Annotated in this window: 54 protein-coding genes and 3 pseudogenes (1 of these 57 cut by a window edge); 38 read left to right on the top strand and 19 right to left on the bottom strand. The window is 72.5% G+C overall.

Annotation, left to right across the window (positions count from 1 at the left end):
* Positions 1-19 precede the first annotated feature (19 nt).
* A pseudogene (locus ACFI33_RS01920) lies at positions 20-565 on the top strand (GIY-YIG nuclease family protein); the annotation flags it as partial.
* A 49-nt stretch (positions 566-614) separates the two neighbouring features.
* The gene (locus ACFI33_RS01925; protein ID WP_127434991.1) at positions 615-1004 is read left to right on the top strand and encodes a hypothetical protein; all 390 of its coding nucleotides are present in this window, start codon (positions 615-617) and stop codon (positions 1002-1004) included.
* A 198-nt stretch (positions 1005-1202) separates the two neighbouring features.
* On the opposite strand, the gene ACFI33_RS01930 is transcribed toward ACFI33_RS01925, so the two are convergent.
* Positions 1203-1595 carry a DUF6176 family protein gene (locus ACFI33_RS01930; protein WP_194073915.1) on the bottom strand — a complete coding sequence of 131 codons (393 nt, stop codon included), beginning with the start codon at positions 1593-1595 and terminating at the stop codon, positions 1203-1205.
* 110 nt (positions 1596-1705) lie between these two features.
* Between ACFI33_RS01930 and ACFI33_RS01935 the strand changes: the two genes are divergently transcribed.
* Genes ACFI33_RS01935 through ACFI33_RS01945 form a run of 3 tightly spaced genes read left to right on the top strand, consistent with a single transcriptional unit; the run spans position 1706 to position 3075 of the window.
* Entirely contained in the window at positions 1706-2317 is a 612-nt protein-coding gene (locus ACFI33_RS01935) for a GNAT family N-acetyltransferase (protein ID WP_052001145.1), read from the top strand.
* 14 nt (positions 2318-2331) lie between these two features.
* The gene (locus tag ACFI33_RS01940) at positions 2332-2703 is read left to right on the top strand and encodes an alcohol dehydrogenase catalytic domain-containing protein (protein WP_194073914.1); all 372 of its coding nucleotides are present in this window, start codon (positions 2332-2334) and stop codon (positions 2701-2703) included.
* Between the two features lie 21 nt (positions 2704-2724).
* Positions 2725-3075, top strand: a complete 351-nt coding sequence (locus ACFI33_RS01945) for a GNAT family N-acetyltransferase (RefSeq protein WP_194073913.1) — start codon at positions 2725-2727, stop codon at positions 3073-3075.
* Between the two features lie 55 nt (positions 3076-3130).
* Here ACFI33_RS01945 and ACFI33_RS01950 read toward each other — a convergent pair whose 3' ends face one another.
* Positions 3131-5041: a DUF262 domain-containing protein gene (locus ACFI33_RS01950; RefSeq protein WP_127434992.1), complete on the bottom strand. Its 1911-nt coding sequence runs from the start codon at positions 5039-5041 to the stop codon at positions 3131-3133.
* Between the two features lie 284 nt (positions 5042-5325).
* A pseudogene (locus tag ACFI33_RS01955) lies at positions 5326-5619 on the bottom strand (AMP-binding enzyme); the annotation flags it as partial.
* A gap of 99 nt (positions 5620-5718) precedes the next feature.
* Here ACFI33_RS01955 and ACFI33_RS01960 point away from each other — a divergent pair.
* The 3 genes from ACFI33_RS01960 to ACFI33_RS01970 all read left to right on the top strand — a co-directional run bounded on the left by ACFI33_RS01960 (position 5719) and on the right by ACFI33_RS01970 (position 8804).
* Complete coding sequence (locus tag ACFI33_RS01960; protein ID WP_036337850.1) at positions 5719-7293, top strand: ATP-binding protein; 1575 nt, start codon at positions 5719-5721, stop codon at positions 7291-7293.
* Between the two features lie 96 nt (positions 7294-7389).
* Positions 7390-8241 (top strand): GIY-YIG nuclease family protein, encoded by an 852-nt coding sequence (locus tag ACFI33_RS01965; protein WP_036337848.1) that lies wholly within the window; start codon positions 7390-7392, stop codon positions 8239-8241.
* Positions 8242-8264: 23 nt separating this feature from the next.
* Entirely contained in the window at positions 8265-8804 is a 540-nt protein-coding gene (locus tag ACFI33_RS01970) for a DEAD/DEAH box helicase family protein (protein WP_235188144.1), read from the top strand.
* Between the two features lie 199 nt (positions 8805-9003).
* Here the strand turns inward: ACFI33_RS01970 and glpK are convergent, their stop codons facing one another.
* The 3 genes from glpK to ACFI33_RS01985 all read right to left on the bottom strand — a co-directional run bounded on the left by glpK (position 9004) and on the right by ACFI33_RS01985 (position 13106).
* Positions 9004-10536, bottom strand: a complete 1533-nt coding sequence (glpK, locus tag ACFI33_RS01975; protein WP_127435101.1) for a glycerol kinase GlpK — start codon at positions 10534-10536, stop codon at positions 9004-9006.
* Positions 10537-10630: 94 nt separating this feature from the next.
* A complete protein-coding gene (locus ACFI33_RS01980; protein WP_041104833.1) occupies positions 10631-11353 on the bottom strand; it encodes an MIP/aquaporin family protein in 723 nt (240 codons plus the stop codon).
* 13 nt (positions 11354-11366) lie between these two features.
* Entirely contained in the window at positions 11367-13106 is a 1740-nt protein-coding gene (locus ACFI33_RS01985) for a glycerol-3-phosphate dehydrogenase/oxidase (RefSeq protein WP_230282507.1), read from the bottom strand.
* A gap of 292 nt (positions 13107-13398) precedes the next feature.
* Here ACFI33_RS01985 and ACFI33_RS01990 point away from each other — a divergent pair, with 292 nt between their 5' ends.
* Entirely contained in the window at positions 13399-13848 is a 450-nt protein-coding gene (locus tag ACFI33_RS01990; RefSeq protein WP_134416197.1) for a hypothetical protein, read from the top strand.
* 65 nt (positions 13849-13913) lie between these two features.
* On the opposite strand, the gene ACFI33_RS01995 is transcribed toward ACFI33_RS01990, so the two are convergent.
* On the bottom strand, positions 13914-15056 hold the full coding sequence (locus tag ACFI33_RS01995; protein ID WP_462623698.1) for a GNAT family N-acetyltransferase: 1143 nt from the start codon (positions 15054-15056) through the stop codon (positions 13914-13916).
* A 110-nt stretch (positions 15057-15166) separates the two neighbouring features.
* Here ACFI33_RS01995 and ACFI33_RS02000 point away from each other — a divergent pair.
* The 11 genes and pseudogenes from ACFI33_RS02000 to ACFI33_RS02050 form a co-directional block, all read left to right on the top strand.
* Positions 15167-15514, top strand: a pseudogene (locus tag ACFI33_RS02000) (GNAT family N-acetyltransferase); the annotation flags it as partial.
* Positions 15511-16731: a Fic family protein gene (locus ACFI33_RS02005; protein ID WP_462623699.1), complete on the top strand. Its 1221-nt coding sequence runs from the start codon at positions 15511-15513 to the stop codon at positions 16729-16731. The pseudogene ACFI33_RS02000 and the gene ACFI33_RS02005, both read left to right, overlap by 4 nt.
* Before the next feature lie 301 nt (positions 16732-17032).
* Positions 17033-17293: an alpha/beta fold hydrolase gene (locus ACFI33_RS02010; protein WP_020621622.1), complete on the top strand. Its 261-nt coding sequence runs from the start codon at positions 17033-17035 to the stop codon at positions 17291-17293.
* Positions 17294-17316: 23 nt separating this feature from the next.
* Positions 17317-17913, top strand: coding sequence for a DinB family protein (locus ACFI33_RS02015; RefSeq protein ID WP_020621621.1), 597 nt, complete (start codon positions 17317-17319; stop codon positions 17911-17913).
* Positions 17914-17956: 43 nt separating this feature from the next.
* Complete coding sequence (locus ACFI33_RS02020) at positions 17957-18823, top strand: 8-oxoguanine DNA glycosylase OGG fold protein (protein ID WP_127445781.1); 867 nt, start codon at positions 17957-17959, stop codon at positions 18821-18823.
* 289 nt (positions 18824-19112) lie between these two features.
* Complete coding sequence (locus tag ACFI33_RS02025; RefSeq protein ID WP_036315529.1) at positions 19113-19364, top strand: hypothetical protein; 252 nt, start codon at positions 19113-19115, stop codon at positions 19362-19364.
* 102 nt (positions 19365-19466) lie between these two features.
* Positions 19467-20474, top strand: coding sequence for a GIY-YIG nuclease family protein (locus ACFI33_RS02030; protein WP_127435098.1), 1008 nt, complete (start codon positions 19467-19469; stop codon positions 20472-20474).
* Positions 20475-20742: 268 nt separating this feature from the next.
* Positions 20743-21450, top strand: coding sequence for a GntR family transcriptional regulator (locus ACFI33_RS02035; RefSeq protein ID WP_041104849.1), 708 nt, complete (start codon positions 20743-20745; stop codon positions 21448-21450).
* On the top strand, positions 21447-21809 hold the full coding sequence (locus ACFI33_RS02040) for a CidA/LrgA family protein (RefSeq protein ID WP_036315546.1): 363 nt from the start codon (positions 21447-21449) through the stop codon (positions 21807-21809). Before ACFI33_RS02035 ends, ACFI33_RS02040 begins: the two co-directional genes overlap by 4 nt.
* Positions 21806-22540 (top strand): LrgB family protein, encoded by a 735-nt coding sequence (locus ACFI33_RS02045; RefSeq protein WP_078025312.1) that lies wholly within the window; start codon positions 21806-21808, stop codon positions 22538-22540. The genes ACFI33_RS02040 and ACFI33_RS02045 overlap by 4 nt, the downstream gene beginning before the upstream one ends.
* A 177-nt stretch (positions 22541-22717) precedes the next feature.
* Positions 22718-23470: a metal-dependent hydrolase gene (locus tag ACFI33_RS02050; RefSeq protein ID WP_069941226.1), complete on the top strand. Its 753-nt coding sequence runs from the start codon at positions 22718-22720 to the stop codon at positions 23468-23470.
* A 28-nt stretch (positions 23471-23498) separates the two neighbouring features.
* Here the strand turns inward: ACFI33_RS02050 and ACFI33_RS02055 are convergent, their stop codons facing one another.
* Both ACFI33_RS02055 and ACFI33_RS02060 read right to left on the bottom strand, forming a co-directional pair.
* On the bottom strand, positions 23499-24221 hold the full coding sequence (locus ACFI33_RS02055; protein ID WP_127445782.1) for a DUF6226 family protein: 723 nt from the start codon (positions 24219-24221) through the stop codon (positions 23499-23501).
* A 42-nt stretch (positions 24222-24263) separates the two neighbouring features.
* A complete protein-coding gene (locus ACFI33_RS02060) occupies positions 24264-25766 on the bottom strand; it encodes a long-chain-fatty-acid--CoA ligase (RefSeq protein ID WP_127435193.1) in 1503 nt (500 codons plus the stop codon).
* A gap of 265 nt (positions 25767-26031) precedes the next feature.
* Here ACFI33_RS02060 and ACFI33_RS02065 point away from each other — a divergent pair, with 265 nt between their 5' ends.
* The gene (locus tag ACFI33_RS02065) at positions 26032-27093 is read left to right on the top strand and encodes a zinc-binding dehydrogenase (RefSeq protein WP_127435192.1); all 1062 of its coding nucleotides are present in this window, start codon (positions 26032-26034) and stop codon (positions 27091-27093) included.
* A 44-nt stretch (positions 27094-27137) separates the two neighbouring features.
* On the opposite strand, the gene ACFI33_RS02070 is transcribed toward ACFI33_RS02065, so the two are convergent.
* Together ACFI33_RS02070 and ACFI33_RS02075 are read right to left on the bottom strand one after the other, a co-directional pair.
* Positions 27138-27365, bottom strand: coding sequence for a sulfurtransferase TusA family protein (locus ACFI33_RS02070; protein ID WP_002855519.1), 228 nt, complete (start codon positions 27363-27365; stop codon positions 27138-27140).
* A gap of 52 nt (positions 27366-27417) precedes the next feature.
* Entirely contained in the window at positions 27418-28545 is a 1128-nt protein-coding gene (locus tag ACFI33_RS02075) for a YeeE/YedE family protein (RefSeq protein ID WP_127435191.1), read from the bottom strand.
* Positions 28546-28712: 167 nt separating this feature from the next.
* Here ACFI33_RS02075 and ACFI33_RS02080 point away from each other — a divergent pair, with 167 nt between their 5' ends.
* From ACFI33_RS02080 to ACFI33_RS02110, 7 genes are all read left to right on the top strand, one after another.
* Positions 28713-29417, top strand: coding sequence for a MerR family transcriptional regulator (locus ACFI33_RS02080; RefSeq protein WP_462623700.1), 705 nt, complete (start codon positions 28713-28715; stop codon positions 29415-29417).
* Positions 29418-29556: 139 nt separating this feature from the next.
* Positions 29557-31113, top strand: coding sequence for an alanine/glycine:cation symporter family protein (locus ACFI33_RS02085; RefSeq protein ID WP_127445978.1), 1557 nt, complete (start codon positions 29557-29559; stop codon positions 31111-31113).
* A 41-nt stretch (positions 31114-31154) separates the two neighbouring features.
* On the top strand, positions 31155-31463 hold the full coding sequence (locus ACFI33_RS02090) for a hypothetical protein (protein ID WP_462623701.1): 309 nt from the start codon (positions 31155-31157) through the stop codon (positions 31461-31463).
* Positions 31460-31639, top strand: coding sequence for a Rossmann-fold NAD(P)-binding domain-containing protein (locus tag ACFI33_RS02095; protein WP_238693426.1), 180 nt, complete (start codon positions 31460-31462; stop codon positions 31637-31639). Before ACFI33_RS02090 ends, ACFI33_RS02095 begins: the two co-directional genes overlap by 4 nt.
* A 136-nt stretch (positions 31640-31775) precedes the next feature.
* Entirely contained in the window at positions 31776-32945 is a 1170-nt protein-coding gene (locus tag ACFI33_RS02100; RefSeq protein ID WP_462623702.1) for a cystathionine gamma-lyase, read from the top strand.
* Positions 32946-33025: 80 nt separating this feature from the next.
* On the top strand, positions 33026-34657 hold the full coding sequence (locus tag ACFI33_RS02105; protein ID WP_462623703.1) for an amidohydrolase: 1632 nt from the start codon (positions 33026-33028) through the stop codon (positions 34655-34657).
* 213 nt (positions 34658-34870) lie between these two features.
* On the top strand, positions 34871-35791 hold the full coding sequence (locus ACFI33_RS02110; RefSeq protein ID WP_127435367.1) for an SDR family oxidoreductase: 921 nt from the start codon (positions 34871-34873) through the stop codon (positions 35789-35791).
* A 30-nt stretch (positions 35792-35821) separates the two neighbouring features.
* On the opposite strand, the gene ACFI33_RS02115 is transcribed toward ACFI33_RS02110, so the two are convergent.
* Both ACFI33_RS02115 and trpB read right to left on the bottom strand, forming a co-directional pair.
* Positions 35822-36523, bottom strand: coding sequence for a ZIP family metal transporter (locus ACFI33_RS02115; RefSeq protein ID WP_236649799.1), 702 nt, complete (start codon positions 36521-36523; stop codon positions 35822-35824).
* 54 nt (positions 36524-36577) lie between these two features.
* A complete protein-coding gene (gene trpB, locus ACFI33_RS02120) occupies positions 36578-37879 on the bottom strand; it encodes a tryptophan synthase subunit beta (RefSeq protein ID WP_201749612.1) in 1302 nt (433 codons plus the stop codon).
* A gap of 248 nt (positions 37880-38127) precedes the next feature.
* Between trpB and ACFI33_RS02125 the strand changes: the two genes are divergently transcribed.
* From ACFI33_RS02125 to ACFI33_RS02135, 3 genes are all read left to right on the top strand, one after another.
* A complete protein-coding gene (locus tag ACFI33_RS02125) occupies positions 38128-38703 on the top strand; it encodes a hypothetical protein (RefSeq protein ID WP_049144900.1) in 576 nt (191 codons plus the stop codon).
* Between the two features lie 91 nt (positions 38704-38794).
* Positions 38795-39358: a GNAT family N-acetyltransferase gene (locus ACFI33_RS02130; protein ID WP_127435473.1), complete on the top strand. Its 564-nt coding sequence runs from the start codon at positions 38795-38797 to the stop codon at positions 39356-39358.
* A 17-nt stretch (positions 39359-39375) separates the two neighbouring features.
* A complete protein-coding gene (locus ACFI33_RS02135) occupies positions 39376-40407 on the top strand; it encodes a DMT family transporter (protein WP_127435474.1) in 1032 nt (343 codons plus the stop codon).
* A gap of 39 nt (positions 40408-40446) precedes the next feature.
* On the opposite strand, the gene ACFI33_RS02140 is transcribed toward ACFI33_RS02135, so the two are convergent.
* Complete coding sequence (locus ACFI33_RS02140) at positions 40447-41682, bottom strand: MFS transporter (protein WP_127435475.1); 1236 nt, start codon at positions 41680-41682, stop codon at positions 40447-40449.
* A 24-nt stretch (positions 41683-41706) separates the two neighbouring features.
* Here ACFI33_RS02140 and ACFI33_RS02145 point away from each other — a divergent pair, with 24 nt between their 5' ends.
* Positions 41707-42216, top strand: coding sequence for a MarR family winged helix-turn-helix transcriptional regulator (locus tag ACFI33_RS02145; protein ID WP_127445973.1), 510 nt, complete (start codon positions 41707-41709; stop codon positions 42214-42216).
* 15 nt (positions 42217-42231) lie between these two features.
* Here ACFI33_RS02145 and ACFI33_RS02150 read toward each other — a convergent pair whose 3' ends face one another.
* On the bottom strand, positions 42232-43050 hold the full coding sequence (locus ACFI33_RS02150; protein WP_462623704.1) for a spermidine synthase: 819 nt from the start codon (positions 43048-43050) through the stop codon (positions 42232-42234).
* Positions 43051-43085: 35 nt separating this feature from the next.
* On the opposite strand from ACFI33_RS02150, the gene ACFI33_RS02155 reads away from it, so the two are divergent.
* Together ACFI33_RS02155 and ACFI33_RS02160 are read left to right on the top strand one after the other, a co-directional pair.
* Positions 43086-43340, top strand: a complete 255-nt coding sequence (locus ACFI33_RS02155) for a glutaredoxin family protein (protein ID WP_127435156.1) — start codon at positions 43086-43088, stop codon at positions 43338-43340.
* Between the two features lie 72 nt (positions 43341-43412).
* Entirely contained in the window at positions 43413-43892 is a 480-nt protein-coding gene (locus tag ACFI33_RS02160) for an SRPBCC family protein (protein WP_051995337.1), read from the top strand.
* A 42-nt stretch (positions 43893-43934) separates the two neighbouring features.
* Here ACFI33_RS02160 and ACFI33_RS02165 read toward each other — a convergent pair whose 3' ends face one another.
* Complete coding sequence (locus tag ACFI33_RS02165) at positions 43935-45014, bottom strand: ABC transporter ATP-binding protein (RefSeq protein WP_020624545.1); 1080 nt, start codon at positions 45012-45014, stop codon at positions 43935-43937.
* A gap of 82 nt (positions 45015-45096) precedes the next feature.
* A complete protein-coding gene (locus ACFI33_RS02170; protein ID WP_115165643.1) occupies positions 45097-46116 on the bottom strand; it encodes a LacI family DNA-binding transcriptional regulator in 1020 nt (339 codons plus the stop codon).
* Between the two features lie 343 nt (positions 46117-46459).
* On the opposite strand from ACFI33_RS02170, the gene ACFI33_RS02175 reads away from it, so the two are divergent.
* The 3 genes from ACFI33_RS02175 to ACFI33_RS02185 all read left to right on the top strand — a co-directional run bounded on the left by ACFI33_RS02175 (position 46460) and on the right by ACFI33_RS02185 (position 50521).
* Positions 46460-47782, top strand: a complete 1323-nt coding sequence (locus ACFI33_RS02175) for a sugar ABC transporter substrate-binding protein (protein ID WP_127435157.1) — start codon at positions 46460-46462, stop codon at positions 47780-47782.
* Positions 47783-47900: 118 nt separating this feature from the next.
* Positions 47901-49538 (top strand): ABC transporter permease subunit, encoded by a 1638-nt coding sequence (locus ACFI33_RS02180; protein WP_020624872.1) that lies wholly within the window; start codon positions 47901-47903, stop codon positions 49536-49538.
* A 62-nt stretch (positions 49539-49600) separates the two neighbouring features.
* Entirely contained in the window at positions 49601-50521 is a 921-nt protein-coding gene (locus tag ACFI33_RS02185; protein ID WP_041104154.1) for a sugar ABC transporter permease, read from the top strand.
* 40 nt (positions 50522-50561) lie between these two features.
* On the opposite strand, the gene ACFI33_RS02190 is transcribed toward ACFI33_RS02185, so the two are convergent.
* Both ACFI33_RS02190 and ACFI33_RS02195 read right to left on the bottom strand, forming a co-directional pair.
* Positions 50562-51860, bottom strand: coding sequence for a fatty acid desaturase family protein (locus tag ACFI33_RS02190; protein WP_020624874.1), 1299 nt, complete (start codon positions 51858-51860; stop codon positions 50562-50564).
* Positions 51861-51927: 67 nt separating this feature from the next.
* On the bottom strand, positions 51928-52980 hold the full coding sequence (locus tag ACFI33_RS02195; RefSeq protein ID WP_020624875.1) for a ferredoxin reductase: 1053 nt from the start codon (positions 52978-52980) through the stop codon (positions 51928-51930).
* Positions 52981-53070: 90 nt separating this feature from the next.
* Between ACFI33_RS02195 and ACFI33_RS02200 the strand changes: the two genes are divergently transcribed.
* Positions 53071-54016, top strand: the 5' portion of a protein-coding gene (locus ACFI33_RS02200) for a PucR family transcriptional regulator (RefSeq protein ID WP_020624876.1). The gene runs 284 nt beyond the window's last position; 946 of the gene's 1230 nt are visible here — the first part of the coding sequence; it begins with the start codon at positions 53071-53073; its stop codon lies off the right edge, out of view.

A 54016-nucleotide genomic window follows, 5' to 3' on the forward strand; every position in this document is an offset into this window, starting at 1 on the left:
CGAACTGACGCCGGCGCGCATGGACGCGGCCGTCCAGGACGCGGTGCGCACTCTGGGCCACGGGCCGGTGTTCGAGCTGCATCTCTTCGGGGACGGTGGCCCGGAGTGGGGCGTGACCGGTTGGTCGGAGGAGGGCGGCGCTGTCCCGGACGCCCCAGGCCTCTACGCCGTGTACGCGAAGGACGTGTCCCGTGTGCGTCGAGAGCTCGGACCTGAGGTGCCGGTGGGGGCGGACGGCTTGTTGTACGTCGGCAAGGCCGAGCGGAGTCTGGCCGCCAGGGATGTGCGGCAGCACTTCGGCACGGGCAAGACCGGCCGGTCCACCGTGCGCAGGACGTTCGCAGCGCTGCTGGAGCACTCGGCGCTCCTCTGGCCGGTGCCGCGGGCCGGGGGCAAGCCTTCCAGCAAGAGTCCGGCGACCTTCGACCTCAGCGAGCGCTCGGAAGAAGCGCTGACCAGGTGGATGGTCGACCACCTGGTCCTTCGCGTCTGGGTGCCCGAAGTGCCCGTGGCCCTCGGTGACGTCGAGAAGCACGTGATCACGGCGTGGCGCCCGCCGCTGAACCTCACCCACGCAGGCCCCCCGCCCCCACATCAAGGCAGCTCGAGCCTGGATGGTCGCACTGGCCGCTGCGCAGGAAGAAGCAGAAGAGGGGCGACTCCCGGAAAGCTGGGAGCCGACGACGGTCGGGGATCTGCTCCGCGAGCACCCCGAGCAGTACGGGCTCCGAGGGTCCGTCGGCCTGTGGACCGAACTCCGGGTGCGGTTCGCGCGTGAGCCGCCGCCGGCGTCGCGTGACGAGCTCAAGGGCCTCGTGGACGGGGCGATCGACGAGATCCTCACCGAGGCCACGCCCTATGACCGAGTGAGCGTGAACATGGACCGCTGCAACGTGGGCGGCATGAGCCAGGCGCTGATCCACCTCCCGTGGTGGCGGGAGACCGCCGTGCCGATGATCCTCGACCGCTGGCAGAAGTGGGCCGATGCACGCGGGAAGGGCTGACGGGTACAGAACCCGGCTTACAGTCGGTTCATCCCTCGGCGGGACGACCGTCGGACGCTGATGGCCACCCTCGTGCGCGCGCTGAGGACTGGCGGTCCGACCCGGCCGACGACGTCGGTAACCCTGCCGCGAGCGTCACCCCGGCCCTGCCCACGGAGCGGCTGCGCCCGGTGGGGTGAGGATGCTCGGCGCAGTTCGTCAGGAAGCGTCCACACCGGCGTCTCTTAGGTAACGATCCGGCCCGATCGTTGCACATGCGGATCCATGCGAACGGATCGGGCGTTGGGCTGTTGTCTTACAGTCCAGCGGCCGCATGGCCGCCTCGACCCGCTCCGGGGTCACGTGCACCTCCGGGGCGAGGTCTTGAGGGGTGAAGTCCGGGTCGATGCACTCCTGCCAGAAGACCACGTGCTGCTCGTCCAGCCAGTGGGCGGACGCCCGCGCATCTGCAGCGCCCTCCCCCTGCACCGAGTACCAAGACAGGTACGTCACCCCGTCCACCACCTCGGAGAAGATCGTCTCCACGTACATGCGCTCCGGCTCCAGCGTCTCCCGGAACGCCTTGGGGTCGCACAGGGGAAGTCCATCCACGCCCGGGCGCGCTCCTCCTTGCCGGGCACCACGCGGAAACGGGCCAGCTCGATCCTCATGCCCCGAGCGTAGGGGCGGGGCCCCATCACCCGTGCCGCTACCGTGACCCCATGCCCACCCCCTTCGCCGCCCTCGCCGCGCGCCGCGGCGTCGCCTTCCCGCTGCGCGCCGAGCGCCTGACGCTCACCCCGTTCGCCGCTGACGATGCGACCGCCGTCTTCGCCTTCTGCCGCCTCGAGGAGGTCTGGACGTGGACGTCAGGGCGGGCCGGCTCGGCCGACGAGCTGCGGGAGCAGTACCTCGCCACCGGCGACCGGCTGACGGTCCGCGTGGATGAGGCGATCATCGGCGTCGGGAAGCTGGCCGTGCAGGACGCGTGGAGCCAGGGCGGGCCACGCGAGGAGGCCCGGAACGCGCAGGCGGAGATCGGGTGGACCATCGACCCGGCTCACGCCGGACGGGGCTACGCCACCGAGCTCGCCGGCGCCCTGCTGGAGATCGCCTTCACGGGCCTGGGCGTGCGACGCGTGGAGGCGGAGGCCTTCGCAGACAACGCGCCCAGCCTGCGCGTGATGGAGAAGGTCGGCCTGCGTCACGAGGGCACCTTCCGGGAGGAGTCGCTGCACCTCACCCGCGGCTGGGTCGACGGCGTCACCTACGCGCTGCTCGCCTCCGAGTTCCGCGCGCGGGGGAGACTTCTCCGCGACATTCCCTGGACCTGACGAGAGGACACCCCATGACCACCGAGACCCCCACCCTCACCGCCCCCGAGATTCCCGCCACCATGAAGGCCGTCGTCATCCGCGCGCCGGGCGACGTCGTCGTGGAGACCGTGGAGACCCCGCGCGTCGTGAAGCCCGCGGACGCGGTCCTCAAGCTGGCCGCCGCGTGCGTGTGCGGATCGGACCTGTGGCCCTACCGCGGCCACAACGAGGTGGACCACCGCCGCATGGGCCACGAGTACGTGGGCACGATCGTGGAGAAGGGCGCGGAGGTCGCCACCCTCGAGCTGGGCGACTTTGTGATCGGCTCGTTCATGCTCTCGGACAACACGTTCGATATCTGCCAGGCCGGTTACCAGTCCCGTTGCGCCGACGCGGGCTCGTAGACGGGCAGCCAGGCTCAGTACATGCGCGTCGAGCTCGCGGACGGCTCCCTCGTGAAGGTGCCCGGCGGCGAGCCCTCGGACCCGGACCGCCTGGCCGACTACCTGGCTGCCTCGGACGTGCTCGGCACCGGTTCGTACGCCGCCGTCGCCGCGCAGGCCCGCGCCCTGCTGGACCTCGCCTTCACCGGCCTGGGCGTGCGCCGCGTGGAGGCGGAGGCCTTCGCGGACAACGCGCCCAGCTTGCGCGTCATGGCCAAGGTGGGGCTGCGCCACGAGGGCACGCTCAAGGAGGAGCCGCTGCATCTCACCCGCGGGTGGATCGACGGCGTCACCTACACGATGCTCGCCTCCGAGTACCGCGCGCAGAGCTGAGCCGTCTCCTCATGAGCCGGTCCGAGAGCGGTGGGCCAGTTCGCCTCCGATAGGATCAGAGGGTCCTGTCCGGTGTCGGCTCGCCCCCAATGGAGACACCGCCCGTCGATGCCGCTGGCTCATTGAAGTTCGCGGGTGCATCCGTTGATTCGGAATCAACGTCCCAGTCGCGAACGACGGACTTGCCCATGGCGCTCTCAATGAGGTCCACGAGTCGACGGCGACGATCCTGGAAGTAGCCGTCGAAGTCCCCTGCCCGGAGAAACGCCGGGTCAATCGCATGGGTCGCAATCTGCGCGTCCACCTGTTCCGCACTGAGGCCCTTCGCATCCAGGCGGTCGATGTAGACGGCGGGTGAGTCGCCCCGCAGGCGGATGTTTGTCTTCTTCGCCAGAGGAGTCTTGTTGATGATGCTCTCGCGTCGCCAATACTCGATCGCGTTGTCCTCGCACCACTTCTTGGGGAAGACATGATGGATGTCGACCTGCAGCTCGTCATACGACTGGAAGTCAAGCTTCTGATCCAACATCCAGTCCTTCACGGGGGTCTGCTGCGCCATGATCAGCGCGTAGAGGCCCTTGTAGGCGGCGGACTGCCGTGAGCGCAGAGAACCGAGACGTGACTCCGCGAAGCTGGCGCGGATGATGGCCTCCGGAGTGGTAGAGCTCTTGGCCAGAGACCAATCGGGCAACTGCTCCGCGTCCTTGGCCAGCTGGGTCGTGATCGTAGACCCGTAGAGCTCGCCCAGAACTCCGCACCAGAACCATTGGTTCAAGCGCGCGCGCACCGCGTGCTCTTCAGCTCGCTCGCCCAGCAGGGTGGTGACGATCATCAACGAAACGACCTGCGAGCTGTACGGGATGCCCCGACTCTCATGGATGTGGAGATCGCGGAGATGCCTGGCCACCCTAGGCAAGGCTTCCCGCAGCTGAGGAGCCCAGGTCCGGTAGTCGTCCAGACTCATGCTGAGGATGTCTTCACGGCGGGCGCTGGTCTGGGGCACCTGCTTGCCCGTCTTGCCGGCGGCCAGGGCTGTGCGGCGCTTGGACAGGGTGATCAGCACGGAGACAGCCATGAGGAAGTCTGTGCTCCTCATTTCTTTGAGCACCGGGTACTTGTGGAGCACCTCCTCGGTGCGCGCCCAGTCCTCAGCCAGACGGAAGTCCTCGCCCGTCTCCTTGAAGTAGGCGCCGTCGCCCGCGAAAGTGGCCGTGAGGAGCTCGAAGACGTCGAGGCGCAGACCGCCCGTGTTCACCTTCTCGAAGACGGTGGCGACAGCGTCCTTGGAGATGTCCTTGTCGAGTTCGATGGCGGACACCTTGTACGTCTGCACGGACTGGGCCACGGTCGAGAGGAACTGCTGGGTGACGGCCATCCGCTCCGGGGCGCCCTGCTGGTAGCCCATCATCCACGCGAAGCAGCGTGCACTGTCGAAGAGGACCGTGGCAGGCATGAGTCCCGCCGCGTGCTGCTTCTCCTCCGTCGTCACGTCCAGCACGACGTCTCGGCCGATGTTCCCCGTGACGATGCCCGAGTCCGGCAGAGACACGACGGCGTCCTCCTGTTCCCGGACATCGCCCAGTGCCTTGACCACGTCCACGAAGTATCGGCGCCTCAGCTTGTGATGGCGCGCGTCTTCCGTGTCCACCACGCCATCCCCCGTGAGGGCCTGCACCATCGATGTGGTGCGCTGCTGACCGTCCAGAAGAAGGAGTTCGGGCTCCTTCAGGCCCTCGTGGCCGATACCGGTGATGGGGCGCGGCTTGAAGCGGACATTATGACCTCCGGTCTTGAGGGTCATGATGACGCCCATGGGGTGCCCGCGGAGGATCGTGACCAGCAGGGACCGGATGCGCTCGTCGTCCCACCGATAAGGCCGCTGGAAGTCGGGGAGCTGAAGCTCGCCGCACTGAGCCTTGTTCAGCAGTTCGACGATCGTGTACTGGGGGGTCTGGAAGGTCGACACGGGATTCCATTCCGTCGAGGTCTCGGACCACGGGCGTATCGCGTGGGACGCGCCCTCCGGGAGCCGGGTTCATCCACCATGGCGCCCACGTGGTGAGTCTGAGCCTACTGAAAGCCGTCAGCGACCCCAGCGCTGTCGGCGCTCCCCGTGGCGTCGCCGATCGCGCCGTCGCCGCGCGCGGACCGCGCGTTTCGGTAAGAACCTGAGCCGACGGCCCAGGTTCTGACGGAAACCTGCGGTCCTGTGGACCAAGAGCCCGGGCCCTGCCCGGGGCCGGCCCCGCCTCACTGCGCCGTGGCCAGCTCCCGCTTGAGGATCTTCCCGGTCGCCGTCTTCGGCAGGCCGTCCATCGCCACCACGCTGCGCGGGTACTTGTACGGCGCCACTTGGGACTTCACGTGCGCGACGAGCTCCTCTTCGGTCGCGGTCGCGCCGGGCGCCAGCGTCACGTAGGCGGCCACCTCCTCGCCGAGCTCCGGGTGCGGCACGCCCACCACGGCGGCCTCCGCCACCGCCGGGTGCTCGTAGAGGACCTCCTCGATCTCCTGCGGGTACACGTTCATGCCGCCGCGGAGGCGCACCTCGTCCAGGTTTTCGACGTCGCCGGGGTCCGGGTTGAACGGTCGTCACGGGAAGCGCCCGTCATGACACTGACACCATGACTTACAGTTGTCACTGTGAACTGGTCCTCTGATCATCTGACGGCCACCCTCGACGCCCTCCGCGCGCGTCGTGGCGACACCACCTCGGTCGAGGTCAAGCGGGCCACGGGCGGCGTCCCCTCCCTGCCGGAGACGCTTTGCGCCTTCGCCAACATGCCCGCCGGTGGAACCGTCATCTGCGGCGTCGACGAGGCGCACGGCCAGTTCCGCGTGGTGGGCGTGCCCGACGTCGCCGCACTGGAGGCGGGGCTCGTGGCCCAGGCACGCGAGGCCGTGACGCCCAGCCCGACCCTCCTGCCCCAGGTCTTCCGCCTGGACGGGAAGGACGTGCTCGTCGCCCACGTGGTGCCCCTGCGCCTCACGGACCGGCCCGCAACGGTGCGAGGGCAGGCCTATCTCCGCCAGTCCGACGGCGACTACGTGATGCACGCGCACGAGCTGCGCATGCTGGAGGTCGCCAAGCTCCACGCCGACGAGCGCGTGGACTACGACGTCAAGCCCGTCACCGGGATGAGCGAGGAGGACCTGGTCCCCGAGCTCGTGACCGACTACGTGGCGGCCGTGCGCGAGCGGGACCGCCGCCTCCGTGACCGCACGCACCAGGAGATCCTCCGCCAGACCAACGTCCTCACCGCCGCCGGGGAGCCCACCCTGGCCGGCCTCTACGCCCTCGGCGACTACCCGCAGGGCCGCTATCCGGGGCTCACCGTCACCGCCGCCGTCCAGGTGCGCGGGGGAGAGGGGCAGGCGCGCAGCCGCAACCTCACGGACTTCACCGGCCCCGTCCCCGTGCTGCTCGACGAGGTGATGGCCTGGGTGCGCCAGAACCTCGGGACCGAGCACGTGTACCGCCCCGACGGTCAGCTCGAGCGCCGCCCCGAGCTCCCGCTCGCCGCCGTCCGTGAACTCCTCGGCAACGCCCTCGTGCACCGCGACCTCGGCCCCGACACCCTCGGCGCGGGCAAGGCCATCCAGGTGCGGCTCACGGACCGGGCCCTGTTCATCCAGAGCCCGGGCGGCCTCCGCGGAGTGTCACTCACCCAGCTCGAAAGTGACGAACACGCCCAGGCCGCCGTCAATCAGCGGCTGTACCAGATCGCCAAGAAGCTCACGACGCCGGACGGCGCCTCCGTCATCGAGGGCGAGGGCGGCGGCATCCACGAGGTGTTCCGGTCCGCTCGGCAGTGGGTGCTGGACCGGCCTCAGCTCATCGACACGGGCGTCCAGTTCAAGGCTCTGCTCTGGCGGCCGCGGCCCGAGGGGGCTCGGCCGAGTTGGCGGGAGCCTGCCGTGGAGGTCGCGACGACGTCCCCCGCGGAGGTGACGCCCGGGGCGAAGGCCGGGACACCGTCGTCGGCCGTGCCGCCCAGCTCCGCGCCCACCCGCCACGAGGGGCGCGTCCTCGGTGCCCTGGCCGCGGGGGAGGCGGTGGGCATCCGCGACCTGGAGGAGGCCACCATGCTGACCGCGCGGCAGATCCGCTACGCGCTCCGCCAGCCGCTGCTCGACGGGCTGGTGGAGATGACCGGCGGTCAGGGCCACAAGGACACCCGGTACCGACTGGTGTCGGCCAGAGGGGCGGGAGACTGACACTGCCGCTCTTGAGAGCCCCCCTTGGTGGTCGACTGTGAGTCTGAAGTGTCAATCTGTCGATGTGGATCCGTCCCATGAGCAGAATGAGGTCCTATGCCGCACTCTGATCCGGTTCCCGAGCCGTTCGTCCTGACTCTTGGGTCGGTGCTCGACGCCGCTGGCCTGGACCCGCACGAGGTTCTTGCCATCCATCACACATACAAGGCGGATGGGCTTCCCTCGCGGGCCGCGGCCACGCCCGAGCGCGTGCTCGCCTACACGCGCGAGCAGCTCCATAGCGGGAAGTTCCCAAAGGAGCCTGCCCGCGTCTGGCTGGTCTTCCTGGCCGAGGGCGCGCTTCGCTCTCGCCTCACCGCCGTGTACGAGAACCGTGGGGAATCCGTGGCCGAGCGCACGCAGCGGCACCGGTACTACGATGTCGTGCCGGTGCCGGTGCTGGGGTCCCTGGAAGAGCGCCTGGTCGTGGAGTGGTCGGCGGACCCCGTCAACTGGGTCAAGCGCGGCGTGGCTGCGGCCACTTTTCCCGTCTTGGAGATCGCCGATCCCACCACGGAGGCGTTCCCCGGGTTCGACCATGTGCTGCTCAGCTACGGGGACCTGCAGTCAATGGTGACCGAGACCCGCTATGCCGGCTGGCGCACCGCCCTGCAGGCTGTACGCGGGATCTACCTGATCGCCGATGAGACCGAGGGCCAGTGCTATGTGGGCAAGGCTGACGGCGAGCGTGGCGTGCTTGGTCGGTGGGAGGCCTACGCCCGGGATGGGCACGGCGGGAACACGGCCCTGCGCGACGCCCTCGCCCTCGACCCCGCCCAGCCGAGCCGCTACACCTTCAGCCTGCTCCGCGTGTTCGGCTCCAACACTCCGCAGGCCCAGATCGACGCCGCGGAGAAGCACTACAAGGACGCTCTGATGACGCGCCGGTTCGGGCTGAACCGGAACTGAACGGACTTCGTAGTCCTGGGGGAGTGGGCGAAGGTCAGACGGGGGATGGACTGCCCGCGCCGAGCCTCGGGGAAGAGGACAAGCGCGCCATCCCGGCACTGCAGCCATCGCTGAGTTCCTCGAATGTGACTGCCCACGAGCACACGGGGCATCTGCAAGCCGCCCGCATTGATGTCGTCGCGCGGGCGGGTCTGATGGGTGTGAACGGCCCACCCGGAACCGGCAAGACGACGATGCTCCGGGACATCCTGGCGTCCAACGTCGTCGAACGAGCACGCCGATTGTCGGCGTGTGAGAACCCATTCGACGCCCTCACCGAACGCACCCATGAGTGGACCGGCGAGGGCAGGATGCGACGACGGGCGCGCGAACTCCGGCCCGAGGTGGCCGGCCTCGAAAAGGTGGTGGCCTCGGTGAACAACGCGGACGAGGAGAACCTCTCCGAGGAGATTCCACATCGGAGCGCCACCAAGGACGGCCGACACGTGGATGCGGACTACTTCGCCTGCCTGGCCACCGCCGCCTTGGGCGGAAGCGGCGGGGGAAGAGGACGCCCTGGGTGAGGACAGCTTGACGTCGGAGCAGCCGGGCACCTCGGGCCTGGCCACTGCGCCGATGGCAACGGCACCGACTCCGCCCCGCTCCGCGCGCAGGCGGCCGACGAGGGGGTAGTGCTGCTCGGGGTCCTTCTGGAGGGCCCGGACCGGCCCGGGGCGCACGGGGCGCACGGGGCCGGCCGGACCGACCTACGGACCGGACGGCTCAGCCCTGGGCCGACTCGACGTCCTCGTCGACCCAGTCGCGGGAGCGTTCCACGGCCTTCTTCCACAGCCGCAGGGCGCGCTCAACCTCCTCCTCGTCCGTGGTGGGCTCCCAGCGCTTGTCCTCTTCCCAGTTGGCCACGAGCTCGTCCTGGGACGCCCAGAACCCCACCGCCAGGCCTGCGGCGTAGGCGGCGCCGAGAGCGGTGGTCTCGATGACCTTGGGGCGCACGACGGGCACGCGCAGCAGGTCCGCCTGGAACTGCATGAGCAGCTCGTTGGCGACCATGCCACCGTCGACCTTCAGTTCGGTCAGGTCCACGCCGGAGTCCGCGTTCATGGCGTCCAGGACCTCGCGGCTCTGGAAGGCGGTGGCCTCGAGCGCCGCGCGGGCGATGTGCCCCTTGTTGACGTAACGGGTCATGCCCACCATGGCGCCGCGGGCCGTGGCGTCCCAGTGCGGGGCGAAGAGGCCGGAGAACGCGGGGACGAAGTACACGCCGCCGTTGTCCTCCACGCCGGCGGCCAGGGTCTCGACCTCCGGGGCGCTGCCGATCATCCCGAGGTTGTCCCGCAGCCACTGGATCAGCGAGCCGGTGACGGCGATCGAGCCCTCCAGCGCGTACACCGGCTTCTGGTCGCCAATGCGGTACGCCACCGTGGTGAGCAGGCCGTTGTCCGAGTGCACCGGCTCCTCGCCGGTGTTGATCAGCATGAAGTTGCCGGTGCCGTACGTGTTCTTGGCCTGGCCGACCTCGAAGCACGCCTGGCCGAAGGTCGCCGCGTGCTGGTCGCCCAGGATGCCGGTGATCGGCGTCTCGCGCAGCAGCTGCTGGCCAGACACGGTGCCCACCTCGGCGGAGGAGCTGACGATCTCCGGGAGCATGGACATCGGGATGCCCATGTCCGCGCAGATCTCCTCGTTCCAGTCGAGGGTGTCCAGGTTCATCAGCATGGTGCGGGAGGCGTTGGTGACGTCGGTGACGTGCCGGCCGCCCTCGCCGCCGCCGGTGAGATTCCACACGAGCCACGAGTCCGTGGTGCCGAAGATGAGGTCGCCGTTCTCGGCGGCCTCCCGGGCACCGTCCACGTTCTCCAGAATCCAGGCCACCTTGGGGCCGGAGAAGTACGTGGCCAGGGGCAGCCCGACGCGCTCCTTGTAGCGGTCCGCGCCGACGTCGCCGGCCAGGCGCTCGCAGAGGTGGTCGGTGCGGGTGTCCTGCCACACGATGGCGTTGTACACCGGCTTGCCGGTGTTGCGGTCCCACACCACGGTGGTCTCACGCTGGTTCGTGATGCCCACGGCGGCGACGTCGTGTCGGGTCACCTCGGCGCGGGCCAGGGCCTCGCCGATGACCTCGCGGGTGTTCGTCCAGATCTCCACCGGGTCGTGCTCCACCCAGCCGGCGCGCGGGAAGATCTGCTCGTGTTCGCGCTGACCAGTGGACACGATGGCCCCACTGTGGTCGAAGAGGATCGCGCGCGTGGACGTGGTGCCCTGGTCGATGGCCATCACGTAGCGGGGGGTGGTCATGTCCTACTCCTTCGGAGGTGGTCACGGGGGTGTGGGGGTGGCGGGCACGTTCCCGTAGGGGAACGTGCCCGCCGGGGTTGGACGGGCAGACCGCTCAGACGAACAGAGGCGCGGCGAGGCCGGCCAGGACGGCGCCGACGAGCGGGCCGACGATCGGCACCCAGGCGTAGCCCCAGTCCGAGCCGCCCTTGTGCCGGATCGGCGCGACGGCGTGGAACAGGCGGGGGCCCAGGTCGCGCGCCGGGTTGATGGCGTACCCCGTGGGGCCGCCCAGGCTCGCGCCGATCGCGACGACGAGCAGGGCCACCGCGAGCGGGCCGAGCCCGGAGGGGGTGGAGCCGAAGAGCAGGATCACGAACACCAGGACGAACGTGGCGATCACCTCGGTGACCATGTTCCACAGCGGGTTGCGGATCTCGGGACCTGTGGCGAACGTGCCCAGGATCGCGCCCTGGTCCGTCTCCGCCTGGTAGTGGTCGCGGTAGGCCAGCCAGGCCAGGGCCGCGCCGAGGAAGGCGCCGATCAGCTGCGCCGCGAAGTACGCGAGCGTGGTGCCGAGGGTCACGGCGATGCCGGGGGCGTACTCCTCGGCGCCGCTGACGAGCAGGCCGACGGTCACGGCGGGGTTCAGGTGCGCACCGGTCGCGGCAGCGACGTAGACGCCCGCGAAGACGCCCAGCCCCCAGCCGAAGCTGATGAGCAGCCAGCCTCCGCCGTTGCCCTTGGTCTTCGTCAGGACGACGTTGGCGACGACGCCGACGCCGAGCAGCAGGAGGATCGCCGTGCCGGCGATCTCATACAGGAAGATCGTGCCCATGGACGGGCTCCTTTCAGGGGACGGGGGCGGCGTCGGCGGCCGCGAGCGCGGCGGCGGCGGTGACGTCGTCGTGGGCGGTCTCACCGCGGAGGCGTGCGGCGACGAGGTTCTTGTACGCCCGGATCTCACCGGCGATGCGCTCTTCATCCCAGCCCAGCTCGGGGGCCACGAGGGACGCGATCTCCTCGGCTGCCGCGACGCCGCGGTCGCGGACCTCGGTGGACAGGCGCGTGCGGCGCTCGATGACGTCGTCCAGGTGGACGACGCCCTCGGCTCGGGCCGCGTAGACGATCTCGGCGCGCAGATAGCGCGGCGCCTCGGCGAGAGGGACGCTCAGGGACGGGTCGGCGTCGATCAGGTCGAGCACGTGGCGCAGCACGGTGCCGTAGCGGAACAGGAGCCGGTCCACGCGGGCCTCGTCCAGGCCGTAGTCGGCGGCGATGCGGTCCGCCTCCGCCTCGATCTCCGAGTAGCCGAGGCCGCCGAGCACGGGGATGTGCTCGGTGAGGCTGGGACGGGTCGGGTGGGTCTCGCGCACCACGAAGTCCACGACGTCCTCGGCCATGGCCCGGTACGTGGTCCACTTGCCGCCGGCCACGGCGGTGAGGCCGGGGGCCACCTCGGTGACGGTGTGCTCACGGGAGATCTTGGTGGAGCCGCCGTCGGATCCGGTGACCGGCTGCAGGAGCGGGCGCAGGCCGGCGTACGTGGCGACCACGTCGTCACGCGTGAGGTCCTCCTTCAGCACCGCGTTGGCGTGCTCGAGGATGTAGTCGATGTCGTCCGCGGTGGTGGCCGGATGGGCCACGTCCTCCGCCCACGGGGTGTCCGTGGTACCGATCACCCAGTACTCGTCCCACGGGATGAGGAACAGCACGGACTTCTCCGTCTTGGTGATCACGCCGGTGGCGGCGTCGGCGCGGATGCGGTCGCGCGGGACGGTGATGTGGGCGCCCTTGGAGGCGAGCACTTCGAGGCCGCCGTCGGCCTCGGCCAGCTCCTGCTGCTCCTGGGTCCACACGCCCCCGGCGAGGATGACGGCGCGCGCGTGCACGTCGAACTCCTCGCCGGAGGTCTCCTCGCGGACACGCACGCCCTGCACACGGCCGTCGTCGCCGCGCAGGTAGTCGGTGACGGCGGTGTAGTTGGCGGCCACGGCGCCGTGGTCCACGGCGGAGCGCACGAGCATCATGGCCAGGCGGGCGTCGTCGAACTGGGCGTCGGCGTACTCCACCGCGCCGACGATCTTCTCGTCGTCGAGGGAGGGGAAGGTCGCGGCCATGGAGCGGCGGCTGAGATGGCGGTGCGCGCCCATCGCGCGTCGGCGGCCGAGCGACTGCATGGCGTCGTACATGGTGACGCCGGCGCCGATGAAGCCGCGGTCGATCACCTTGTGGAAGAACGGGAAGACGAAGCGCAGGGGGCGCACCAGGTGGGGCGCGGTCTGGGTGAGCAGCAGGTCGCGCTCCCGCAGCGCCTCATACACCAGCTTGACGTCCAGCATCTCGAGGTAGCGCAGGCCACCGTGCATGAGGCGGGAGGAGCGGGACGAGGTCCCGGAGGCCCAGTCGCGGGCCTCGACGATGCCCACGTCGAGGCCGCGGGTGGCCGCGTCGAACGCGGCGCCCACGCCGGTGGAGCCGCCGCCGACGATCAGGATGTCGAGGGGGGCCTCCGGGCTGGTGGCCCGGAGGCGGGCGAGGTGATCCTCCCGCGTGGCGGCGGAGAGGGGGACGGTTCGCAGGGTCGGCATGGGGGGTTGCTCCTTTATCAGTGGAAGCACAGTGTAGTGGCGTGGCTCACGATACCCAGTATCAGCACGAGCCGAGGTTCATGATGTCACTCCCGGGTCGCGGGTGCCCACGCGCCGGGTACGGTCTCGCGGAACCCGAGCCGCTCGCACAGGGCCACGTCGGTGCGCGTGGAGGTGGCCCGTCTCGCACGGTCCCCGGACTGTGGCACCTCACCCTGTTCCGCTGGAACGAGGGCGGAGCGCCCCGGGTGACGCGTACCCACGGGTGAGGCCCCGCCCCTACACTCCGACCATGGACATCACCGTCGGCGCCGTCGGCCGCGCCTCGCTCTCGGACTGGGAGCAGGAATGCTGCGGTGACCCGATCGCCGTGGGGGAAGTCCACGAGCTGATCCTGCTGCCCTCCCGGGGAGTGAGTCAGGCTGGGCCCCTGGCCTCTGCAGGCTGGGTCGTCACCCATCACGACGACGGCAGCCCCGCCGGGTCGATCCCGTTGCGTCGTGTGCGGGCCGTTGTGAGGGCGGTACACGAGGTGTGGCCCTCGGGGCGGCTCGCCGAGATCGACCGCGTCCCCGGCCACGCTGACCTGACGATCCTGGAGCCGGAGGAGGCCACCGGCCTCGGCTTGGGGGAGGTCGTCTACGTCGGCGCCTACGAGCCGGTGCTCCCCGAAACTCCCCGCCCTGACGAGTGGCTTCTCGACCTGGAGATCCTCGAGGACCTCGGTCCGCACACCTGGTGAGCCTCGCGAGTCCACCCCCTCACGGTCTCGAGCTACATGGGGTGAGCGTAGAAGCCCGTTCGTCGTCATAGATGGCCCCTCACCCCCCGGTCGCTCGCGAGCATCGCGTAGACGAGGGTGTCCGTCCACTCGCCCTTGCTCCACAGGTCCTGCCGGTGGTGTGCCTCTCGACGCATCCCGAGCGTCTCGGCCAGTCGGGCGGACGCCGTGTTGCGGGCATCCATCTGTGCCACCACCCGGTGCAGGCCAGACGTCTCGAACCCCAGGTCCAGCAGCGCAGCCGCGGCCTCCCGGGCGAAGCCTTGACCGGCATGCCGCGGATCCAGTGCCCAGCCGATCTCCGCGACACCGCGCTCGCGGTCCGTCAGCCACAGGATCACGTCACCCACGGGGACGCCCGCGTGCTCCACCACCAGGGACACCGCCCCGGATGGGCCGCCGAGGTCGTCCCACGTGATCCGCTTGGCCAGCTTCGCTCGCGCGGTCGCCTCGTCCCAGGGCTCGTCCAGCAGGTGGCGCACCACCACGGGCTGCATGTACATCTCCTGCAACCAGCCGAGGTCGTCCTCCCGGTGCGGCCGCAGCGTCAGCCGCGCGGTGGGCAACGGCCAGTCAGGGGCGCGGCCGCCCGCAGCCGCGCCCTCCTTGCGCCCCGCCGGAGGCGGGGCGTCGACGTCGGCGGGGACCGGCGTCGTCGTGCCGGACGCCCAGTCCTGGCGCAACATTGCGTAGGCCACGGACGCGAGCGGCTCGCCGCCGTCCACGGGCCAGCCGCGCCGGTAGTGCGCCTCCTTGACCCAGCCGGCCCGGCGGAAGGTGCGCAGCATGGGGACGTTGTCCTCGCGGGTCTGGCCCTCGAAGCGGTCCACCGCGGGCATCGTCTCGAAGACGTGCCGGGTGAGCGCGGTGAGGATCTGCGCGCCGAGCCCGCGCCCGCGGAACCGCTCCGCCACGCGCAGGTCGAACAAGGGGGTGGGGTCCGTGAGGTCCTCCAGGCGCACCACGCCGACGCGGCCGTGCTCGGGATGCTCGGTCCAGAAGGTGCGGTGGTCCTCATCCTCCCAGGCGCCGCCATCGACGGCCTTCTCCGCCTCCGGCCGGGTGACGCGCGGGCGCGTGTGGAACGGCCACGCGTTCTCGGTGAGCAGGGCGACGAGCGCGTCCCGGTCGGCGCCTGCCGGGTCGAGCGGAGTGAAGGTGACGTCCATGGGGCCGAGCGTAGGGGAGGGGACGTCACCGCCGCCCGCTGCCGTGACCCCATGGCCACGCCCCTCCTCGACCTCGCGGCGCGCCGCGCGAGGAAGCCCGGGACGCGCAGGCCGAGATCGGCTGGATCATCGCCCCGGTCCACGCCGGCCGGGGCCACGCCACCGAGCTGGCCTGTGCCCTGCTGGACCTCGCCTTCACGGGCCTCGGCTTCCGACCCGTGGAGGCTCACGCCTTCGCGGACAACGCGCCCATCCTGCGCGTGATGGAGAAGGTCGGCCTGCGCCACGAGGGCACCTTCAAGGAGGAGTCACTGCACCGCACCCGCGCCTGGGTGGACGGCGTCACTTACGCGATGCTCGCCTCGGAGCATCGGGCCCGGGGCAGACGGCTTTCCACCTCACGACGCCCAGAAGTACGCAACTCTCTAGACATAACGTTGCGTAAGGTGGCGGCATGAGCAGCGATCCGCGCCCGACCCCGTGGGCCGTCGGCTGGGAAGAGCGCCCCTGGGCCGCGGGCCCGGATGACGCCGGGCTGCGCTCCCGCAGCGCTCGCGTGCGTGCAGCAGGCCCGTATCGAGCCGCGCTCCCAGCCCGTATCGCCCGACTCGGGCTCGACCTGCCCTCCGATCTGGCGACCGAGGTCGAGGAGGCGACGGCCGCCGTCGTGCGCTTCGACGCCGAGATCAGCCACGCCCTCCCGGGGCTCACCGGCGAGATCGCCCCGATCGACGCGGTGCTCCTGCGCACTGAGTCCGCGTCCTCCTCGCAGATCGAGCACATCTCCGCGGGCGCGCGAGCCCTCGCCCTGGCGATTCTCGGCGAACGCACCCGCCCGAACGCAGCGCTCGTGGCGGCGAACGTGAGGGCCATGGGCGCTGCTTCCCGGCTGGCTGCCGACCTGGACGAGCCCGCCCTGCTGGCCGCCCATCGTGCCCTCATGGACGGCCAGGAGCATGCCCGGCCGGGCGCCTACCGCGATGCGCAGGGGTGGATCGGGGGCGGGGCGCCCACGCCGCACGCGGCGCAGTTCGTCCCGCCCCACCCGGAGCGCCTGCGTGCCGGGATGGACGATCTCTTCGCCTACCTGCGACGCGCGGACGTGCCCGCCCTCGTGCAGGCCGCCATCGCGCACGCCCAGTTCGAGACCATCCACCCGTTCGCGGACGGCAACGGCCGCACCGGGCGCGTCCTCGTGCACGCCGTGCTGCATCGGGCCGGCGCGATCACCCGTATGGGGGTGCCCCTCTCCGCGGGACTCCTCACGGACACGGCCGAATACTTCGACGCCCTCACCGCCTACCGCGACGGCGACCCCGCGCCCATCGTGCGCCGCTTCGCGCAGGCCGCCCTGGCCGCCGTCGGCAACGGCCGAGAGCTCGTCGCGGACCTGGACGAGGCCCTGACCGGCTGGCGCGAGCGGCTCACCGCCCGGCGGGACGCGGCGGTCTGGCGGGCGCTCGCGGTGATCATCGCGCAACCCGCCGTGACCGTGGACCACCTGGCCCAGGTGCTGGGTGTCTCGCGCCCGGCCGCCCAGCGGGCCGTGGACCAGCTTGTCGAGGCCGGTGTGCTGCAGCCGGTCTCCAGCCAGCGTCGGAACCGGGTGTGGCTGGCCACCGAGGTGCTCGCCTGTCTGGACGAGTTCGCCGCGCGTGCGGGCCGGCGGGGTTGACGGGGGCGGTCTACAGGGTTGACCAGCCTCAGTGCCGTATGTAGTGCCCCGGCCATGGTCAGGCGAACACACGAGGTGAGGCCCGCGGGATGACTCGCGGTCCGTCAGCCACAGGATCACGTCCCCACGGGCATGCCCACGTTCCCCACCACCAGAGACACCGATCCGGCAGGGCCAGCCGAGGTCGTCCTCCCGGTGTGGGCGCAGCGTCAGGCGCGCGGTGCGCAACGGCCAGTCAGGGGCGGGGCCGCCCGCAACCGCGCCCTCCCCGCGCTCCACCCGGGACGTCGACGTCGGCTGGGTGCCACGCTTCGACGTCGACGTGCTGGAGGCCGCCCTGCGGCCCGTCCACGAGCGGCCCCGGTGGGAGGAATGGGGGCAGATCGCCGCGCCAACCCTGCTGATCACCGGGGAGAACGGGTACGTGCCCGCCGGAGAGCTGGACGAGATGCGGCGTCGGCGCCCGGATGTGCGGCACGTGCAGGTGCCCGGCGCGGGGCACGACGTGCACCTGGACGCGCCGGAGCGGGTGGCGGAGCTCGTGCGGGGGTTCGCGGCCTGATTGCTCTGGGGCAGGATCACCTCATGGACCACAAGCAGATCCTCCACGACGGGCTGCGCCGCCAGCGTGCGGCCCTCCTGCAGAAGCTCGAGGGCCTCAGCGAGCGCGACGCCCGCCTGCCGCGCACTCCCACCGGCACCAACCTGCTGGGACTGGTCAAGCACGCCGCCGTCGTCGAGCTGGAGTACTTCGGCGAGACGTTCGACCGCCCCGCGGAGGTGCAGCTGCCCTGGGCGGCGGCGGGGCAGTCGGAGGAGGACAACGTGGACATGTTCGCCGCCGAGGGGGAGTCCCTCGAGGACGTCCTCGAGTTCGCCCGCCGCTGCTTCGCACACGCGGACGCGACCATCACGGCCCTCGGCGCCGACGCCCACGGGCGGGTGGCGTGGTGGCCCGACGACAAGGCGGAGGTCACGCTCGCGCAGATCATCGCGCACGTCGCCCTGGACGAGGCCCGGCACGCCGGCCACGCGGACATCCTGCGGGAGCAGATCGACGGGCAGGCCGGCCTGCGCGCCCCGGGGAACAACCTGCCCGTGTGGGGCGCCGACCGCTGGGCCGCCCACGTGGACCGTCTGACCGCCATCGCGGAGGGGAGCGGCGGGCCGGGCCGGAACTGAAGGCACATGCCTCCCGTGCCGCCGCTGGGCCTACGCTGTGGCCATGACGAGTACTCCCGCTGCCGCCGTACCCCCTGCCCTCCAGCGCTCATTCGATGCGTGGGCTGCCGCCGGCAGGCCCGCCGACGAGCCCACGCGTTGGTCCTTCGATCACTGGACGGCCCACGTGCCCGACCTGCCCGCCTGCCTCGAGCGCGAGCCGCTGACCCGCGCCGTCGTCACCGGTTACGCCGCGAAGGTGACCGCCGAGGACCGCGCCGTGCAGCGGGACGCCTTCATCGCCGCGATGGTGTGGGGATACGGACGGGTCGGCTACGGCCCCTCCCGGGTGGAGCGCATCATGGCGCAGCCCGGGTTTGAGGAGCAGCTCGCCGACGTCACCCGCATCACCCTCGAGCAGGGCGGGCCCGCGGCCTTCGAGCACATCCGGCAGCAGCGCAAGAGCGGGGTCGGCTGCCTCAAGCACCTCGGCGCGGCCTTCGGCACCAAGTACCTCTACTTCCTCACCAAGGCCCACCGGGAGTCCGACATCGCCCCCGTCCTCGACTCCGTGGTGCGCGCTTGGTTCGCCGAGCATGCGAAGGACGTCGACGTCCGGATCGGCGGCGGTTGGACCTACCCCCGCAAGTACGCCACGTACGTGGAGACCATGCAGGCGTGGGGTGAGGAACTCAAGATCCCGGCCGACGACGTCGAGCGGCTCATCTTCCTCCAGCAGCAGGACGCCACCCAGGAGCCCTGGCGGGAGAGCTGGAGTTCCGCCGCCGCGGACCCGGAGGCCGGCGAGCTGCTCGAGGCCCTCCGCCTCGCGCTGGCCGACCTGGGCGCCGGGGACGACGCCGAGCCCCACCTGCAGGCTCTGGAGGACGTCATCGCCGACGCGGAGGACCGGGCGCCCGACGAGGCATGAAGCCCCGCCCGCCGGAGTGTCGGCCGGCAGAGGTGGGCGTGCCGCATGCTCGACGCGGCACTGGTTGACGCGTGGCCTGGCCACGGGCTGTCCGCGGCGGTTCCCATCGACGGCTGGGCCTGCTCCCGTGGCTCGCCGGGCTCCGGCTCCTCGCTGGAGGTGCGGCTCAGCGGCGGCGGCATAGCCGAGTGCCTGGAGCAGCTCCTCTCTCCGTTTGCGGGGGAATCTCACACCTGACCCGTACAGAACCCGGCCTACAGCCGGTTTCCCCTCCAAGCAGGATGGCCCCATGACGCGCCTGCTCTCCGGGGACTCCCTCACGCTCGACCTCGCACCGGAGGACCCCGCCGACCTCCTCGCCCGCCTGTGCGCGGTTGGCGTCGGGATGAACGTGTCCGCTGAGCAGCTGATCGGCGACGAGTCCGGTGTGCACCGCGGCCTGTACCTGCGTGTCGTGGACCACGTCCCGTGGCTGCGCGGCTTCGCATGCGACGACCTCCACGTCTTCGACCCCGAGGACCGGTGGATCCTGGCGCGGTGAGGGGTCAGCGATCCATCGCAAGGGCGCCTACCGTGTCCAGGACCCTCCGTAGGCTCGAGGCGCAGCCGGGGTAGATGTCCCGGACGAAGAGAGGACATTGGCATGACCACCAAGGTGGGGTTCATCGGGGCCGCTTCCCATGCTCTGCAGAACGGTCCCCAGCTGTTCGCACGCGTCGAGGACGGCGGTGTGGTCATCGGTGGGCGTAGCGGCGAGGTCGTGCCGGATTCGACCGGGCTATACGCGGTTGTCGCGCAGGATCCTGACGCGGCGCGAGCCGAGCTGCGATTGGACACGTCTGTCAGTCGAAGCGATGTGCTTTACATCGGCAAGGCCGAGGGCAGCCTGCGGGCCCGCCTGGAACGCAAGCATTTCGCGGACGGCGGCACCGCGCACTCCACTCTGCGCCGCACCCTGGCCGCACTCCTGGTGGATCGGCTGGACCTGGAGCCGGTCGCCGTCGCCTCCGCGGGTCGATTCACCCTCACCCCGGAGAGCGGCGAGCAGCTGACCACCTGGATGCGGCGTCACCTCGCCGTCCGCGTGTGGCAGGCACCCGCCGGGTTCGCGGAAGTGACACCGCTCGGAGACATTGAGAAGCCTGTGATCGACACGCACACCCCGCCGTTGAACCTCACCTACGGCGGCACCAGCCCCGAAGCACAGCTGCTCCGCCAGCGCATCCGGAAGGCCCGCACGGCCATGGCGGAGCAGGCGAAGCGTGGTGTGGACGTGGTGGGGGCCGATTCGTCGGCGCGCGCGACCGTCGGCGACTTGTTCCGCCGCCGCCCCCGCCAGTACGGGCTGCGGGGAAGCGTCGGTCTCTGGGAGGAGCTCGCTGAACGGCTCGACGACACCCCCATGCCCACCAGTGAGTATGAACTCGGCCGGCTCCTGCGCGATGCGCTCGATCGCTCCCTCGAGGGGGCCGAGCCTTACGACGAGGACAAGGTCAATGTGGAGCGGTTCAACCGCGGAGGCATGAGTCAGGGCCTCGTCCATCTGCCCTGGTGGGAGGACCAGGCCATCCCCCTCCTCCTCGACCGCTGGGGAGCCTGGGCGGACACCCGGGGTCTCCTCGGCCCGGAGGACTACATCGGGAGCTGGTGACCCGACAGTGTGTGGTGCCTGCCGCCGTCCTCGATGGCCTCCTTCGCCACCGGCCGGGTGACGTGGGGCGCACAGGGAAGGGCCACGCGTTGCCGGTGAGCAGCGCAATGAGCTCCGCGCGGTCCGCGCCGGCGGGGTCGAGACGGGTGATGGCGACGGTCATGGGGCGAGGGTGGGCGCCGGCATCATGGGCGCCTCCCCACCCGGACCCCTTCCGAGTCCGACACAATGCATACATCCATGCATGCATCCGATTACTCTGGCCCGCATGACTCCACTCTCCGACCCCTTATGGGGCAGTCGTGCCACGGCTGCCGGCCGCCTGGCCCACGACGTCGCCTGGCGCATCGTCCGCGGTGAGATCGCCGCGGGGGAGATGCTCACCGAGGTCCAGCTCTCCACGGAGGCCGGCATCTCCCGGACGCCGGCCCGGGAGGCCCTCCTCCAGCTCGAGCGCTGGGGCCTGGTGCGGCTCCTCCCCAAGAAGGGCGCGGCCGTGCAGGCCCTCACGCCGCAGAGCGTGGCCGACCTCACGGCCCTGCGCGGCCTCCTCGAGTCCACCGCCCTCGCCACGGTCGCCGCGCGGCCCGACGCCGTCGGGCCCCTCGTCGCCACGCTCACCGCCAACCTGGAGCAGCAGCGCGCCGCCCTGGACGCCGGCGACCTCGCTGCCTTCTCCGCGCTGGACGTGCGCTTCCACCGGGACGTGATCGCCACGTGCGGCAACGCCGCCTTCGACGAGGTCGTGCGCACCTTCGCCCCCCGCCTGGCCCGCCTGATCCACGCCGCCACCGGCGGATCCGTCGACGCCGCCCGCCGCCTCCTCGATGGGCACGCCGAGATCTGCGCCCAGCTGGCCGCCGGGCGCGCCGCAGACGCCCAGCGCGCCCTGCAGGCGCACCTCGACGCCGCGGGGAGCGGCGTCGTCCCCGGCCTGCCGCCCGTGGGCCCGTCCGAGGCAGGTGAACCCCGATGATCGAGGGCCTGCTGATCCTGCTGCTCTGCCAGCTGGCGGGCACGCTCGTGGCCGACACGCTGCACCTGCCGATCCCCGGGGCCGTGCTGGGCATGCTCCTGCTGCTCGGCCTGCTCGCGTGGCGCCGGCCGGCCGAGGACGCGCCGGTGATGACGGCGAGCCATCACCTGCTCCAGCACCTGCCGCTGCTGTTCGTCCCGGCGGGCGTCGGCGTCGTCGCGGTGCTGGGCCTCATCGAGGAACACCGGGCGCTGATGCTGGTCGGCTTCGTGGTGCCCTGGCTGCTGGGGCTGGTGGTCACCGCCGGCGTCGCCGCCCCGCTCGCCCGCCGCCTCACGGACAAGGAGGACGCACAGTGAACGCCGCCGAACTGACCGACTCCCTCGCCGAGGCCTGGGACGCGCTCCTGCACACACCGCTGTTCGGCATCGCGCTGACCCTCGCCGTTGCTGTGCTCTCCCGCCGCCTGTGGCTCGCCGCCCGGCAGACCGCCCTGCTCACGCCCGTGCTCGTGACGATCGTGCTGGTGGCCGCGTTCCTGGCCCTGACCGGCATCGACTACGAGACCTACATGAACGGCGGCAGCTACCTCACCTTCCTGCTGGGCCCCGCCACCGTGGCCCTCGCCGTCCCCCTGTACCGGGCCGGCCCTGACATCCGGAAGCTGCTGCTGCCGGTCGCCGTCGGGGTCACCGTCGGCTCGCTGACCGCCATGGTGAGCGCCGTGCTGATCGTGCGGGCAATGGGCGGGGACGCCGCGCTGGCCGCCACGTTCGCCCCCAAGTCCGCGACGACGCCGATCGCCATGGCGGTGGCCGACGCCGGCGGCGGGATCGTTTCCCTCGCCGCCGTGCTCCCCGTGCTCACCGGCGTGCTCGGCGCCGTGCTGGCCCCCTGGGTGCTCGACCGGCTGCGCGTGCGCGACCCCCGCGTGCGCGGCCTGGCCATCGGCGTGAGCTCCCACGGCATCGGCACCGCCCGCGCCCTCGCCGAAGGCCCGAAGACCGGTGCGTTCTCCGCCCTCGCCATGGCCTGCTCCGGTGTGCTCACCGCCCTGCTGGCCCCGCTGGTGCTGGCGATGACGGGGTGAGGGGCCGGGCGGCCGCCCCCGGCCGGGCAGCCGCCTCGACCCGCTCCAGCCGCGGCGGCGTCCTTACCGTGTCCGCCCCGCCTGCCACCCTGGTCCTCTTCCTTCCCCGCGGGCCGCCCGCCGGCCCTCGCAGGCGCGGTGACGCGGCCCGGTCCTGCGAACGAGAGGACCCCACCCATGATGGGCCCGTCCCACGCGGCCACCGGCGCCGCGGCCTGGCTGGCGCTCACGCACTGGCAGTCGCCGATCGCCGTGCTGCACCTGCCCGCCGAACTCCAGCTGCTCGGCGCCGTGACCACCGCCGGCGCGGCCATGATCAGCGACTGGGACCACCCCCGCGCCACCGTCGTCCACGCCCTGCCGCCCCTGACCGAGTGGATGAGCCGCGGCATCCGCCACGTGGCCGGCGGGCATCGGCGCGGCACACACTCGCTGGTGGGGGTCGCGGCGTTCACCGCCATCGCGACGGCGGCCGCCTCCATCCAGGTGCCGATCGCGGGGCACGTCTACACGCCGGGGCAGGGGGTCATCGCCGCGTTCCTGGCGGCCGTGGCTGCCAAGGCCCTCCGACTGCTCCCGAACCGGGGATGGAGGGCCGCGTGGGCGCTCGGCATCCTGGTCGCGGTGTCGGCGACCGTCCTCAGCGACGGGCTGTGGTGGATCCCCGCCTCCGTGGCCGTCGGCGTGAGCGTGCACATCCTCGGCGACGCCCTCACCAACAACGGGGTGGCCCTGCTCTGGCCGCTCAGTCCGGAGCCCCCCACTCGCCTGTGGTGGTGGCAGTCCTCCGGACGGTTCCGGCTCCCCTTGCTCGGCCGGACCGGGTCCTGGCGGGAGTGGGTGCTCGTCTCGGTGGTCACCGCGTTCACCGTGGTGCGGGCCGTGCGACTCGTCCCGCTCGCCGCTCGGGGGGTGGCGGCACTGTTCTGAGCGGCAGCACCCGGCCACCGCCGCCCCCTCACGCCTCCGGGAACCACCCCGCCCGCACGGTCGCCTCGGTCCCGCGCGGCAGCCTCGGACGGCCGCCGGCGGCCAGGTCCCGGCAGGCGTCCGTGAGCGCTTCGAACGGCCACCCCGGGACCCGGGCCTGCCCCTCGGCCGTGCCGTCTGCGCGCCAGTGCACGTGCCAGTCCCGGCGTTGCAGCCCATGACGGCCCCGCAGGCTCACCCCCCTCCCGACCGCGCGCACGACCGCCTGGTCCACGGCCTCGAGCAGCTCGTCCGACCCGGGGTCGCATGCGTCGCATCCGCAGTCCGGGAGCAGCGCGTGCACCTGCCCCGGGGCGCCGACCGCCACCCGGAGCACCGGCAGGACGCCGCCGTCGTCGTCCTGGGGCACGTCCGTCTCCAGCAGCCACCAGGGGGAGGCGCCGTCGACGCCGGCCGGCGGCGCCACCCGCAGCGCCCGGTCCACGGGGACCGCCAGGTCGGCGCGCCCGGCCTCGTCGAGCGGGATGCCACGCACCGGGTCCGGGGCGACGGCGGCGCCCGCCTCCGCGAGCACCTCGGCCCACACGAGGGCCCGGGCGCCCGCGATCCGATACCGCTGCGGGTCGGTCACCCGGGAGTACTCCTCCTCCCGAGGCGGGGCGCCGTCCGGGTGCGGGGCAGGCCAGGTGGGCAGGTCGAGGGCGGCGTACCGCCGGGCCACCTCCGTGCGCAGACGCGGCAGGGTCGTCATGGGAGGCTCACCGTGTGTCCGGCCCGGGCGGTCATCCTGAGCTCACTCCGCCGGCGTCAGTTCCCGCTTGAGGATCTTGCCGGTGGCGGTCTTGGGCAGCCCGTCCCGCACGGTCACGGTGCGCGGGTACTTGTAGGGCGCCACCTGGGACTTCACGTGCTGGATCAGCTCCTCCTCCGTGGCGTGCGCACCGGGGGCGAGCACCACGTGCGCGGCGACCTCCTGGCCGAGCTCCGGGTGGGGCACCCCCACCACGGCGGCCTCCGCGACGGCCGGGTGCTCGTAGAGCACCTCCTCGATCTCGCGCGGGTACACGTTGAGCCCGCCGCGCAGGATCATGTCCTTCGTGCGGTCCACGATGGAGTAGTTGCCCGCGGCATCGCGCCGGGCGAGGTCGCCGGAGCGGAACCAGCCGTCCTCGGTGATGGCCTGGGCGGTGGCCTCCGGCTTGCCCCAGTAGCCCTTCATCACGTTCTCCCCGCGGATCCACACCTCGCCCAGGGTCTCCTCATCGCCCTCGGGCACGACGGCCCCGTCCGGCGTCACCAGCTGCATCTCGCACCCTCGGACGGCGCGTCCGATCGAGCCCGGATGGTGCTCCTCGCCCGGGTGGTTGAAGCACGCCACCGGGGAGGTCTCGGACAGGCCGTAGCCCTCCAGGATCTCGCAGTCGAAGGTGGCCTCGAAGCGGCGCAGCAGCTCCACGGGCAGGGCGGATCCACCGGAGACGCCCAGGCGCAGGCTGGCCAGGTCCTCCGGATGGTCCTTGGCCGCGGCCAGCACGGCCCCGTACATGGTGGGCACGCCGATGAACACGTCCACCGCGCACTCCCGGACGGTCTGCGCGGCCACGGCGGGATCGAAGCGGGGGATCAACGCCAGGCTGGCGCCCATCGTCACGGGCGCCATGAGCGCGCACGTGAGGCCGAACACGTGGAACAGGGGCAGGCAGCCGAGCACGGTCTCCCCGTGCTGGAGCTGGATCAGCGTCTCCGCCGCGGTGTCCGCGTTGGTGCCCATGTTCCGGTGGGTCAGCTGGGCCCCCTTGGGGCGGCCGGTGGTGCCGGAGGTGTAGAGGATGACGGCGTCGTCCTCGAGGTCCCGCTCGACGGTCTCGGTGACCGGGCCGGGGCTCTCCGCGAGGTGCGGGGCGAGGCCGTCCTCGCCGAGGGTGCGCAGCGGCACACCGCGCTCGCGGGCGCCCTCCACGGCTTCCTCGGACGGCACGGACCACAGCATCGACGCGCCCGAGTCCTCCAGGTAGTACTCGATCTCGCGGCGCTTGAACAGCGGGTTCATCGGGACGACGACGGCGCCCAGCTGCAGGGCCGCGAAGAACACCACCGGGAACGCCGGGATGTTCGGCACCATGAGCGCCACGCGGTCCCCGGGGCCGATGCCCTCCTGCCGCATGAGCCCGGCCAGACGCTGGGACTGGTCCTGCAGCTCCGCGTATGTCATGCGGTTCTCGCCGAGGATCAGGGCGGCGGAGTTCGGATGCTCGGCGGCGGTGCGCTCGAGGCGGGCGGGCAGGGTGAGGGTCACGACGGGCCTCCGGGGGGAGTCGGATGTGATGGGAACCACAGCGTAACGCCCGGCGGTGCTCGTTCGCTGTGAGCCGAGTGGGGTGTGTCGGCCGACCTCACGCCAGCGACATCACCGCGGTTCTGCCCGGCGGTGATGTCGCTGGCGCGCGGTCATCCATCGGCCCCGCCCGCGTCGCCGATCTGTCGTCTTCACAGCACAGGGGCGCAAGACTGGTCCCCGCACACCGCCGCCCGGACCGCCGGGCCAGACCGGAGGACAGACCATGACCGCACAGACCCCCGCCACCCCTGCCATCCCCGCGACGATGAAGGCGGTCGTCATGCGTGCGCCGGGCGACGTCGTCGTGGAGGAGGTGGACACCCCGCGCGTCGCTCAGCCCACGGATGTGGTCCTGAAGCTGGCCGCCGCGTGCGTGTGCGGCTCGGACCTGTGGCCCTACCGCGGCCACAACGACGTCGACCACCGGCGCATGGGCCACGAGTACGTCGGCACGATCGTGGAGAAGGGCGAGGACGTCGCCACCCTCGAGGTCGGTGACTTCGTGATCGGCTCGTTCATGCTCTCGGACAACACGTGCGAGATCTGCCAGGCCGGCTACCAGTCCCGCTGCGTCAACGCCGGCGAGTACACGGGCAGCCAGGCGCAGTACATGCGTGTCGAGCTCGCGGACGGCTCCCTCGTGAAGGTGCCCGGGGGTGAGCCCTCGGACCCGGACCGCCTGGCCGACTACCTCGCCGCCTCGGATGTGCTCGGCACCGGCTGGTACGCCGCCGTCGCCGCGCAGGCCGGCCCCGGCAAGACCATCGCCGTGGTCGGCGACGGCGCCGTCGGCCTGTGTGCCGTCCTGGCCGCCAAGACCCTCGGCGCGGAGAAGGTCATCGTGTTCTCCCGCCATGAGGATCGGGCCGCGCTCGCCCGTGAGTTCGGCGCGGACGTCGTGATCGCCGAGCGTGGCGAGGAGGGTGCCGCCCAGGTGCGTGAGCTCACCGGCGGCTACGGAGCGCACGGGGTGTGCGAGGCCGTCGGCACGCAGGGCTCCATGGACCAGGCCCTGGCCTCGGTGCGCCCCGGCGGGTACGTCGGGTTCGTGGGCGTCTCCCACGACCAGACCCTCGACGGCTCCGACCTCTTCGGCCGGCAGATCCACCTCGAGGGCGGGCCCGCGCCCGTCCGCCGTTTCCTGCCCGAGCTGATCGAGCGCATCCAGTCCGGGGAGATCCAGCCCGGCCGCGTGTTCACCGCGCGCATGCCGCTCGACGACGCCGCCGAGGCGTATCGGGCCATGGACGAGCGCCGCGAGATCAAGGTGCTGCTGGAGGTCTGAGGCCCTCCGCGGCGGGCGGAGGTGCCGAGAGGCTCCGCCGCCCCTCAGCCCTTCTTCACGGTGATCGTCCACTCTGCGGCGCCGCGCTTCACGAAGTCGGTGACCTCGTGGCCGTTCTCCGCGGCCCAGCGGGGCAGGGAGTCGGTGGCCTGGGTGCAGTCGAAGTCGATCACGAGCTCGTCCCCGGAGGGGATCTGCTGCATCGCCTGGTTGGCCTCCACGAGCGGGAAGGGGCAGACCTGGCCGTCGGTCTCGAGCAGGTGCTTCGCCATGGTGTTCTCTCCTTGATGTCGGTGGTCAGAGATCGTGCGCGGGCGGGCCGGCTCAGCCGATCGGCGTGAGCTTCACGGGGCGCGTCGCCCCGGCGTCCGTCACCGCGCCCTCGGCCGAGGTGAGGCCGGAGCCGGAGGCGGGGACCGGCGTCGTGCCCTTGCCGCGGTGGTTGAGGATGAAGAGCTTGGCCGCCAGGCCGGTGCCGAGCACCATGAACACGAGCGCGGTCCAGCCCTGGAAGCTGAAGGTCGCGGTGTTCACCATCGCGTTGCCGATGGTGCAGCCGCCGGCCCACGCCGCGCCCCAGCCCATGCCGAGGCCGCCGATGATCGAGCGGACGGTGGTCTGCGCGTCGGGCACGCGGACGCGGAACTCGCCGGAGGCCTTCGCGGCGATGAACGAGCCGATCAGCAGGCCCGTCACCATCAGCACGCCCCAGTCCACGAGCTCGAGTTCGCCCGTGCCGAGGAACGCGCCGATGTTCGCGGACGGACCGGTGATGCCCAGACCGGACTCGCGGCCGGTCGCCCAGGAGAGCGGCCACGCGAGGATCGCCAGCACGCCGATGATCGCCGCGGTGACGAACGGGTGCCACGCCTTCTCGGTGAGCACGTGCGCGAGGCCGGTCTTGGCGGCGGGCAGGCGGAAGCGGGTCATGGCCGCCTCGCGACGCAGGTGATGACGCACGGCCAGGCCGACGCCGGCCACGAGCAGCGCCACGAACACCCACGGGGACAGCCCCGTGAGCTGCTGGAACGAGCCCGTCTGCGTCTCCACGGAGCGGACGGCCTCGGTGGTGCCGGCCAGCGGTCCCTTGCGGAAGGCGGTGGCGCCCACGATGTAGAAGATCAGCGCGAACCACGAGCCCACGAGGCCCTCGCCCGCGCGGTAGTAGGTGCCGGTGGCGCAGCCGCCCGCGAGCACGATCGAGAAGCCGAAGATCAGGCCGCCGATGATCGTGCCGAGCCACGGGAACGTCTCCGCCTCCAGGGTGATCACGCCGAGCGCGTCGAGGGCGAACACGCCCACCGACTGGACGGCCACGATCACCATGAACGCGGTGAGCCATCGGGTGGACCGGATAGTGAACAGGTCGCGGAAAGCGCCCGTGACGCAGAAGCGTCCGCGCTGGAACACGAAGCCCAGGACGAGGCCGAGGAGGAGTCCGGTGATGATCATGCCTGCCATGAGACAGGGTGCGGCCGGTCCCGCGCGCCGGGCAGGACGTGCGGGGTAACAGTCGCAGGGCTGTGCCGGGGACGACGCGCGGGGGCGCCGTGGGCGACGCTTGACCCTCCCCTTGGGGGAACGCCCACGCTGGGATCACCTGAGAGAAAGGTCGCCCCATGAGCCCCCCGATGACCGTCGGCGAGTTCGCCCTCGCCACCGGACTGAGCGCGAAGGCGCACGCGGCCGAGCTGCGGCGCCGCCGCGACCTCGAGGACCGCGCGCTCGCGCTCGCGGCCGCCGGTGTCTACGCGGCCCCGGATCCTGACGACGACGGCGCCCCCGCCCGTCCCGGCCCCGTGGCGGAGCGCACGGTCGGGCCGACGCCGTGGGCCGGCGTCGTGCAGCGGGTGGCCCTGGACGAGGCCGGTGAGGAGGCGGCCACCGAGCTCGCGAACGACGCCTTCGCGACGCTGTTCCAGGCGCTCGCGGAGGCGGGGTCGGCACCGGCCGGGCCGCCGTGGACGGCGCTGCGTCCGGTGCCGGGCGCCGCCGACGTCGTGGAGACCGTCCTGGCGGTCCCGCTGAGCGGTCCGGCTCCCGAGGGTCTCAGGGTCGACGGGCACGAGGTGGTGACCGGGACGCTGCCGCGCCGCGTGGAGCGGTACGTGGACGTGCGGGCCGACGCGGGCGACGTCGACCTCCTCGACGACGCCCCCGGCGGCGCGCTGCCCCATCCGGACCTGCTGGGGCTCATGGACGCGTTCGACGCGGAGGACGCCGGCGCCGCGCCGGAGATCCGCCAGATCCTCGCGGACCCGGAGGCCGGGCACGTCGAGCTGGCGGTGACAGTGCGGGAGGAGGCGGGGGCGGGGCAAGGGTGAGCCGGTGCGGGGACGGCACGGCGTGTCCGGCCGGCCGACCCTGTCGGTTCCGCGCAGACCCCCGGGGGGCTCAGGGGTGCCCGGGGTGGCCTAAATGTGATGAAGTGCACGGATCCTGTCCGCGACCTGGGAAGTGACCATGGAGCAGTTCGTCACCGCCGCCAACTCGATCATGTGGAGCCTGCCCATGGTCGTCGGGCTCCTCGCCCTGGGCCTGTACTTCACGATCCGCATGGCGGCTCCCCAGGTGCGGCTGCTCAAGGACATGGTGGGTCAGCTGGCCAGGGGAGGATCGTCGTCGGCGGGGATCAGCTCGTTCCAGTCGTTCGCCATGGCCCTGGGCGGGCGCATCGGCGTCGGCAACATCGCGGGCGTCGCGGCCGCGATCTACCTGGGCGGCCCGGGCGCGCTGTTCTGGATGTGGGTGACGGCGATCCTCGGCGCCCCCGTGGCGCTCGTGGAGAGCTCGCTCGCACAGCTCTACAAGCACAAGGTCCGCGGCGAGTACCGCGGCGGGCCCGCGTACTACATCCTCGAGGGGCTCGGCCGGAACTGGCGGTGGCTGGCGGTCGCGTACGCCGCGGCCACCGTGTTCGCGACGGTCTTCACCGGCCCGCAGATCCAGGCCAACGCCGTCACCGCCGCCACGACCGAGGCGTGGGGCTGGGACCCGCTGTGGGTGGGTCTCGGGATGGCCGTGCTGTTCTGCGTGATCGTGTTCGGCGGCATGCACCGCCTGGGCCGCACGGTGGGCCTCGTGGTCCCGTTCATGGCCGGCGCGTACATCCTGGTGGGGCTGCTCGTCGTCGGACTCATGTGGCAGCAGGTCCCCGCGATGTTCGGGCTGATCTTCTCCAGCGCGCTGGGCCTGGACTCGGTCTACGCCGGCATGCTCGGCGCCGCCATCGCGTGGGGCGTGCGCCGCGCCGTGTACTCCACCGAGATCGGCACCGGTTCGGGCGCCCAGGCCTCGGCGGCCGCCCACGTCTCCCACCCGGTGAAGCAGGGCCTGGCCCAGGCGTTCTCCGCCTATGTGGACACCCTGTTCGTGTGCACCATGACCGGCCTGGTGATCCTGTCCACCAACAGCTTCAACGTGCTGGGCCCGGATGAGGAGAGCCTCCTCGCGGAGCACGTGCCCGGCGTCGAGGAGGGCCCGGCATGGGTCCAGATCGCCATCGACGAGGCACTGCCCGCCTTCGGCCCGTCCTTCGTGGCGATCGCCGTCTTCCTCTTCTCCTTCACCACCCTGCTCTCCTTCGCGTTCTACGCGGAGACGAACGTCGCCTACCTCATCCCGAACAAGACGGCGCAGCGCGCGGTCATCGCGATCGCCCGGCTGATGCTGGCCGGCTCCATGGTGTTCGGGTCCGTGCAGAGCTCGGCCCTCGTGTGGGCGTTCGCCGACTTCGGCGTCGGCCTCTACACGTGGGTGAACATCGTGGCGCTCATCCTGCTGAGCCCCGTGGCCATCCGGCTGCTCAAGGACTACGACCGCCAGCGCCGCGCCGGCCAGGACCCCGTGCTGGATCCGCACGCGATCGGCGTCCGCAACGCCCGCCTGTGGGAGCAGATCCACGCGGCGTACCAGCAGACCGGCGACCTCGACCGCGCCATGGAGCACGTCGCCGACACCGCCCCGGACACCCGCGCGATCACCGTGGTGCGCGGGGGCCCGGAGCGCGGGGAGCGGTGAGCGGGGGTCAGCCCCGCTCCCGCACCCGAGAGGACCCCGTCATGACCGACGTCTCCACCTCCACCGACACCGCCGTCGGCGACTCGGACACCCGCCCCGCCGCCGCGCGCACAGACGCCCCCGCGGCCACGGTGCTGCTCGCCGGCCGGGCCGCGCTGGTCACGGGCGGCACCCTGGGCATCGGGTTCGGCATCGCCGCGTCGCTGCGGGACGCCGCGGCGCGGGTCGCCGTCACGGGGCTGACCGACGAGGAGTGCGCGGCCGCCCGCGAGGCCGGGTTCCCCGCGTACGTGCTGGACGTGCTTGCGTCCAACGCGGGCATCTACCCCCAAACCGGATCGCGGACATGACGGACGAGGACGTCGACCTGATCTTCGACGTCAACGTGAAGGGAACCATTCACACGGCGCAGGCGGCGCAGCTGGGCTTCGTGCGGTCCGTGGCGATCGAGCTGGCGCGCCAGGGCGTCACCGCACCCGGCGCCCCTTCCAGGACCCCGGCCTCACGCCGATCCGCCCGGTCCTGAGCAACGCCGGTTGAGTTATCACGGGTCTTCGCGCCCAGGACCCGCGATAAGTCAACCGGCGTTGCTTCGGGTGGCAGATCCGGGGCCGTCAGCTCCTCTGGTGAATCCGCGCCCGGCGCCCCGGCAGAATGACCCCATGGCATCCCCGCAGCCCCCCGCTTTCGGCCCCGTCCTCCACCACCGCGCCCACGGCATGGCCCTCGGCGACGCCATCTCCCCGCCGCTGGTGCACGCCTCCGCGTTCCACCTGCCCGGGTCCGGTCCCGACGGCGCCCCCGTCGCCCCCGGTGCGGACGTCGCCTTCCAATACGCCCGCTGGGGCACCCCCACCTGGGCCGCGCTCGAGGCCGCCCTCGGCGCGCTCGAGGACGCGGACGTCGCCGTCGTCCCCTCCGGCATGGCGGCCATCGCCGCCGCCCTGCTGCCCGTGCTCCGCCCCGGCGACCGCGCCCTGCTGCCCTCGGACGGCTACGGCGCCACCCGCGCCCTCGCCGCCGAGCACCTCGTGCCCGCCGGCGTCCACGTGGACTTCGTGTCCACGCCGGGCCTCGCGGACGCCGGCCTCTCCGACTACGACCTCGTGTTCGTCGAGACCCCCTCCAACCCCGGCCTGCGCGTCGCGGACCTGGCCGACGTCGCCGCCCGCGCCCACGCGAACGGCCGCCGGGACGGCGCGGGGGCCCTCGTGGTGGTGGACAACACGCTGCTGACCCCCCTGGGGCAGCGCCCGCTGGAGCTGGGGGCGGACGTGGTCGTGGCCTCGGACACGAAGGCCGTCAACGGGCACACGGACGCCCTCGGCGGGCACGTGGCCAGCCGGGACCCGCAGGTGATGGCGCGGGTGCGCGGCTGGCGGACCCTGGCCGGCGGGATCCTGGGCACCCACGAGGCCTGGCTCATCCACCGCGGTCTCGAGACCCTCGAGGTCCGCTTCGCCCGGATGTGCGCCTCGGCGCAGGCGGTCGCGGAGCTGGCCGCGGGCCACCCGGCGGTGCGCGCCGTGGTCTACCCGGGGCTGGCGGACCACCCGGACGCGGAGGTCGTGGCGCGTCAGATGACGGCGGCGGGCGGCCTCGTCGGGCTGCGGTTCGCGGACGCGGCGGCGGCCGAGCGGTTCATCGCCGCGGCGCAGTACGTGGTGCCGCAGACCAGCTTCGGCGGCACGCACACGGCGGCCGAGCGCCGCGCCCGCTGGGGCGACGACGTCCCGGACGGTTTCGTGCGTCTGTCCGTGGGCGTGGAGCCGACGGCGGAGCTGCTCGCCGATCTCACCCGGGCGCTGGACGCGGCGGCCGGGCCCGCCTGAGCCCGGCCCTGCCCGGTTGAGCCGGGCCCGGCTACGCTCGCGAATCAGCCCCCGCCGCCCCGCCCCAGGAGACCCGCCCCATGCAGCTCGACCTGATCGTGGAGAACGCGCACCTGATCACCGGCGACCCCGCCCGCCCGGCGGCGTCGCGGCTGGGGGTGTGGCGGGGCGCCGTCGTCGGGGTGGACGAGCAGCTCGACGGCCTCACCGCCCGCGAGCGCCTCGACGCGCGGGGGCGCACCGTCCTGGCCGGGTTCAACGACGCCCACGCGCACAGCGTCTGGTTCGGCCAGTCCCGGCTGGACGTGGACCTCGAGGGTGCGCGCACCGCGGAGGAGGTCCACCGCCGGGTCCGCGCCCGCGCCGCCGAGCTCGGCCCCGGCGCCTGGGTGACGTGCACCGGCTTCGACCCCGGCCACCTCACCGGCCCGCAGCCGGACCGGGACAGCCTCGACGCCGCCGCCTCAGGGCGCCCCGTGCTCATCCGCCACAACACGGGCCACGCCGTCACGGTGTCCGGGGCGGTGCTGGTCCTGGCCGGCGTGGGGGAGCAGGTGCTGCAGCAGCCCGAGGGCGGACGGATCCTCACGGATGCCGCCGGCCGGCCCACCGGTCTGTTGGAGGAGACCGCCATGAGCCTGGTGACCCGGCTGCTGCAGCCGGAGTCCCACGAGCACATCGGCGCGTGCCTGGCGCGGGCGTCGCAGGAGTACGCGGCCGAGGGCATCACCTCGGTGACGGATGCGGGGGTGGCCGGCGGGTGGATCGGGCACAGCCCGCTCGAGTTCGGCGCGTATCAGCGCGCCCGGGACGCGGGGCTGCTGCGCACCCGCTTCCAGACGATGGTCACCCTGGACGCGCTGCACCCGGTGGACGGCCATCCCGACGACGGCACGCACCTCACCCTCGACGCCGGCGTGCGCACGGGCGTGGGCGACGAGTGGCTGCAGATCGGGCCGGCGAAGGTGTTCACGGACGGGTCGATGCTCGGACAGACCGCCGCGATGACCGAGGACTACTGCGGCCACGGCCACGGCCGCGGCTACCTGCAGCAGGACGCGGGGGAGATGCGCCGGGCGTGCCTCGGTGCGGCGGCCGCCGGATGGGCGCTGGCCCTGCACGCGATCGGCGACGCCGCCCTCGACTTCGCGCTCGACGTGATCGCCGAGGCACGGGGCCGGTTCGGCCGTCCCGTGATGCCGCACCGCGTGGAGCACGGTGGGGTGGTCCGCGACGATCAGGTGGCCCGCATGGCCGAGCTGGAGGTCGTGATGGCCACCCAGCCGAACTTCATCAGCGCGTTCGGCGGGTCGGTGCGGGAGCGGATCGGGCCGGAGCGGGCCGTGCTGTCGTACCCGGCCGGACGGCTGCTGCGCGCGGGCCTGGTGCTGCCGGGCAGCTCGGACCGGCCCGTGGCCGGCGGCCGCCCGCTGGAGGTCATCCAGGACTTCGTGCTGCGCCGCACCGAGACCGGCGAGCAGTACGGCCCGGACGCGGAGCGGCTCACCGTGGCCGAGGCCCTGCACGCCTACACGGTCGGCTCCGCGGAGGCGACCGGCTGGGGCGGCCGCAAGGGACGGCTCGTCGCAGGCCAGCTCGCGGACTTCACGGTGCTCAGCGAGGACCCGCGCGTGGTGCCGAGCGACCAGATCGCGGCGATCGACGTCGTCGCCACCGCCGTGGGCGGGGAGTTCGTGCACGGCGGGCTGTGACGCCCGGCCCCGGCCCGGCACCCCGCGACGAGCCCTGCGATATGGCCCCTAAACCACGCGTTTGGGGGCCATATCGCAGGGCTCGTCCCGGAAGGGGGGTGGGGCATGTCCGGTGGCCCGGCGGTCAGCCGTGGCTCTGCTGGGGGGTTGCTCCCTACGCTCGGAGGACGGCGCGCAGACCGCGCGTCGCCCCGAGACCATGAGGAGCACCCCGTGGCGCACGACGACGCGAACACCACCACCACCGACCAGCTCACCCTGCAGGACCCCACGAAGCGCTACCCCGTGATCAGCCCGCCGGAGCAGTCGCTGCCGGGCACCGGCCTGGACGCGGAGATGACGCCGAAGGCCGACCTGGGTGAGAAGTCCTACCGCGGCACCGGCCGTCTCGAGGGCCGCAAGGCGCTCATCACCGGCGGTGACTCCGGCATCGGCGCGGCCACCGCGATCGCGTTCGCGCGCGAGGGCGCCGACGTCGTCATCAGCTACCTGCCCGAGGAGGAGAAGGACGCCCAGCACGTCCTCGAGGTCCTGCAGGCGGAGGGGCGCACCGCCGTCGGGATCCCCGGCGACCTGCGGGACAAGACGTTCTGCGCCGACCTCGTGGCCCAGGCGGTCGAGAAGCTCGGCGGGCTGGACGTGCTGGTGAACAACGGCGGCAAGCAGGTGGCGCAGGACTCGATCGAGGACATCGACGACGAGCAGCTCGAGGCCACCTTCGACGTCAACATCCTGGCCCAGTTCCGCCTGGTCAAGGCCGCCCTGCCGCACCTGAAGCCGGGCTCCACGATCATCAACACCACCTCCGTGGTCGCCTACATGGCCCCGGAGCAGCTGGTGGACTACTCCGCCACGAAGGCCGCCATCAACACCTTCACGAAGGCCCTGGGCCAGCAGCTGGCCCCGAAGGGCATCCGCGTGAACGCCGTGGCGCCCGGTCCGATCTGGACCCCGCTGCAGCCCTCCGGCGGCCAGAAGCCGGAGGCCCTGCCGGAGTTCGGCCAGTCCACTCCGCTGGGCCGCGCCGGGCAGCCCACCGAGCTCGCCCCGGCGTACGTGTTCCTGGCCTCGCCGGAGTCCTCCTATGTGGTGGGCGCGACCATCCCGGTGACCGGCGGCATGCCCACCCCGTGACCGGAGTCGGGCGTTCCTGTCCCGGGGCGGTCACACCACCAGGGACAGGAACGCGCCGAGCGCGAAGCCGACCACGGTGAGGAGCCCGGCCCTCTCCCCGCCCTTCTCGCGGGCCTCGGGGATCATCGTGTCGATCAGCATGACCAGCAGGGCGCCGGCCGCGAAGCCCTGGATGCCGCCGGTCAGGGCGGGGGAGGCGACGTCGGCGATCAGCCCGCCGCCCCACGTCGCCAGGGCGCAGACCACCGTCACGAGCGACCACTGGATCAGCAGGTGGCGACGCGTCTTGCCGCCGTCGAGGGAGTCGGCCGTGGCGGCGATGGACTCGGGCAGGTTGGACATGAAGATCGCCACGAGCAGCGCGAGGGACACGCCCTCGCCCGCGGCCAGCCCGATGCCCAGCACGATCTGTTCCGGGATGCCGTCCAGCAGCGCGCCCACGGTCAGCGCCGCGCCCGAGGACGAGCCGCCGGACCTCGCGGCGGAGCGCTCCACTGCACGGTCGCCGAGGAAGTAGGCGGCCGCGCCGAGCGTCAGCCCGATGCCGACGGCGGCGGGCCCGGCCGCCTGCACGCCCGCCTCCGCGAGCTCGAAGGACACGGACGCGATCAGGGCGCCGGCGCCGAAGGCGAGCACGAGGCCGATCGTGCCCATGTGCCAGCGGCGCAGGGTCGCCAGGACGGCGCCCACGAGCAGGGAGGACGCGGCGACCGCGCCCCACATCAGGGTCATCACGCGTGCCAGGCTACGCGCTGACCGGGGACGACGCCGGGCCGCCGCCTCAGCTCACCGCACGACCTCGTCCGCCTCGCCCGTGAGACCGAGCTTCTCGGCCACGTAGTCCACGTCCTTGTCCCCGCGGCCGGAGAGGTTGACGAGGATCCGCTCGTCCCGGCCCATCTGCGGGGCGAGGCGGATCGCGTGCGCCACGGCGTGCGCGGACTCGAGCGCGGGGATGACGCCCTCGAGCCTCGTGAGCCGCTGGAACGCGTCGAGCACGGCCGCGTCGTCCTCGGCCACGTACCGGACACGGCCCAGGCGCGCGAAGTGGGCGTGCTGTGGGCCGACGCCCGGGTAGTCCAGGCCCGAGGCGATCGAGTGCACGGGATCCGGGGTGCCGTCGTCGTCGGCGAGGACGAGGGTGGCCATGCCGTGGAGGACGCCGTCGCGGCCCTGGGTCATGGTCATCGCGTGCTCGCCCTTGGCCGAGGAGCGGCCGCCGGGCTCGACGCCCACGAGCGCGACGTCGGCGTCGTCGAGGAACGCGGTGAACGCGCCGATCGCGTTGGAGCCGCCGCCCACCGCGGCGACGACGGCGCTCGGCAGCGCCCCGAACCGCTCCTGGAACTGGGCGCGGGCCTCGCGGCCGACCACGGACTGGAAGTCGCGGATCATCGTGGGGAACGGGTGCGGGCCCACCACGGAGCCGATCGCGAACAGGTACTTCTCCGGGTCCGCCGCGTACACCTCGAACGCCGAGTCCACGGCCTCCTTCAGGGAGCGGCCCTCGCGCTCCACCGAGACCACCTTCGTGCCGAGCAGGCGCATGCGCACCACGTTGGGGTGCTGCTTGGCCACGTCGATCGCGCCCATGTGGATCTCGCAGTCGAGGCCGACCATCGCGGCCGCCGTCGCCAGGGCCACGCCGTGCTGGCCGGCGCCGGTCTCCGCGATCAGGCTGCGCTTGCCCATGCGCTTGGCGAGCAGCGCCTCGCCGATCGTGTGGTTGATCTTGTGGGCGCCCGTGTGGTTCAGGTCCTCGCGCTTGAGCACGATCCGTGCGCCGCCGAGCTCGTCGGAGAGGCGGTCCAGCGGGGTCAGGGGGGAGGGGCGCCCGACGGCGTCGCGCAGCAGGCGTCGGTATTCGGCGTAGAACTCGGGGTCCTGGCGCGCCTCGGCGTACGCGCGGGCGACCTCGGCCATGGGGCCGGCCAGCTGCGGGGGCAGGTGGGCGCCGCCGTACTGGCCGAACATGCCGTCCGCGGAGACGTCCAGGTCCGGGGTGGTGACAAGGTCGCAGGCCTCAGCGAGGGTGCGGGGTTCGGCGGCGCCTCTCAGGGCGTTGTCCTCGGGGTTGCGGTGGGTCATCGGGGGTCCTCCTGGGATGGGGCCCGCCGGAGCCGCTCATGACCGAGCCGCCCGGCAGGCGAGCGGCTCGTCGTGTCAGATGCGCATGACCGGGGCCGCCCTCAGGCGGTCCACCACTGCTGCGCGCGCATCTGCATGGGGCCAGCGTACTGCACATCGGGGCAGGCGCGAGTCTCACCATGTGGCTGCAAATCTCAGAATATGGACATCGCTCCCCGTCTCAGTGAATCGCGATTCACCCTGGATCCATGACCATCACCGCCGTCGACACCCAGTCCCTGACCGCCGAGGCCACCGCCGTGCTGGCCGCCACTCCGGGCATGCGGTACGCCGAGTTCCTCACCGCCGTCCCCGCAGTGCCCGGCATCGTGGCCGTGGTGGCCGAGGAGTCAGCCCGTGCCGCCCTGGGCCTCACCCCCGCCGCCGGTGACGTCCTCGCCGTCGACGTGGCCGACGAGAGCCTGCAGTGCCGCGAGGTGCGCGCCGCCTTCCAGTCCGGTCGTACCGGCGTCTCACCGCTGCGCCAGGCGTTCGCCGCCCTGCTGGCGGGCGAGCTCGGCCTGGACGTGGAGCGCACCAGCCCGGGTGCGGCGGGGGCGGGCTTCACCCTCACCCCGGAGTCCGAGCAGACGCTCACGGCGTGGATGCGGGAGCACCTGACGCTGCGCGCCTGGGTCGCCCAGGACGCCTCCGCCCTCGAGGGGGTCGCCCGAGAGGTGGCCGCCGACCTCGCCCCGGCCCTGCAGCCGGGCGCCCTGGAGGCCCCCGTGGCGCAGCGGGTCGCGGCCATGAGGGCCTCCGCCCGCCGGTCCGCCACGCTCTGAGCCGGCCGGTCGCCCGGGCGACGCCCTCGTCCGTGGCGCTCGGTCTCGTCGTGCCGGGAGATCACCCCGAGGCCGCTGACAGGATGGGTGCATGAAGCACGAGATCGTCCTCACCCGCGGGGACCTCACCCTGCGCCCCCTCACCCCCGACGACGGCCCCGCCCTGCGCGAGCTCGTCGACGCGGCCATGTGGGCGGGGAACAGCGCGCCCCTGCCGGTGGACGGCGCGGCCATGTCCGCGCACCTCGCCGAGCTGATCGAGCGGGAGGGCACCTTCGCGTTCGCCGTCGAGCAGGGCGGGGAGCTGGTGGGGCGCACGAGCCTCTATGACCTGGTGCCGGGGCTGCGGGTGGAGGTGGGGCACACGGTCTACGCCCGTCGGTTGTGGGGCACCTCCGTGAACCCCGGCTGCAAGCTGCTGCTGTTCGGGCACGCGTTCGAGGAATGGACGCTGGAGCGGGTGGCCCTGCGCTGCGACCACCGCAACGCCCGTTCGCACGCCGCCATCGCCCGCCTGGGGGCGACGTTCGAGGGCACTCTGCGCCGCTTCCGCCCGGCGGCGGACGGCACGATCGCCGACGTCGACTACTTCAGCGTGGTGCGCGAGGAGTGGCCCGCGGTGCGCGCCGGGCTCGAGGCGCGCCTGACCGCCTAGGGGTGTACAACGGGGGGATGCCACCCGAATCCTCTGCCCCGTCCGCCGAGCGCGGGCCCTCCCGCCCCCGCCCGGCCGACGTCGCCGCCCGCCCGGACGCCCCCTCCCCGCGGGCGACCGCCCTGCTGTTCGCGCTCGCGGTGGCCGCCGGCTCCGTGATGCCGTTGCAGGGCCGCATCAACTCCCGCCTCGCCCACCTGACGGGCGACCCCGTCCTCGCCGCGCTGTGCTCCTTCGCGGCGGGCCTGGCCGTCATGGTGCTCGTGAGCGTGCTGACGCCGCGGGGCCGCCGGGGCCTGGCCCGCATCCGCCCGGCCCTGGCCGCGGGGTCCGTGCGCCCGTGGTACGCGGTGGCGGGCGTGATCGGTGGGCTCCTGGTGCTCACCCAGTCCGCGACGATCGGTCCCCTCGGCGTGGCCGTGTTCACGGTCGCCGTGGTCACCGGGCAGGTGGTCGGCGGGATGGTCGTGGACCGGCTCGGGCTCAGCCCCGCCGGGGTGCAGCGCCTGACGCCGCGGCGCCTCACGGGGGCGGCGCTCGCCCTGGCCGCGGTCGCCCTCGTGGTGTGGCCCAAGCTCGGCGAGGCCGGCGGCGGGCCCGGCTGGGCGCTGTTGGCCCTGCTTCCCCTGCTGGCCGGCCTGGCCACCGCCGGGCAGCAGGTGTTCAACGCCCGTCAGACCACGGCCTACGGCACCGCCATCCCGGCGACCCTGGTCAACTTCACCGCCGGCGTCCTCTTCCTCGGGATCGTGTGGGGCGGGATCGCCCTGGCCTCCGGCCACGGCATGCCCGCGCTGCCGCACGACTGGCGGCTCTACCTCGGCGGCCCGCTGGGGTGCGTGTTCATCGGGGTGGGCGCCATGGTCGTCCCGCGCCTGGGCGTCTTCGCCGCCACCCTCGGTCTGGTCTCGGGCAACCTCCTGGGCTCCCTCGTGGTGGACCTGGTGGCCCCCACCGACGGATCCACGGTCACCACGACGACGGTGCTGGGCACCCTGGGCGCCCTCGCCGCCGTCGCGCTCGCGTCCTGGCCTGCGCGGCGCCGATAGCGCCGCCCGCGGCGGCAGGCCGCCGTCACCGCGCGGGACTCAGGCGCGGGCCACGGTCCCTCGCCGCCCATGTCGGCGTCCGTGCATCACGAAGTAGTACCCGGCGGCGATCACCAGCACGCCCGCCAGGGCCGCGTACATGGCGCCGTAGCCGGCCGAGGCCACGAGCCCGCCGAGGAGCACGGGGCCCAGGCCCAGCCCCACGTCCGCGAACAGCATGAGGGTGGAGATGCCGGCGCCGAGCTGATGGGAGGGCACCGCGTTCACGGCGATCGCCTGGGCCGCGGGCATGAGCGTGCCGTAGCCGAGGCCGCTCAGCGCCCCGGCCAGCACCACCTGCCAGTCGCGCGTGGCGAAGGCCAGCACCAGGAGCGCGGCCGTGAAGCAGAGGAGTGCGGGGTAGACGACGGCGTCGTCCCCCCGGCGGTCCTGCAGGGTGCCCAGGGTGAGGCGCATGACGAGCATCGCCGCGGCGTAGGCCAGGAAGAAGAGGCCGGCGCCGGCCGTGAGCCCGCGCTCCACCGAGTAGGCGTTCAGGTAGGTGAGGATCCCGGCGTAGCTCAGGCCCACCAGCAGCATGAAGCCGCTGATCGGCAGCACCGCCGGGTGCAGCACGGAGCGCAGGCGGAAGCCCACCGCGGGGGCGGGGTGCTCCAGGGGGACCTCGCCGGCGGCGCGCTCGCCGTCGACGCCCGCCGCGGCGGGCGCCTCGCGCACCAGCAGGCCCAGCACGAGGCTGACCACCGTGATCCCCAGAGTCGCCCGGAACAGCCACGCGTAGCCGATGGAGCCGGCGAGGAACAGCCCCAGGGCGGGTCCGATCGCGGTGGCCAGGGTGGTGCCCAGCGCGAGATGGCCGGTGGCCTCCGCGCGTCGCCCGTCGGGGATGGCCGCCTGAGCCAGGGCCATGACGGCGGTGCTCGCGAAGGCGTAGCTGGCGCCGTGGAGCATGCGCACCGCCACGAGGGCCGGCAGTGAGGAGGCGACGAGGTAGAGCGTGCAGGACAGCGCGACGGCGACCAGGGCCACCACCAGGACGCGGCGCTTGCCGAAGCGGTCCACCACGTGGCCGGTGACCACGCGGCTGAGGGTGGCGCCGATGACGAAGGCGCTCGAGGCCAGCCCCGCCCCGGCGTCCGAGGCGGCGAACTGCCGGACCGCGTACACGGCCATGGTGGTGACGAGGGCGTAGAACGCGAGGAACTGGAGGAAGGAGACCACCCAGGCGAGGACGAAGGTGGGCGAGGCGATGCGTTCCTGCTCGGCGATTTGCATGATGCAAAAGGTAGCATCGTTTGCATGATGCAATCACCTAAGGGGGCGTGGGCCGACCCGGTCCGCGGGATCATGTACGAGCACATGCTCCTGCTGCGGGTGGCCACGCAGGGGGTGGCCCCCTACGGCCGGTCGAGCGCGCTGGAGCGCAGCGCCACCGTGCTGCTTGCCCGCCTGGAGGCGGGCGGGGCCATGAGCGTCGCCGAGCTGGCCGAGGCCTTCGACCTCGACGTCTCCACCGTCCACCGGCAGGTGGCCGCCGCCATGAAGGCCGGCCTCGTCGAGCGGGTGGCGGACCCCGACGGCGGTTCCGCCCGGCTGCACCGCCCCACGGAGGAGGGGCGCGCCCGCCTCGCCGCGGAGCTGAGCTCCCGCGCGGACAACGTGGCGCAGATCGTCTCCTCCTGGCCAGCCGAGGACGTCGTCGAGTTCAGCAGGCTCCTGCGGCGTTTCAACGAGGGGGCGGAGGAGCGCCGGGGTCACCCGTGGCCCCGGCCGCAGACGGGCCCCGGTGCGGAGGACCCCCGGCCCTGAGCACCGCGCCCGCCCTCAGGCGCGACGGATGCGGTCGGCCAGCGCGGCCGACTCCGCCGGGTCCAGCACGGCCGCCGGATGCGGCCCCGCCGCGGCGAGGCGCTCCGTGCAGCCGGCCTCTCCCAGCGGCGCCCCCGCGGCCAGCACGACGTTGCCCCAGTCCAGGCGCTCCAGCATCCCCTGGTCCGCGAGCGTCCACGGGCCGGGCACCCCGGCCTCGGCGGCCGCCTCCTCGAGGGCGCCCAGCTCGGCGCCCAGGAAGCGCAGGCCGGCGTCGTCGCCGATGTTCACCAGCAGCACCCCGCCCGCCGTCAGCAGCTCGAGCAGCTCCCCGTGGAACACGGCGCCGCGCAGGTGCTCGGCGCCCTCCTCGCCGGTGCCGATGTCCAGCACGACGGCGTCGAACCGCTCCCCGTCCATCGCGAGGTCGACGGCGGCCAGGCGCGCGTCCGCGACCACGGAGACGAGGTCCGTGCCCGCCGGCAGGGGCAGTTCGGCGAGCACGAAGGACACGAGCTCCCGGTCCAGGTCGACCACCGTCTGCTCCGAGCCGGGTCGGATCGCCTGGAGGTAGCGCGGCAGGGTCAGCGCGCCCGCGCCGAGGTGCAGGACCCGCACCGGCGCACCCGCCGGAGCGACGCCGTCGAGCACGTGGGCCATGCGGCGCAGGTACTCGTAGCGGATGCGCGCGGGGTCGGCCAGGTCCACGTGGGACTGGACGGCCCCGCCGATCTCCAGGACGAACCCGCCGAACTCGTCGGGGGCGATGCGGGCGTCCACGCCCGACGTGGACAGGTGGACGGTGCGGCCGGAGGGGGAGGGCTGGGCGGGCATGCCCCCAGCATCCCACCCCTCAGTACGCTGGACGGATGAGTCAGAACGTCCTCACCGTCTACGGCGCCGACTGGTGCCGCGACTGCCTGCGCACCAAGCGCCAGCTCGACGAGCTCGGCATCGCCTACGACTACGTGGACCTCGTCGCCGACCCGGCCCAGGCCGATGCCGCCGAGCGGATCTCCGGCCGGAAGAACATCCCCGTGGTCGTGTTCCCCGACGGCGACCACCAGGTGGAGCCGACCAACGAGGAGACCGCGGCCAAGCTCACCGCGCTGGGCCTGATCTGAGGTCGGGCCGCCCCCGGCGCGAGCCCCGCCGGCGCTCTCGGCGGATGCGCATCGGGGGTCTACGCTCTCCCCATGGAGCACATCGACGAGACCGCCCTGCCCGCCCCCGAGGACCGCGTCGTGTCCGCGACCCGTCACGTCGACGCGCCGGCCGGCGTCGTCTTCGAGCTGATCGCGGACCCGGCCCGCCAGCCCGAGTGGGACGGCAACGACAACCTGGCCGAGGCCGCCCCCGGGCAGCGGGTGACCGCCGTCGGGGACGTGTTCGTCATGACCCTGCAGAAGGGCGTGGACCGCGCGAACCACGTGGTCGAGTTCGAGGAGGGCCGTCGCATCGCCTGGAAGCCCTCCGAGGTCGGCGGGGAGCCGTTCGGCCAGCTCTGGCGGTGGGAGGTCGACGGCGACGACGACGGCGGCTGCCGCGTCACCCACACCTATGACTGGACGCGGCTCGCCGACCCGAAGCGCATCCAGAAGGCGCTGCGGACCGGAGAAGAGCAGCTCCGCGCGTCGATCGACCGGCTCGCGGAGCTGGCCGAGCGCCAGGGCTGAGGGCAGGCGACGCCCGCCGCCGTCGCGCGCCCCGCGCCGCCGTCAACGGTTGAGTCGCTCGCCGGTCTCGGCGTGGAACAGGTGCACGCGCTCCGGGTCCGGGACCACGTGCACCACGGACCCCTTCTCCGGCGCCGTGTAGCCCACCGTCCGCAGGGTGATGAGCCGCTCCTCGCCGCCGATCGTCGCGTGACCGTACACGTACGCGTCCGCGCCGAGCTCCTCCACGGTGTCCACCTCCACGGGCAGGCCGGCGGCGTCGTCGCTGACCACCAGGTTCTCGGGGCGCACGCCGAGGTCCACCGCCGTGCCGGCGTCGGCCAGATCCTCCCGCGGCACGGGGATGACCGTCTCGCCCCAGTGCACGCCCTCGTGCGTGGCGGGCATGCGGAAGATGTTCATGGCGGGGGAGCCGATGAACCCGGCGACGAACACGTTCATCGGGCGCTCGTAGAGGTTGCGCGGCGTGTCCACCTGCTGGAGGCGGCCCTCCTTGAGGACCGCCACCCGGTCGCCCATGGTCATGGCCTCGGTCTGGTCATGGGTCACGTACACGGTGGTGGTGCCCAGGCGACGGGTCAGGTTGGCGATCTGGGCGCGGGTCTGCACGCGCAGCTTCGCGTCCAGGTTGGAGAGCGGCTCGTCCATGAGGAACACCTGCGGGTCGCGCACGATCGCCCGGCCCATGGCCACGCGCTGACGCTGGCCCCCGGAGAGGGCCTTCGGCTTGCGGTCCAGGTACTCGGTCAGGTCCAGCAGCTTTGCGGCGTCCTCGACGCGGCGGCGCCGCTCGTCCGCGGGGACGCCGGCGATCTTCAGGGCGAAGCCCATGTTGTCCGCCACGGTCATGTGCGGGTACAGGGCGTAGTTCTGGAACACCATCGCGATGTCCCGGTCCTTGGGGTCCACATCGGTGACGTCCCGGTCGCCGATCAGGATGCTGCCGTGGGAGAGCTCCTCGAGGCCGGCGAGCATGCGCAGGGAGGTGGACTTGCCGCAGCCGGAGGGGCCCACGAGCACGAGGAACTCGCCGTCGGCGATCTCCAGGTCGAGGGAGTCGACGGCGGGGCGGGGGGAGCCGGGGTACTGGCGGCTGGCGGAGCGGAAGGTCACGGAGGCCATGGTGGGGTTCCTTTCACGGGCAGGTACGTGCCCGACGGTCCAAGGTGAAGGAGAGGGATGGGTGAGGGTCGGGGCTGACGGTCTACGGCGGCGCGGTGCTCGCTCTCGGCCGCAAGGCCAGGTGGTGCATGATCCGATGGGGGTGGGCGGCGCCGTCGAGGGCGCCGAGCGCCAGGCGGACGGCGCGGCGGCCCTGCTCGAGCGGGTTCTGGTCCACGGTGCTGATGCCCAGGCGGGCGGCCTCGGGGTGGCCGTCCAGGCCCATCACGGACACGTCCTCGGGCACGCGCAGCCCCAGGGAGTGGGCTGCCATCCAGGTGCCCATGGCCATCTCGTCCGAGATGCACATGACCGCCGTCGGCCGGCGCCGCGGGTCGGCGAGGAGGGCGCGCGCCTGGTGGTAGGTGCCGCCGATGGTGAAGTCCGCGGGCACCATCCAGTCGGCCGGCGTGCGCACCCCGGTGGCGGCGAGGGCGTGCAGGAACCCGCGGGTGCGCTCGGTGCTGACCTGGAACTCGATGTCCTCGTCCACGCGGCCCACGTAGGCGATGTCCCGGTGTCCGAGCTCCAGCAGGTGCTCGGTGGCCATCCGTGCGGCGCGGGCGTGGTCCACCTGGACGGCGGTGAACCAGTCCGGCAGGGTCTCACCCGCCGGCAGGCGGCCGCCGACGGCGATCACGGGCAGGCCGAGGCGTTCGAGTCCGGCGAGCTCGAACATGCTCAGCCGGAACGAGAGGGTGATCAGGGCGTCCAGCCGCCGTCGAGGCAGCAGGTCTGAGATGACCGTGGACCGACGCTCCGGGTCCTGGCCGACGTCGTAGAGCGTGAGGTCGTACCCGTGTCGCACGAGCTCGTCCGCGGCGCCCTCGAGCACGGCGGCGAAGAACCACCGGTGGACGGAGGGGGTCACCAGCCCGATGTTGCGGGTGCGGCCCGAGGCGAGCGAAGAAGCGGCGGAGTCCGCCACGTAGCCGAGCGTGGCGACGGCCTCCTGGACTCGGGTGCGCGTGGCGACCGCCACGGGGCCGGAGCCGGTGAGGGCACGGGAGGCGGTGGCGGTGGAGACCCCGGCCATGCGGGCGACGTCCTTGATGCCGACCATCGGCGGTCCTCCTCCCGGTTCGTGGGGTTCTGTGGCGGGGCGGGTGCACGACGGCGGCGGGCCGGGGGTCGATGCGTGGCACCAGAGTACGGCACGGCAGGCGCGGTGGTGGAAGCGCTTCCATTCCCGTTTCAGCCGGTCTTGACCGCCGCCCTCATTCCCGCATGGCCGTGTTCATGCGGGAGCGCACGTCTGTGTGGCACATCACAGTGGAAGCGTTTACACTCCTGGGGACTGACTCCTTCAGCCGCCGGGGGCAGGCGCCGTCTCACCGCGGAGCCCACGTCGGCGACGCAACGGCCGGCGCATGCCGCGGGCCGCCACCCCTCGTGAAAGGCACACCATGCAGTCGACGACGACCGGCGGCCTCCTCCGCCGCCCGCTCAGCCTGACCCTCACCGCGGCGTTCTCCGCCCTTGCGCTCACCGCGTGCGGCGGCGGCTCCTCCGCCCCGGCGTCCTCCTCCCCGGCCGGCGCCACCGAGCAGGGCACGGCCGCCGCGTCCCCGAGCCAGGACCTCTCCGAGGCCGGCGCCACCACCATCACCATGTGGGTGGACCAGAACCGCCAGGAGCCGCTGCAGGCCGTGGCGGAGGACTTCAAGGAGGATACCGGGATCACGGTGGATCTCGTGGTCAAGGACAACTCCACGATGAAGGACGACTTCATCACCCAGAACCCCACGGGCGAGGGCCCGGACGTGATCGTCGGCGCCCACGACTGGATCGGCTCGCTCGTGCAGAACGGCACCATCGAGCCCCTTGAGCTGGGCGAGAGAGCCGGCGACTTCGTGGAGTCCTCCGTGCAGGCCGTCACCTATGAGGGTCAGACCTGGGGCGTGCCGTACTCCGTGGAGAACATCGCCATCCTGCGCAACACCGAGCTGGCCGAGTCCACCCCGGCCTCCTTCGACGAGATGATCGCGGAGGGCCGGAAGGCCGTCGACGCCGGCGAGGCCGAGTACCCGTTCGTGGTGGGCCTGGACGCCGTCAACGGCGACCCGTACCACTTGTACCCGTTCCAGACCTCCATGGGCGCCCCCGTGTTCAAGCAGGCCGAGGACGGCTCGTACGACACCGGCTCGCTGGCCATGGGCGGGCCCGAGGGTGAGGCCTTCGCCGAGAAGCTGGCCGAGTACGGCGAGTCCGGGGTGCTGAACCCGAACATGACCGCGGACATCGCCAAGGAGCAGTTCAACTCCGGCAACGCGGCCTACTTCATCACCGGCCCGTGGAACATCGAGGAGGCCGAGGCGGCCGGCGTCGACTTCGAGGTCGAGGCCATCCCGTCCATGGGCGACCAGCCGGCGCAGCCGTTCGTGGGCGTCAACGCCTTCTTCGTCTCCTCAGAGTCCGAGAACCAGCTGGCCGCGAATGAGTTCGTGGTCAACTACCTCTCCACCGAGGCGGCCCAGGACGCGCTCTTCGCCGAGGGCAAGCGTCCCCCGGCGCTGACCGCCTCCTTCGACAAGGCGGCCTCGGACGAGACCGTGAAGGCGTTCGGCGAGATCGGCGAGAACGGCGTCCCCATGCCGGCGGCCCCCGAGATGGGCGCGGTGTTCGAGTTCTGGGGCGGCGCCGAGATGAGCATCATCAAGGGCGAGGGCGACCCGGTCCAGACCTGGCAGAAGATGATCTCCGACATCGAGGGCCGCATCGGCCAGTGATCCGGCGCGGTCCACCTCCGGCGTCCCCGCGGGGACGCCGGAGGCGGACCGTGGCCCTGCGCCCTCGGGGCGCGCATCCCCCCCTTCCACGGCAGGCCCTCGGGCCGGATGAGGAACCATGAGCCCGTCTTCCACCGCGTCGGACCGGTCCGACGCCGCCACCGCCGCCCTCGACGACGCCGCGCGCCGCACCGGCCCGGGCCGCCGTCGTCGTGCGGACGCCCGGGGTACCGAGGGCCTCGGCGGCACGCTGGCCAAGATCGTCCTGCTGGGCCTCGTGGACGCCTTCGCGGCGTTCCTGCTGTTCCAGCTCGCGGCCGCGGGGGACTGGGTGGTGTTCGCGCTGACCCTGGCGGTCACGATCGGCATCAACTGGATCTACCTGCGCCGCGGCGGCCTGCCGGCCAAGTACCTCGCCCCCGGCCTGTTCTTCCTGATGCTGTTCCAGGTGTTCGTGGTGGTCTACTCCTCCTACGTCGCCTTCACGAACTACGGCGCCGGGCACAACTCGGACAAGGCCGCGGCGATCGAGATCATCCAGCGCTCCTCCTCCATCCGCGTGCCGGACTCCCCGGTGTACGACATCACGGTGCTGGAGGAGGGCGGCGACCTCTACCTGCTGACCCTGCGGGACGGGGAGCCCGTCCTCGGCGGCGCGGACCAGGCGCTGGAGCCGGTCGAGGCCCAGATGCAGGACGGGGAGCCGGTGGGGGTGGAGGGGTACACCACCCTGCGGTTCGGCGACCTGCTGCAGCGTCAGGACCAGGTCGCCCGCCTGAAGGTCCCGCTGAGCGACGACGCCGCGGACGGCACCCTGGAGACGCGCGACGGCTCCCGCGGGTACGTGTACGCGCCGCGTCTGGAGTACGACGAGGCCCGGGACACCTTCACGGACCTCGAGAGCGGCGTGGAGTACCGGGACAACGGCGAGGGCCAGTTCCAGGCGGACGACGGCAGCACGCTGCAGACCGGCTGGCGGGTGTTCGTCGGCCTGGACAACTTCACGCGCGCGTTCACCGACCCCGAGCTGCGCGACCCGCTCCTGCGGGTCACCGTGTGGACCTTCGCCTTCGCGTTCCTGAGCGTGGCCACGACGTTCGCCGTCGGGCTGCTGCTGGCGATCGCCTTCAACCGTTCGGACATGCGCGGCAAGAAGGTCTACCGGGTGATGATGATCCTGCCGTACGCGTTCCCGGCGTTCCTGTCCGGCCTCGTGTGGGCCGGCCTGCTCAACCCGGAGTTCGGCTTCGTCAACACCGTGTTCTTCGGCGGCGCGGACATCCCGTGGCTCACCGACCCGTGGCTGGCCCGGCTGTCGGTGCTCGTGGTGAACCTGTGGCTGGGCTTCCCCTACATGTTCCTGGTGACCACGGGCGCCCTGCAGTCCCTGCCCGAGGACGTGGACGAGGCCGCCCGCATGGACGGCGCCGGCCCGTGGCGCATCTTCCGCTCCATCAAGCTGCCCCTGCTGCTGGTCTCGGTGGCGCCGCTGCTGATCTCCTCGTTCGCGTTCAACTTCAACAACTTCAACATCATCTACATGCTGACCGGCGGCGGACCGCGGTTCCCCGACGCGGGCTCGAACATCGGCGCCACAGACCTGCTGATCACGGTCGTCTACAAGACGGCGTTCAGCGGGGTGGGGCGCGACTACGGCCTGGCCTCCGCCCTGTCCATCGTGATCTTCCTGATCGTGGCGACCATCTCGGCGATCAGCTTCCGGCAGACCAAGGCGCTCGAGGAGATCGACAAGTGAGCATCCCCCAGGATTCCGGACGGCCCCGGCCGGACGCCCCGACCTCGCCCCTCGCCGCCGCCCTGGCGCAGCAGGAGACGGACCCGCTGCGCTGGGAGGAGGACCCGGCCCCGCCACGACGCCGCCGCTCGTTCGGCCGCTGGATGCGGGAGCTGGGCTGGCGTCACGCGGTGGGCGTGCTGGCCAGCGCGTTCGCACTGTTCCCGCTGCTGTACGTGCTGTCCGCGTCGCTCGACCCGACTGGCACGATGGCGAGCTCGAACCGGCTGTTCTCCTCGTTCAGCGGGCAGAACTACGTGGACCTGTTCAGCGACCCGAACCGGCCCTTCGGCCGCTGGTTCCTCAACACGATGGTGATCGGCGTCATCACGTCCGTGATGACGGTGTTCCTCGGTGCCCTGGCCGCCTACGCGTTCTCCCGGATGCGGTTCACGGGCCGCCGCGTGGGGCTGCTGACGCTGCTGCTGGTGCAGATGTTCCCGCAGCTGCTCGCGGTGGTGGCGATCTTCCTGCTGCTGACCTACATCGGCAACCTGGTGCCCGTCCTGGGCATCGGCTCGCAGCTCGGCCTCATCCTCGTGTATCTGGGCGGCGCGCTCGGGGTGAACACGTACCTGATGTACGGGTTCTTCAACACCATCCCGCCGTCGCTGGACGAGGCTGCCAAGCTCGACGGTGCCTCGCACGCGCGGATCTTCTTCTCGATCATCCTGCGCCTGGTGACCCCCATCCTCGCGGTGGTGGCCCTGCTGTCCTTCATCACCACGGTCTCGGAGTTCGTGATCGCCTCCGTAGTGCTCACGGACCCGTCCGCGCAGACGCTCGCGGTGGGCCTCTACGGCTACGTCTCGGAGACCCGCTCCGAGAACTGGGGCGTGTTCGCGGCCGGCGCCGTGCTGGCGGCCCTGCCCGTGATGGCGCTGTTCCTGTTCCTGCAGCGGTACATCGTCTCCGGCCTCACGGCCGGCGGCGTGAAGGGCTGAGCCGACGACGGCGGTGGGAGGGGCGCCCGCCCCTCCCGCCTCACGGCAACGCCAGCCGGAACACCTTCTTCCACGCGGAGCCCACCTGCCGCAGCAGCGGGCCGGTCGTGTACGGCAGGCCGTAGCGGGCGCAGATCTCACGGACCTGGGGCGCCACCTCGGCGTACCGGCTGGACGGCAGGTCCGGGAACAGGTGGTGCTCCACCTGGTGGGAGAGGTTGCCGGTCATGAAGTGCATCAGCTTCGAACCGGAGATGTTCGCGGAGCCGATCATCTGCCGCACGTACCAGTCGCCGCGGGTCTCACCGTCCACCATCTCCTCGGAGAACGTCTCCGCCCCCTCCGGGAAGTGCCCGCAGAAGATGACCGAGTGCGCCCAGATGTTGCGCAGGCCGTTGGCCAGCAGCGTGCCCGCGAGCGTGGCCTTGCCCGAGCCGGTCAGCACCTCGGCGACGGCTGGCGTGGCCACGTAGTCCTTGGCGAACTGCCGGGCCGCCTTGACGCCCACGGAGCGCAGATCCGTCATCAGCTCCTCGCGGGACTTCTCCCCGCTCTGCACGCGGTCCAGCTCGAGGTCGTAGAGGGCGATGCCCCACTCGAAGATCGGGGCCAGCCCCGCGTTGATCACGGGGTTGAGCAGGTGCCGCGGCTGCCACGGCTCGGACTCGTCCATGCGCAGCACGTTGTAGCCCACGTCCCGGTCCTTGCCGACGACGTTGGTCCAGCGGTGGTGCAGGTCGTTGTGGGTGTTCTGCCAGGCCCGCGACGGCGTCACGAAGTCCCACTCCCACGTGGTGGAGTGGATGTCCGGGTCGCGCATCCAGTCCCACTGGCCGTGGAGCACGTTGTGCCCGATCTCCATGTTCTCCACGATCTTCGCGACCGTGAGCATGGCCGTGCCCGCCACGAACGCGGCGGGGTGTCGTGCGTTGAGCAGGAGGGCGCGGCCGCCGAGCTCGAGCCGGCGCTGCCAGCGGATGACGCGGCGGATGTAGGCCGCGTCGGAGGTGCCGCGGCGGGCGAGCACGTCGTCGCGGATCGCGTCCAGCTCCCGGCCCAGCTCGGCCACCTGCGCGTCCGTCAGGTGGGCGGCGCCGGGCGGGCGCACCGCCGGGCTCCCGACGACGCCCGGCAGTCCCGGCGTCGTGGCGGCGGCGGTGGAGCGGGACGTGGCGGCACGGGACTCGGCGGTGTGGGGAGCCCAGCTCGTGGTGTCGGGGCGGTCCTGCGGCAGGACCCGGGCGGCGCGGCCGCGCACGGTGGTGCCGGGGATGGCCAGGGCCAGATCGTCCGGGGCGGTGGCGCCGGTGCGGCTGGGGGTGGTGGGTGTCTGGGTCATGCGGTGCTCCTGGGGACGGGAGGCGGGGGATGGTCGGGGAGGCCCGGGTCTCGGCCGGGTGTCAGGTTCAGAGGTCGAGGCTCAGCGGGCCGGCGGCGGCGCTCACGCAGGTCTGGATCAGCTCGCCGGGCTCGCCGTGGACTTCGCCGGAGCGCAGGTCGGTGACCTGGCCGGAGCGCAGGGGGGTCAGGCAGGCGTGGCAGATGCCCATGCGGCAGCCGGACGGGGCGGCGACGCCGGCCTCCTCGGCCACGATCAGCAGCGGCACGTCACCGGGAGCGTCGGCCTCGGCGTCGGCGTGCTCGAACACCACGCGGCCGCCCGCGCCGGCCACGCCCGCCGCGAAGTCCGCACGGAAGCGCTCGATGCGCAGGTCCTCGCCGGCCTCGCGCCGCCAGAGGTCCTCGGCGTCGTCGAGGAACTCGGCGGGGCCGCACGCGTAGGCGGCCCGGTCGCGCCAGTCGGGGCACAGGTCCTCGAGCTCGGCGGGGGAGGACAGGTCCAGGCGGCCCTCGTCCGCGGTGTGGCGGTGCACCACGCGCAGGCCCGGGAACTGGTCGGCCAGCTCGGCGAGCTCCTCGCGGAACAGGGCGTCCTCGGGGGTGCGGGAGGAGTGGATGAGCACGACGTCGGCGTCCGCGCGGGCCGGCACGAGCGTGCGGATCATGGACATCACCGGGGTCAGGCCCGAGCCGGCCGTGAGCATCAGCAGGGCGCGCGGCTCGTCCGGGAGGGTGAAGTCGCCCTCGGGGACGTCGAGGAACAGGACGTCGCCGGGCTTCGTGCGGCGCACGAGCGTGCCGGAGACGAGGCCGATGTCGGACACCGTGATCTCGGGGTCGGCGCCCGCGGGAGCGGAGAGCGAGTAGGAGCGCCACTGGCGCACGCCGTCCACGTCCACCCCGATGCGGGCCCACTGGCCGGCGTCGTGGGCCCGCCAGCCCGGGCCCGGGCGGAAGGCGATGGTGGCGGTGCCGGGCGTCTCGCGCGTCACGGAGGTGACCACGCCGCGCAGCTGCCGCGAGGAGTGCACGGGGTCGAGCAGGCTGAGGACGTCCTGCGGGGCGAGCGGGTGCAGGAGCGTCGACGCCAGACGGGAGAACAGAGACGGGCCGACCATGGCTCCAGTCTATGGCTCGGCATGCCGCAGTTCTTCGTCTTCAGCGTACGATCTGGGCCATCACTTCATCGCGAGGAGACAAGATTGAGTGTGACGCAGACCACCCCCGCCCCCGACTGGCGCCCGCCCTGGCAGTCCCTCCCCGACGACCTCGCGGAGCGCCTGGCCCCGGCGATCCCCGGGATCATGGAGCGCATCATCGAGACGGTCCCGGACCAGATCCCCGCCTACGCGGCGGCGCGCGACGGCCACTACGGCAAGAACCTCACCGCCGGCGTGACCACCGCCCTCGAGCAGCTGATGAGCCTGCCCGGCACCACCCGCCCGGCCCTGAACAGCGAGTCCCGCGTCCTCATGGCCCGCCTGGGGGCCGGCGAGTTCCGCGAGGGGCGCTCCATGGACGCCCTGCTCGGCGCGTACCGCACCTCCGCGCGGATCGTGTTCCGCGAGCTCTCCGCCGAGTGCGCGCGCCTGGGCCTGGAGATGTCCGTGGTGATCGAGCTGGGCGAGTCCATCTGGGCGTACATCGACGAGCTCTCCTCCGTCAGCGCCCAGGCGTACGCGGAGGCGCAGTCCGCCCAGGCGGGCGTGCTCGAGCTGCACCGCGCCGCCCTCGCCACCGCCCTGGTCCGGGGCGGGACCGAGGAGAAGGAGGTGCAACGGCTGGCCGCGCTCGCGGACTGGCGGCTGCCGCGCCGGCTGGCGGTGGTGGTGCTGCCCGCGGACGCCGGCGTCGCCGTCCGGGAGAGGCTGGGCCGGGCCGGGCTCGTGGTGGAGCGGGACTCGGAGGTGGTCGCCGTGATCGACGCGACGCCCTCCCAGGGCCGCCGCGAGCGCATGCTGCGCCTGCTGGCGGGGACGGCCGCCGTCGTCGGGCCGGCCGTGGACTGGCCGCTCGTGCCCCACTCCTACCGGGTGGCCCGCACGCTGGCCGTCCAGGAGGCGGCGGGCCGGACGGCGGAGCCCGCGCAGGGGGAGGACGACGACGGCGCCCCGTCCCCGATCCTCGCCGCGGACCACCTGGCGCGCGTGGTGC

Source organism: Micrococcus sp. PSi08, assembly GCF_054960655.1.

Bases quoted from the DNA above. Each gene is read 5' to 3' on its own strand.
- ACFI33_RS01925 (WP_127434991.1), top strand. From the start codon at position 615: ATGGTCGCACTGGCCGCTGCGCAGGAAGAAGCAGAAGAGGGGCGACTC.
- ACFI33_RS01935 (WP_052001145.1), top strand. From the start codon at position 1,706: ATGCCCACCCCCTTCGCCGCCCTCGCCGCGCGCCGCGGCGTCGCCTTC.
- ACFI33_RS01940 (WP_194073914.1), top strand. From the start codon at position 2,332: ATGACCACCGAGACCCCCACCCTCACCGCCCCCGAGATTCCCGCCACC.
- ACFI33_RS01945 (WP_194073913.1), top strand. From the start codon at position 2,725: ATGCGCGTCGAGCTCGCGGACGGCTCCCTCGTGAAGGTGCCCGGCGGC.
- ACFI33_RS01965 (WP_036337848.1), top strand. From the start codon at position 7,390: ATGCCGCACTCTGATCCGGTTCCCGAGCCGTTCGTCCTGACTCTTGGG.
- glpK (WP_127435101.1), bottom strand. From the start codon at position 10,536: ATGACCACCCCCCGCTACGTGATGGCCATCGACCAGGGCACCACGTCC.
- ACFI33_RS01980 (WP_041104833.1), bottom strand. From the start codon at position 11,353: ATGGGCACGATCTTCCTGTATGAGATCGCCGGCACGGCGATCCTCCTG.
- ACFI33_RS01985 (WP_230282507.1), bottom strand. From the start codon at position 13,106: ATGCCGACCCTGCGAACCGTCCCCCTCTCCGCCGCCACGCGGGAGGAT.
- ACFI33_RS01990 (WP_134416197.1), top strand. From the start codon at position 13,399: ATGGACATCACCGTCGGCGCCGTCGGCCGCGCCTCGCTCTCGGACTGG.
- ACFI33_RS01995 (WP_462623698.1), bottom strand. From the start codon at position 15,056: ATGGACGTCACCTTCACTCCGCTCGACCCGGCAGGCGCCGACCGGGAC.
- ACFI33_RS02005 (WP_462623699.1), top strand. From the start codon at position 15,511: ATGAGCAGCGATCCGCGCCCGACCCCGTGGGCCGTCGGCTGGGAAGAG.
- ACFI33_RS02015 (WP_020621621.1), top strand. From the start codon at position 17,317: ATGGACCACAAGCAGATCCTCCACGACGGGCTGCGCCGCCAGCGTGCG.
- ACFI33_RS02020 (WP_127445781.1), top strand. From the start codon at position 17,957: ATGACGAGTACTCCCGCTGCCGCCGTACCCCCTGCCCTCCAGCGCTCA.
- ACFI33_RS02025 (WP_036315529.1), top strand. From the start codon at position 19,113: ATGACGCGCCTGCTCTCCGGGGACTCCCTCACGCTCGACCTCGCACCG.
- ACFI33_RS02030 (WP_127435098.1), top strand. From the start codon at position 19,467: ATGACCACCAAGGTGGGGTTCATCGGGGCCGCTTCCCATGCTCTGCAG.
- ACFI33_RS02035 (WP_041104849.1), top strand. From the start codon at position 20,743: ATGACTCCACTCTCCGACCCCTTATGGGGCAGTCGTGCCACGGCTGCC.
- ACFI33_RS02040 (WP_036315546.1), top strand. From the start codon at position 21,447: ATGATCGAGGGCCTGCTGATCCTGCTGCTCTGCCAGCTGGCGGGCACG.
- ACFI33_RS02050 (WP_069941226.1), top strand. From the start codon at position 22,718: ATGATGGGCCCGTCCCACGCGGCCACCGGCGCCGCGGCCTGGCTGGCG.
- ACFI33_RS02055 (WP_127445782.1), bottom strand. From the start codon at position 24,221: ATGACGACCCTGCCGCGTCTGCGCACGGAGGTGGCCCGGCGGTACGCC.
- ACFI33_RS02065 (WP_127435192.1), top strand. From the start codon at position 26,032: ATGACCGCACAGACCCCCGCCACCCCTGCCATCCCCGCGACGATGAAG.
- ACFI33_RS02070 (WP_002855519.1), bottom strand. From the start codon at position 27,365: ATGGCGAAGCACCTGCTCGAGACCGACGGCCAGGTCTGCCCCTTCCCG.
- ACFI33_RS02075 (WP_127435191.1), bottom strand. From the start codon at position 28,545: ATGATCATCACCGGACTCCTCCTCGGCCTCGTCCTGGGCTTCGTGTTC.
- ACFI33_RS02080 (WP_462623700.1), top strand. From the start codon at position 28,713: ATGAGCCCCCCGATGACCGTCGGCGAGTTCGCCCTCGCCACCGGACTG.
- ACFI33_RS02085 (WP_127445978.1), top strand. From the start codon at position 29,557: ATGGAGCAGTTCGTCACCGCCGCCAACTCGATCATGTGGAGCCTGCCC.
- ACFI33_RS02090 (WP_462623701.1), top strand. From the start codon at position 31,155: ATGACCGACGTCTCCACCTCCACCGACACCGCCGTCGGCGACTCGGAC.
- ACFI33_RS02095 (WP_238693426.1), top strand. From the start codon at position 31,460: ATGACGGACGAGGACGTCGACCTGATCTTCGACGTCAACGTGAAGGGA.
- ACFI33_RS02100 (WP_462623702.1), top strand. From the start codon at position 31,776: ATGGCATCCCCGCAGCCCCCCGCTTTCGGCCCCGTCCTCCACCACCGC.
- ACFI33_RS02105 (WP_462623703.1), top strand. From the start codon at position 33,026: ATGCAGCTCGACCTGATCGTGGAGAACGCGCACCTGATCACCGGCGAC.
- ACFI33_RS02115 (WP_236649799.1), bottom strand. From the start codon at position 36,523: ATGACCCTGATGTGGGGCGCGGTCGCCGCGTCCTCCCTGCTCGTGGGC.
- trpB (WP_201749612.1), bottom strand. From the start codon at position 37,879: ATGACCCACCGCAACCCCGAGGACAACGCCCTGAGAGGCGCCGCCGAA.
- ACFI33_RS02125 (WP_049144900.1), top strand. From the start codon at position 38,128: ATGACCATCACCGCCGTCGACACCCAGTCCCTGACCGCCGAGGCCACC.
- ACFI33_RS02130 (WP_127435473.1), top strand. From the start codon at position 38,795: ATGAAGCACGAGATCGTCCTCACCCGCGGGGACCTCACCCTGCGCCCC.
- ACFI33_RS02135 (WP_127435474.1), top strand. From the start codon at position 39,376: ATGCCACCCGAATCCTCTGCCCCGTCCGCCGAGCGCGGGCCCTCCCGC.
- ACFI33_RS02140 (WP_127435475.1), bottom strand. From the start codon at position 41,682: ATGCAAATCGCCGAGCAGGAACGCATCGCCTCGCCCACCTTCGTCCTC.
- ACFI33_RS02145 (WP_127445973.1), top strand. From the start codon at position 41,707: ATGATGCAATCACCTAAGGGGGCGTGGGCCGACCCGGTCCGCGGGATC.
- ACFI33_RS02150 (WP_462623704.1), bottom strand. From the start codon at position 43,050: ATGCCCGCCCAGCCCTCCCCCTCCGGCCGCACCGTCCACCTGTCCACG.
- ACFI33_RS02155 (WP_127435156.1), top strand. From the start codon at position 43,086: ATGAGTCAGAACGTCCTCACCGTCTACGGCGCCGACTGGTGCCGCGAC.
- ACFI33_RS02160 (WP_051995337.1), top strand. From the start codon at position 43,413: ATGGAGCACATCGACGAGACCGCCCTGCCCGCCCCCGAGGACCGCGTC.
- ACFI33_RS02165 (WP_020624545.1), bottom strand. From the start codon at position 45,014: ATGGCCTCCGTGACCTTCCGCTCCGCCAGCCGCCAGTACCCCGGCTCC.
- ACFI33_RS02170 (WP_115165643.1), bottom strand. From the start codon at position 46,116: ATGGTCGGCATCAAGGACGTCGCCCGCATGGCCGGGGTCTCCACCGCC.
- ACFI33_RS02175 (WP_127435157.1), top strand. From the start codon at position 46,460: ATGCAGTCGACGACGACCGGCGGCCTCCTCCGCCGCCCGCTCAGCCTG.
- ACFI33_RS02180 (WP_020624872.1), top strand. From the start codon at position 47,901: ATGAGCCCGTCTTCCACCGCGTCGGACCGGTCCGACGCCGCCACCGCC.
- ACFI33_RS02190 (WP_020624874.1), bottom strand. From the start codon at position 51,860: ATGACCCAGACACCCACCACCCCCAGCCGCACCGGCGCCACCGCCCCG.
- ACFI33_RS02195 (WP_020624875.1), bottom strand. From the start codon at position 52,980: ATGGTCGGCCCGTCTCTGTTCTCCCGTCTGGCGTCGACGCTCCTGCAC.